52 protein-coding genes and 2 pseudogenes (1 of these 54 running past the window's edge) are annotated in these 56,786 nt (G+C 71.1%); 43 read left to right on the plus strand and 11 right to left on the minus strand.

Annotated features, from left to right (window positions below):
* Positions 1-91 precede the first annotated feature (91 nt).
* Both ACWC9R_RS23495 and ACWC9R_RS23500 read left to right on the plus strand, forming a co-directional pair.
* Positions 92-343 (plus strand): annotated as a pseudogene (locus ACWC9R_RS23495) (XRE family transcriptional regulator); the annotation flags it as partial.
* Between the two features lie 3 nt (positions 344-346).
* On the plus strand, positions 347-817 hold the full coding sequence (locus ACWC9R_RS23500; protein WP_450734328.1) for an NUDIX domain-containing protein: 471 nt from the start codon (positions 347-349) through the stop codon (positions 815-817).
* Positions 818-826: 9 nt separating this feature from the next.
* Here ACWC9R_RS23500 and msrA read toward each other — a convergent pair whose 3' ends face one another.
* Together msrA and ACWC9R_RS23510 are read right to left on the minus strand one after the other, a co-directional pair.
* On the minus strand, positions 827-1,498 hold the full coding sequence (gene msrA / locus ACWC9R_RS23505) for a peptide-methionine (S)-S-oxide reductase MsrA (RefSeq protein ID WP_450734226.1): 672 nt from the start codon (positions 1,496-1,498) through the stop codon (positions 827-829).
* Between the two features lie 118 nt (positions 1,499-1,616).
* Positions 1,617-2,777, minus strand: coding sequence for a hypothetical protein (locus tag ACWC9R_RS23510; protein WP_450734228.1), 1,161 nt, complete (start codon positions 2,775-2,777; stop codon positions 1,617-1,619).
* Between the two features lie 189 nt (positions 2,778-2,966).
* Here ACWC9R_RS23510 and ACWC9R_RS23515 point away from each other — a divergent pair, with 189 nt between their 5' ends.
* A complete protein-coding gene (locus ACWC9R_RS23515; RefSeq protein WP_450734230.1) occupies positions 2,967-4,127 on the plus strand; it encodes a cystathionine gamma-synthase in 1,161 nt (386 codons plus the stop codon).
* A 98-nt stretch (positions 4,128-4,225) separates the two neighbouring features.
* Here ACWC9R_RS23515 and ACWC9R_RS23520 read toward each other — a convergent pair whose 3' ends face one another.
* A complete protein-coding gene (locus ACWC9R_RS23520) occupies positions 4,226-4,726 on the minus strand; it encodes a MarR family winged helix-turn-helix transcriptional regulator (RefSeq protein ID WP_450734232.1) in 501 nt (166 codons plus the stop codon).
* 195 nt (positions 4,727-4,921) lie between these two features.
* Here ACWC9R_RS23520 and ilvA point away from each other — a divergent pair, with 195 nt between their 5' ends.
* From ilvA to ACWC9R_RS23535, 3 genes are all read left to right on the plus strand, one after another.
* A complete protein-coding gene (gene ilvA / locus ACWC9R_RS23525; protein WP_450734233.1) occupies positions 4,922-6,187 on the plus strand; it encodes a threonine ammonia-lyase in 1,266 nt (421 codons plus the stop codon).
* A gap of 296 nt (positions 6,188-6,483) precedes the next feature.
* Entirely contained in the window at positions 6,484-7,572 is a 1,089-nt protein-coding gene (locus ACWC9R_RS23530) for an ATP-binding cassette domain-containing protein (RefSeq protein WP_450734234.1), read from the plus strand.
* On the plus strand, positions 7,569-8,447 hold the full coding sequence (locus tag ACWC9R_RS23535; RefSeq protein ID WP_450734236.1) for an ABC transporter permease: 879 nt from the start codon (positions 7,569-7,571) through the stop codon (positions 8,445-8,447). The genes ACWC9R_RS23530 and ACWC9R_RS23535 overlap by 4 nt, the downstream gene beginning before the upstream one ends.
* A gap of 116 nt (positions 8,448-8,563) precedes the next feature.
* Here the strand turns inward: ACWC9R_RS23535 and greA are convergent, their stop codons facing one another.
* Both greA and ACWC9R_RS23545 read right to left on the minus strand, forming a co-directional pair.
* Positions 8,564-9,061, minus strand: coding sequence for a transcription elongation factor GreA (gene greA / locus ACWC9R_RS23540; RefSeq protein WP_362609601.1), 498 nt, complete (start codon positions 9,059-9,061; stop codon positions 8,564-8,566).
* Positions 9,062-9,369: 308 nt separating this feature from the next.
* Positions 9,370-9,774 (minus strand): DUF4307 domain-containing protein, encoded by a 405-nt coding sequence (locus ACWC9R_RS23545; protein ID WP_450734238.1) that lies wholly within the window; start codon positions 9,772-9,774, stop codon positions 9,370-9,372.
* 133 nt (positions 9,775-9,907) lie between these two features.
* Between ACWC9R_RS23545 and mca the strand changes: the two genes are divergently transcribed.
* Both mca and ACWC9R_RS23555 read left to right on the plus strand, forming a co-directional pair.
* Positions 9,908-10,780 (plus strand): mycothiol conjugate amidase Mca, encoded by an 873-nt coding sequence (gene mca, locus ACWC9R_RS23550; protein ID WP_450734240.1) that lies wholly within the window; start codon positions 9,908-9,910, stop codon positions 10,778-10,780.
* Positions 10,781-10,784: 4 nt separating this feature from the next.
* Entirely contained in the window at positions 10,785-11,033 is a 249-nt protein-coding gene (locus ACWC9R_RS23555) for an RAMP4 family protein (RefSeq protein WP_362609596.1), read from the plus strand.
* Between the two features lie 436 nt (positions 11,034-11,469).
* Here the strand turns inward: ACWC9R_RS23555 and ACWC9R_RS23560 are convergent, their stop codons facing one another.
* Positions 11,470-14,751 (minus strand): tetratricopeptide repeat protein, encoded by a 3,282-nt coding sequence (locus tag ACWC9R_RS23560; RefSeq protein ID WP_450734242.1) that lies wholly within the window; start codon positions 14,749-14,751, stop codon positions 11,470-11,472.
* Between the two features lie 128 nt (positions 14,752-14,879).
* Between ACWC9R_RS23560 and ACWC9R_RS23565 the strand changes: the two are divergent.
* The 4 genes and pseudogenes from ACWC9R_RS23565 to ACWC9R_RS23580 form a co-directional block, all read left to right on the plus strand.
* A pseudogene (locus tag ACWC9R_RS23565) lies at positions 14,880-15,053 on the plus strand (DUF255 domain-containing protein); the annotation flags it as partial.
* Positions 15,054-15,143: 90 nt separating this feature from the next.
* On the plus strand, positions 15,144-15,572 hold the full coding sequence (locus ACWC9R_RS23570; protein WP_450734243.1) for a hypothetical protein: 429 nt from the start codon (positions 15,144-15,146) through the stop codon (positions 15,570-15,572).
* A 321-nt stretch (positions 15,573-15,893) separates the two neighbouring features.
* On the plus strand, positions 15,894-16,160 hold the full coding sequence (locus ACWC9R_RS23575) for a hypothetical protein (RefSeq protein ID WP_450734332.1): 267 nt from the start codon (positions 15,894-15,896) through the stop codon (positions 16,158-16,160).
* Between the two features lie 268 nt (positions 16,161-16,428).
* Positions 16,429-17,373: a DUF4357 domain-containing protein gene (locus tag ACWC9R_RS23580; RefSeq protein WP_450734245.1), complete on the plus strand. Its 945-nt coding sequence runs from the start codon at positions 16,429-16,431 to the stop codon at positions 17,371-17,373.
* Between the two features lie 669 nt (positions 17,374-18,042).
* On the opposite strand, the gene ACWC9R_RS23585 is transcribed toward ACWC9R_RS23580, so the two are convergent.
* Positions 18,043-18,915 (minus strand): LysR family transcriptional regulator, encoded by an 873-nt coding sequence (locus tag ACWC9R_RS23585; RefSeq protein WP_450734247.1) that lies wholly within the window; start codon positions 18,913-18,915, stop codon positions 18,043-18,045.
* Positions 18,916-19,254: 339 nt separating this feature from the next.
* Here ACWC9R_RS23585 and ACWC9R_RS23590 point away from each other — a divergent pair, with 339 nt between their 5' ends.
* Genes ACWC9R_RS23590 through ACWC9R_RS23615 form a run of 6 tightly spaced genes read left to right on the plus strand, consistent with a single transcriptional unit; the run spans position 19,255 to position 24,947 of the window.
* Positions 19,255-20,043: an alpha/beta fold hydrolase gene (locus tag ACWC9R_RS23590; protein ID WP_450734248.1), complete on the plus strand. Its 789-nt coding sequence runs from the start codon at positions 19,255-19,257 to the stop codon at positions 20,041-20,043.
* The gene (locus tag ACWC9R_RS23595; protein WP_450734250.1) at positions 20,040-21,779 is read left to right on the plus strand and encodes an amino acid adenylation domain-containing protein; all 1,740 of its coding nucleotides are present in this window, start codon (positions 20,040-20,042) and stop codon (positions 21,777-21,779) included. Before ACWC9R_RS23590 ends, ACWC9R_RS23595 begins: the two co-directional genes overlap by 4 nt.
* Complete coding sequence (locus ACWC9R_RS23600; RefSeq protein ID WP_450734252.1) at positions 21,776-22,039, plus strand: acyl carrier protein; 264 nt, start codon at positions 21,776-21,778, stop codon at positions 22,037-22,039. The genes ACWC9R_RS23595 and ACWC9R_RS23600 overlap by 4 nt, the downstream gene beginning before the upstream one ends.
* A complete protein-coding gene (locus ACWC9R_RS23605) occupies positions 22,036-23,196 on the plus strand; it encodes an acyl-CoA dehydrogenase family protein (RefSeq protein ID WP_450734254.1) in 1,161 nt (386 codons plus the stop codon). The genes ACWC9R_RS23600 and ACWC9R_RS23605 overlap by 4 nt, the downstream gene beginning before the upstream one ends.
* A 15-nt stretch (positions 23,197-23,211) precedes the next feature.
* On the plus strand, positions 23,212-24,396 hold the full coding sequence (locus ACWC9R_RS23610) for an acyl-CoA dehydrogenase family protein (RefSeq protein WP_450734256.1): 1,185 nt from the start codon (positions 23,212-23,214) through the stop codon (positions 24,394-24,396).
* 5 nt (positions 24,397-24,401) lie between these two features.
* Positions 24,402-24,947: a flavin reductase family protein gene (locus ACWC9R_RS23615; protein ID WP_450734258.1), complete on the plus strand. Its 546-nt coding sequence runs from the start codon at positions 24,402-24,404 to the stop codon at positions 24,945-24,947.
* A gap of 66 nt (positions 24,948-25,013) precedes the next feature.
* Here the strand turns inward: ACWC9R_RS23615 and ACWC9R_RS23620 are convergent, their stop codons facing one another.
* On the minus strand, positions 25,014-25,889 hold the full coding sequence (locus ACWC9R_RS23620) for a helix-turn-helix transcriptional regulator (protein ID WP_450734260.1): 876 nt from the start codon (positions 25,887-25,889) through the stop codon (positions 25,014-25,016).
* Between the two features lie 162 nt (positions 25,890-26,051).
* Between ACWC9R_RS23620 and ACWC9R_RS23625 the strand changes: the two genes are divergently transcribed.
* Positions 26,052-27,230 carry an MFS transporter gene (locus ACWC9R_RS23625; protein WP_450734262.1) on the plus strand — a complete coding sequence of 393 codons (1,179 nt, stop codon included), beginning with the start codon at positions 26,052-26,054 and terminating at the stop codon, positions 27,228-27,230.
* 13 nt (positions 27,231-27,243) lie between these two features.
* On the opposite strand, the gene ACWC9R_RS23630 is transcribed toward ACWC9R_RS23625, so the two are convergent.
* Positions 27,244-27,663: an SgcJ/EcaC family oxidoreductase gene (locus ACWC9R_RS23630; RefSeq protein ID WP_450734264.1), complete on the minus strand. Its 420-nt coding sequence runs from the start codon at positions 27,661-27,663 to the stop codon at positions 27,244-27,246.
* Between the two features lie 431 nt (positions 27,664-28,094).
* Here ACWC9R_RS23630 and ACWC9R_RS23635 point away from each other — a divergent pair, with 431 nt between their 5' ends.
* The 4 genes from ACWC9R_RS23635 (at position 28,095) to ACWC9R_RS23650 (ending at position 33,204) form a co-directional block, all read left to right on the plus strand.
* A complete protein-coding gene (locus ACWC9R_RS23635; protein ID WP_450734266.1) occupies positions 28,095-28,958 on the plus strand; it encodes an SDR family oxidoreductase in 864 nt (287 codons plus the stop codon).
* 473 nt (positions 28,959-29,431) lie between these two features.
* A complete protein-coding gene (locus ACWC9R_RS23640) occupies positions 29,432-30,988 on the plus strand; it encodes an MDR family MFS transporter (RefSeq protein ID WP_450734330.1) in 1,557 nt (518 codons plus the stop codon).
* Between the two features lie 205 nt (positions 30,989-31,193).
* A complete protein-coding gene (locus ACWC9R_RS23645) occupies positions 31,194-31,922 on the plus strand; it encodes a TetR family transcriptional regulator (RefSeq protein ID WP_450734268.1) in 729 nt (242 codons plus the stop codon).
* Positions 31,923-32,517: 595 nt separating this feature from the next.
* Positions 32,518-33,204 carry a response regulator transcription factor gene (locus ACWC9R_RS23650; protein WP_450734331.1) on the plus strand — a complete coding sequence of 229 codons (687 nt, stop codon included), beginning with the start codon at positions 32,518-32,520 and terminating at the stop codon, positions 33,202-33,204.
* 138 nt (positions 33,205-33,342) lie between these two features.
* On the opposite strand, the gene ACWC9R_RS23655 is transcribed toward ACWC9R_RS23650, so the two are convergent.
* Positions 33,343-34,218, minus strand: a complete 876-nt coding sequence (locus ACWC9R_RS23655) for a hypothetical protein (RefSeq protein WP_450734270.1) — start codon at positions 34,216-34,218, stop codon at positions 33,343-33,345.
* A gap of 549 nt (positions 34,219-34,767) precedes the next feature.
* Here ACWC9R_RS23655 and ACWC9R_RS23660 point away from each other — a divergent pair.
* From ACWC9R_RS23660 to ACWC9R_RS23740, 17 genes are all read left to right on the plus strand, one after another.
* The gene (locus ACWC9R_RS23660; RefSeq protein WP_450734272.1) at positions 34,768-36,258 is read left to right on the plus strand and encodes an FAD-dependent monooxygenase; all 1,491 of its coding nucleotides are present in this window, start codon (positions 34,768-34,770) and stop codon (positions 36,256-36,258) included.
* 2 nt (positions 36,259-36,260) lie between these two features.
* On the plus strand, positions 36,261-36,590 hold the full coding sequence (locus tag ACWC9R_RS23665) for a TcmI family type II polyketide cyclase (RefSeq protein WP_046929078.1): 330 nt from the start codon (positions 36,261-36,263) through the stop codon (positions 36,588-36,590).
* The gene (locus ACWC9R_RS23670; protein WP_450734274.1) at positions 36,587-37,858 is read left to right on the plus strand and encodes a beta-ketoacyl-[acyl-carrier-protein] synthase family protein; all 1,272 of its coding nucleotides are present in this window, start codon (positions 36,587-36,589) and stop codon (positions 37,856-37,858) included. Before ACWC9R_RS23665 ends, ACWC9R_RS23670 begins: the two co-directional genes overlap by 4 nt.
* Complete coding sequence (locus ACWC9R_RS23675; RefSeq protein ID WP_450734276.1) at positions 37,855-39,078, plus strand: ketosynthase chain-length factor; 1,224 nt, start codon at positions 37,855-37,857, stop codon at positions 39,076-39,078. The genes ACWC9R_RS23670 and ACWC9R_RS23675 overlap by 4 nt, the downstream gene beginning before the upstream one ends.
* Before the next feature lie 33 nt (positions 39,079-39,111).
* Positions 39,112-39,375 (plus strand): acyl carrier protein, encoded by a 264-nt coding sequence (locus ACWC9R_RS23680; protein WP_450734278.1) that lies wholly within the window; start codon positions 39,112-39,114, stop codon positions 39,373-39,375.
* 85 nt (positions 39,376-39,460) lie between these two features.
* Positions 39,461-40,246 carry a 3-oxoacyl-ACP reductase gene (locus tag ACWC9R_RS23685; RefSeq protein WP_450734280.1) on the plus strand — a complete coding sequence of 262 codons (786 nt, stop codon included), beginning with the start codon at positions 39,461-39,463 and terminating at the stop codon, positions 40,244-40,246.
* A gap of 71 nt (positions 40,247-40,317) precedes the next feature.
* Positions 40,318-41,268: an aromatase/cyclase gene (locus ACWC9R_RS23690; protein WP_450734282.1), complete on the plus strand. Its 951-nt coding sequence runs from the start codon at positions 40,318-40,320 to the stop codon at positions 41,266-41,268.
* Positions 41,265-42,794 (plus strand): FAD-dependent monooxygenase, encoded by a 1,530-nt coding sequence (locus ACWC9R_RS23695; RefSeq protein WP_450734283.1) that lies wholly within the window; start codon positions 41,265-41,267, stop codon positions 42,792-42,794. Before ACWC9R_RS23690 ends, ACWC9R_RS23695 begins: the two co-directional genes overlap by 4 nt.
* Before the next feature lie 75 nt (positions 42,795-42,869).
* A complete protein-coding gene (locus ACWC9R_RS23700) occupies positions 42,870-43,631 on the plus strand; it encodes an SDR family oxidoreductase (RefSeq protein WP_450734285.1) in 762 nt (253 codons plus the stop codon).
* A 112-nt stretch (positions 43,632-43,743) separates the two neighbouring features.
* On the plus strand, positions 43,744-45,039 hold the full coding sequence (locus ACWC9R_RS23705) for an MFS transporter (RefSeq protein WP_450734286.1): 1,296 nt from the start codon (positions 43,744-43,746) through the stop codon (positions 45,037-45,039).
* A 33-nt stretch (positions 45,040-45,072) separates the two neighbouring features.
* Positions 45,073-46,245 (plus strand): acyltransferase family protein, encoded by a 1,173-nt coding sequence (locus ACWC9R_RS23710; protein ID WP_450734288.1) that lies wholly within the window; start codon positions 45,073-45,075, stop codon positions 46,243-46,245.
* 63 nt (positions 46,246-46,308) lie between these two features.
* The gene (locus ACWC9R_RS23715) at positions 46,309-46,896 is read left to right on the plus strand and encodes an NADPH-dependent FMN reductase (protein WP_450734289.1); all 588 of its coding nucleotides are present in this window, start codon (positions 46,309-46,311) and stop codon (positions 46,894-46,896) included.
* 52 nt (positions 46,897-46,948) lie between these two features.
* A complete protein-coding gene (locus ACWC9R_RS23720) occupies positions 46,949-48,001 on the plus strand; it encodes an aldo/keto reductase (protein WP_450734290.1) in 1,053 nt (350 codons plus the stop codon).
* 160 nt (positions 48,002-48,161) lie between these two features.
* Positions 48,162-49,136, plus strand: a complete 975-nt coding sequence (rfbB, locus tag ACWC9R_RS23725) for a dTDP-glucose 4,6-dehydratase (protein WP_450734292.1) — start codon at positions 48,162-48,164, stop codon at positions 49,134-49,136.
* 45 nt (positions 49,137-49,181) lie between these two features.
* The gene (locus tag ACWC9R_RS23730; RefSeq protein WP_450734293.1) at positions 49,182-50,588 is read left to right on the plus strand and encodes an NDP-hexose 2,3-dehydratase family protein; all 1,407 of its coding nucleotides are present in this window, start codon (positions 49,182-49,184) and stop codon (positions 50,586-50,588) included.
* Positions 50,558-51,589: a Gfo/Idh/MocA family protein gene (locus tag ACWC9R_RS23735; protein ID WP_450734295.1), complete on the plus strand. Its 1,032-nt coding sequence runs from the start codon at positions 50,558-50,560 to the stop codon at positions 51,587-51,589. Before ACWC9R_RS23730 ends, ACWC9R_RS23735 begins: the two co-directional genes overlap by 31 nt.
* The gene (locus ACWC9R_RS23740) at positions 51,586-52,380 is read left to right on the plus strand and encodes an SAM-dependent methyltransferase (RefSeq protein WP_450734297.1); all 795 of its coding nucleotides are present in this window, start codon (positions 51,586-51,588) and stop codon (positions 52,378-52,380) included. The genes ACWC9R_RS23735 and ACWC9R_RS23740 overlap by 4 nt, the downstream gene beginning before the upstream one ends.
* A 47-nt stretch (positions 52,381-52,427) precedes the next feature.
* Here ACWC9R_RS23740 and ACWC9R_RS23745 read toward each other — a convergent pair whose 3' ends face one another.
* On the minus strand, positions 52,428-53,009 hold the full coding sequence (locus ACWC9R_RS23745; RefSeq protein WP_450734299.1) for a TetR/AcrR family transcriptional regulator: 582 nt from the start codon (positions 53,007-53,009) through the stop codon (positions 52,428-52,430).
* A gap of 226 nt (positions 53,010-53,235) precedes the next feature.
* Here ACWC9R_RS23745 and ACWC9R_RS23750 point away from each other — a divergent pair, with 226 nt between their 5' ends.
* The 3 genes from ACWC9R_RS23750 to rfbA form a co-directional block, all read left to right on the plus strand.
* Complete coding sequence (locus ACWC9R_RS23750; protein ID WP_450734300.1) at positions 53,236-54,417, plus strand: cytochrome P450; 1,182 nt, start codon at positions 53,236-53,238, stop codon at positions 54,415-54,417.
* A 148-nt stretch (positions 54,418-54,565) separates the two neighbouring features.
* The gene (locus ACWC9R_RS23755) at positions 54,566-55,714 is read left to right on the plus strand and encodes a nucleotide disphospho-sugar-binding domain-containing protein (protein WP_450734301.1); all 1,149 of its coding nucleotides are present in this window, start codon (positions 54,566-54,568) and stop codon (positions 55,712-55,714) included.
* Between the two features lie 230 nt (positions 55,715-55,944).
* On the plus strand, positions 55,945-56,786 hold the 5' portion of the coding sequence (gene rfbA, locus ACWC9R_RS23760; protein WP_450734302.1) for a glucose-1-phosphate thymidylyltransferase RfbA. Its footprint extends 70 nt past the window's final position; the window shows 842 of its 912 coding nt (coding positions 1-842); it begins with the start codon at positions 55,945-55,947; the stop codon falls past the right edge of the window.

Below are 56,786 nucleotides of genomic sequence, written 5' to 3' on the forward strand. Positions count from 1 at the left end.
GGCCGGACGAACTCCCACTCGGCATCGGACAGTTCATGACGACGTATCACCCGACCATGATCTACCACCCGAGATCATTTGAAGACACCCCCTAGCCCTCATGCACTACCGGCCGCTGCTCGGGGTACCCGGAATCGAGATCCGGACCCACGAGACCACGCTGTACAACTCCATCTACCGGGCGGACGATCAGCTCCTGGCCAATGCCCATGTCTGGGGAGTGAACGCCTACGGAGCACCCGTGTGGCACCTGCGTCGGAACGGGGATGGTGGAATCTTCGACACCTATGCCCAGAGCTTCGACGCGGTCTGGACGACGGCGAAGCCCGTACCCGAGGAGTGAACCCTGTCGCGTACCGAGTACTACGACGATCCCGACGCCCCCGAGCCCAACAGCCTCGTCGTTGCCGCTTCAGCAGTGGTGACCGACGACGAGGGCCGCATCCTGCTCCAGCGCCGCCGGGACAACGACCTCTGGGCCCTGCCCGGCGGCGGCATGGAGATGACCGACTCCCTTCCCGGCACCGCGGTCCGGGAGGTCAAGGAGGAGACCGGGCTGGATGTGGAGATCACAGGGCTGGTAGGGACGTACACCGATCCCCGTCACGTGATCGTCTACACGGACGGGGAGGTACGGCGGCAGTTCAACGTGTGCTTCACCGCGCGCCTCGTCGGAGGGCAGCTTGCCATCTCGGACGAGTCCACGGAGCTGCGGTTCATCCACCCCGATGAGATCGGCGATCTCCCGATGCACCACACGCAGCAGCTCCGTATCCGGCACTTCCTGGAGCATCGGGAGCGCCCCTACCTGGGGTGATGACCCGAGTCATTCCCCGGCCGGAGCCACGCCCACCGGGCAACTCACGCCCGTCCCGCCGATCCCGCAGTACCCGTTCGGGTTTTTGCTGCTTGAAAGGTACTGCTGGTGGTAGGCCTCCGCCGGGTAGAAGGGGCGGCCCGTGGCGGGGAGGATTTCGGTGGTGATGTCGTTGTGGCCGGCGTTGTGGAGGACGGGGCGGTAGGCGTCGCGGGAGGCTTCGGCGGCCTGTTGCTGGGCGGGGGAGTGGGTGTAGATGGCCGAGCGGTACTGGGTGCCGACGTCGTTGCCCTGGCGGAAGCCCTGGGTGGGGTCGTGGGACTCCCAGAAGAGCTTCAGGAGCGTCGTGTACGGGACGACGGACGGGTCGTAGACGACGCGGACGGCCTCGGTGTGGCCGGTGTGGCCGCTGCAGACCTCTTCGTAGGTGGGGTTCGGGGTGTGGCCGCCCTGGTAGCCGACGAGGGTGGTCCAGACGCCGTCGGTCTGCCAGAACTTCCGCTCGGCGCCCCAGAAGCAGCCCAGCGCGAAGTCGGCGGTCTCCAGGCCGTCCGGGTACGGGCCGAGCAGCGGGTTGCCGAGGACGGTGTGCCGGCCGGGGACGGCGAAAGCCCGCTCGGGGCGGCCTTCGAGCGCCTCCTCCGGGGTGGGGAGGTGGTTCTTGAAGCGGGAGAACAGCATGTGGATCAGTCTCCTGGGAGGGCGAGCGGACCGGGGGTGTGGCGTCAAGGGACGCGGGTGCGTCGATGTGTGCACTGACGGGAACGCCGGGGAGTGGGCAGGCATTCCGGCCAGGCGGTCAGCTTCCGGGTGGCGGAAAGCCTGTGGAGGTGCCGCCGAGCTGTTCCCAGCCGGCGACGGCCAGGGCGCGGTAGGCGGCGTACTCGGCGGCGGGGCTGCGGCCGTAGGACCAGGGGACGGCGCCCACGTGGCCGTCGACGAGGCGGAGCTGTTCCATGGCCTCGGCGTAGCGCTCGGCGCGTACCAGGAACCAGACCAGGAGATGGCGGACGTGCGGCGCCATGGGGTGGTCGTCGGGCGCCTCGCGGAGCGCGAAGTGGGCGCCCTCTATGGCGCGCTCGACGACCGCGCTCTGGTAGAGGCTGCGGACCATGTTGGCCTCGGGGAGGTGCTCGTAGACCGCGAAGAGCGGGAGGGCCGGGAGCAGGGTCCCCTTGGGGGCGGCGGCCGCGGCGCGCTCGGCGAAGGCCTCGGCCTGTTCGCGGGAGCCGTGCCACTTCTGCGACCAGTAGGGGAGCGCGGCGAGGTGGGCGCCCATGTGCTGCGGGGCGCGCTGGGCGACCTTGGACCAGAGCTCCTCGTAGTCGGCGGCGCGGTCGTGCAGTCCGCGGGCGACCGCCAGCTCGATGATGTACGGGACCGGGCTGCCGGGGGCCAGCAGCGCCGCCTCCCGGCAGACCGTACGGGCCTCCTCCAGGATCATCCGGAAGTCCTGGGAGCCCGGGTCGCGCAGGGCCTGGACGACGAGGAACTGGGCGTGCGTCTGGGCGCCGCCGGGGTCCTTGGGGGCCTCCGAGCGCCAGGTGCGCAGCCAGATCCCGCCGGTCCGCCCGCCGTCGCCGTACCCGGGGCCCGCGCCGCGCCGCTGCTCCTCCGACGCCTCCTCCGCGGCCAGCTCGAAGGCGGCGGCGCCGGCCAGCGTCTGCACCCGCTGCCAGCGGCGCTCCCAGTCGTCGCCGGTGGACTTCAGCAGCGCGGCGGCCGGGCGCCAGTCGTGCGTCCGGCGCATCTCGGCGAGCGCGTCGGCCAGTTCCTGATCCGGGCCGGGCAGGCGGACGTCCAGCTCCTCCAGCGGGACGAAGCCGTAGCCGGCCATCGGGTCGGCGGCCACCACCAGGCCCTGCCGGGTGTGCTGCACGGCCCGTCGGCGCCGCATCCAGGGCAGGAAGACGAGGCCGCCGAGCGCGAGCGCGGCGAAGAGAACCAGCAGAGCATCCATGCGAGGTGTCCTGTACCTGAAATTCTTGTGACGGCTGCCCGGGGGCGGAGCGGGGCGGAGAGGCGGTCGGCGGGGTCGGCGGGCGGTGTGCGGCGGGAACCGCTGCGCGGGTCCTCGTATGTATCCACTATCCAGCCAACCAGAAAGTTCCGGAAAGTTCGGTTGCGCGGACGACTACCCTCGGCAGGCATGAGCGAACAGCGCGAAGAGCGCCACCAGCATTTCGAAACCCTTGCCATCCACGCAGGTCAGGAGCCGGACGAGGCGACCGGCGCGGTGGTACCTCCCATCTACCAGGTATCCACGTACAAGCAGGACGGCGTGGGCGGGCTGCGCGGCGGCTACGAGTACAGCCGCAGCGCCAACCCGACCCGTACCGCCCTGGAAGACAACCTCGCAGCTCTGGACGGCGGCCGCCGCGGCCTCGCCTTCGCCTCCGGCCTCGCCGCCGAGGACTGCCTGCTGCGCACCCTGCTGACCCCCGGCGACCATGTCGTCATCCCCAATGACGCCTACGGCGGCACCTTCCGCCTCATCTCCAAGGTGGTCGAGCGCTGGGGTGTGGAGTGGTCGGTGGCCGACACCTCCGACCCGGAGGCCGTACGCGCCGCGCTGCGCCCCCGTACGAAGGCGATCTGGGTGGAGACGCCCAGCAACCCGCTGCTCGGCATCAGCGACATCTCGGCGCTCGCCGCGGTCGCCCGGGACGCCGGCGTCAAGCTCGTCGTCGACAACACCTTCGCCAGCCCCTACCTCCAGCAGCCGCTGGCCCACGGCGCCGACGTGGTGGTCTACTCCACGACCAAGTACATGGGCGGGCACTCGGACGTGGTCGGCGGCGCCCTGGTCGTCAACGACGACACCCTCGGCGAGGAACTCGCCTACCACCAGAACGCGATGGGCGCGGTCGCCGGGCCGTTCGACGCCTGGCTGGTGATGCGCGGCATCAAGACGCTCGCCGTCCGTATGGACCGGCACAGCGCCAACGCGGAGCGGATCGCGGAGCTGCTGAGCAGCCACCACAAGGTGACCCAGGTGTACTACCCGGGGCTGGCCGAGCACCCGGGCCACGACGTGGCCACCAAGCAGATGCGGTCCTACGGCGGCATGGTGTCGTTCCGGGTCGCCGGCGGCGAGCAGGAAGCGGTGGAGGTCTGCAACCGGGCCAAGCTGTTCACCCTCGGTGAGTCGCTGGGCGGCGTCGAGTCGCTGATCGAGCACCCGGGGCGGATGACGCACGCCTCGACGGCCGGGTCGCTGCTGGAGGTCCCCGCCGACCTCGTGCGCCTCTCCGTCGGCATCGAGTCCGTCGACGACCTGCTGGCCGACCTCGCGCAGGCGCTGGGCTGACGGGACGGTCGCCGGCCGGCCTCACCACCCCTCCACCCGAGGGGTGGTGAGCCGGCGCGGACGCTGCGCGCGCCGCTGGCCGGGCGCCTCACCCGGTGTCAGGACGTGGGGGCCGGCGGCGTCAAGGACGCGGTGATGTCGCAGAGGGAGGCGTTGAAGCGGGTCAGGAGGCCGGTGAAGGCGACGCGCTCCTCCTCGGACCACTGCTCCGTCACCAGGGCCATCAGCGCACGGCGCGAGGTCCGCACCTCGTCCAGACGGGCGCGCCCGCGCTCGGACAGCTGGAGCACCACGGCGCGGCCGTCCTCCGGGTGGGTGGCGCGGCTGACCAGGCCGGAGTCGACCAGCGGGGCGACCTGCCGGGTGACCGTCGAGGAGTCGATGCCCATACCGGCGGCCAGGGCCTTGACGCCCATCGGGCCTTCCTGGTCCAGGCGGTTGAGCAGCAGATACGCGGCGCGGTCCATGGAGTTGCGCGCCTGCCCGACGCCGCCGAGCCGACTCTGTTCTGCGCGGCGGGCGAAGACGGCCACTTGGTGCTGCAGCGCGTCGAGGAGAGCGGGGTCGGTGTGGGTCGTCATGTCCGAAGAGGTGGGCATGGCCGGGAGCTCGCTTCGATGGATGTGCGTATGGATGGGAGGACAGCGTACGCGGACCCGGCGCGGAGCGTACCTGTGCTGTGCATTCCGATGACGGCCGCAACCCCGGCCGTGCGCGGGGCGCGGCCGGACCGCCGCGTGATCAGCATGCGGGCAGAAAAGGCCCGTCGACGGACGAACTGCGAGACTGGCGGCATGGCCGACCAGATGTCGCCCGCGTCCCGCGGAACCGCCGCGTCCGCGCGCTCCGCCGAGGGGCCGGCGGTCACGGTCGAGGACATCCGGGCGGCGCACAAGATGCTCTCCGGGGTCTCGCGGGCCACCGCGATGGAGGGCAGCCGCTATCTGTCCGGGCTCGTCGGCGCCCCCGTGCACCTCAAGTGCGAGAACCTCCAGCGCACCGGCTCCTTCAAGATCCGCGGCGCCTACGTACGGATCGCCGGGCTCTCGGCACAGGAGCGGGCGGCCGGTGTGGTGGCCGCGAGCGCGGGCAACCACGCACAGGGGGTGGCGCTGGCGGCGTCCCTGCTGGGGGTGCGCTCGACGGTGTTCATGCCGGTCGGCGCCCCGTTGCCGAAGGTCGCCGCGACCCGTGAATACGGGGCGGAGGTGCGGCTCCAGGGCCACGTCGTGGACGAGACGCTGGCCGCTGCCCAGGACCACGCGCGCGAGACCGGCGCGGTCTTCATCCACCCCTTCGACCACCACGACATCATCGCCGGGCAGGGCACGGTCGGGCTGGAGATCCTCGAACAGTGCCCGGAGGTACGGACCGTCGTCGTCGGGGTCGGCGGCGGCGGGCTGGTGGCCGGGATCGCGCTCGCGGTGAAGGCGCTGCGGCCGGACGTGAGGGTCGTCGGGGTGCAGGCGGCGGGCGCGGCCTGCTATCCGCCGTCGCTGGCGGCCGGGCGTCCGGTGGCGGTCGAGGGGCTGTCGACGATGGCGGACGGCATCAAGGTCGGGCGGCCCGGCGAGGTGACCTTCGGGATGGTCGAGGAGCTGGTGGACGAGGTCCGTACGGTCACCGAGGACCAGCTCTCCAGTGCGCTGCTGCTGTGCCTGGAGCGGGCGAAGCTGGTGGTGGAGCCGGCCGGGGCGAGCCCGGTGGCGGCGCTGCTCGCCGACCCGGAGCCCTTCGAGGGGCCGGTGGTCGCGGTGCTGTCCGGCGGCAATGTCGACCCGTTGCTTCTGCAGCGCATCCTGCGGCACGGGATGGCCGCCGGCGGGCGCTATCTCTCGCTGCGGCTGCGGCTGACGGACCGGCCGGGGGCGCTGGCGACGCTGCTGGGCGTGCTGTCGGTGGCCGACGCGAACGTCCTCGACGTGGGCCATGTGCGCACCGACCCGCGGCTCGGTCTGACCGAGGTCGAGGTGGAGCTGCAGCTGGAGACCAAGGGGCCGGCGCACTGCGACGAGCTGCGGGCGGCGCTGCGCGAGGCGGGGTACGTCGTCGCGGAGTGAGCCGCCGCGGCAGTTGCTGCACGGGGATGGGGCCATGGGGCGTCACGGGTATACCGTGGCGCCCCACACACGTCGGCGAACGTCTGTTCCCCGTCGTCGGCGCGCACTGATCCGAGAAAAACGCATCGCGATGTATCGCGTGTGGCCGTAGTCTCATGGCTGCGGGGTGCCGGTGCGTCATGGCGTTCCGTTGCGGACGAATGCCCACAGAGTTGCGGGCGAATGCCCACAGAGCAGGCATAGGCCGCCAACCGTATATTCGACCTGGAACTGACCCAAGCCATGGGAGTACCCCTATGCCAGGCGCCATTTACGCCGAAGGCCTGGTCAAGACCTTCGGCGACGTGAGGGCACTGGACGGCGTCGACCTCGACGTCCCCGAAGGAACCGTCCTCGGCATGCTCGGCCCCAACGGTGCAGGCAAGACCACCGCCGTACGGGTCCTGACGACCCTGCTCCAGCCCGACCGGGGCAAGGCGGTGGTCGCCGGGATCGACGTCCTCGCACACCCCGACGAAGTACGGCGCTCCATAGGTCTGTCCGGCCAGTTCGCCGCCGTAGACGAGTACTTGACCGGCCGCGAGAACCTGATGATGGTCGGGCAGCTCTACCAGATGAGCGGACGCGACGCGAAGCGGCGAGCCGAGGAACTGCTGGAGCGCTTCCACCTCGGCGACGCCGCCGACCGCACCGCCAAGACCTACTCCGGCGGTATGCGCCGCAGGCTCGACCTCGCGGCCGCGCTGGTCGTCAGCCCGCCCGTGATGTTCATGGACGAGCCGACCACCGGACTGGACCCCCGTAACCGCCAGGGACTGTGGGACGTCATCCAGGAGCTGGTCGCCGGCGGCACCACCCTGCTGCTCACCACGCAGTACCTGGAGGAGGCCGACCGCCTCGCCCACGACATCTGCGTCGTCGACCACGGCAAGGTCATCGCCCGCGGCACCTCCGACCAGCTCAAGGCGCGCACCGGCGGCGAACGCGTCGAGGTCGTCGTGCACGCCGCCGAGCACCTCACCGTCGCCGACGAGGTCCTGCGCGGCTTCGGCAAGGGCGAGAGCACCGTCGAACCGCACACCCGCAAGCTCACGGTCCCGGTGACCGGCGGCGCCAAGCTGCTTGCCGAGGTCATCCGCGAACTCGACCTGCGCGGGGTGGAGATCGACGACATCGGGCTGCGCCGCCCGACCCTCGACGACGTGTTCATCTCGCTGACCGGCCACGCCGCCGAGACCGCGGACGGTAACGGCGCGGACGGTGACGCGGCGGAAGCCGGGAAGGGCGGCGGCACCGTCGGGAAGCAGAAGAAGCGCCGGAAGGACGGCACGGCGGCCGATGCCGCGGACCCGGACGCGACGGCCGACAAGGAGGGCGTGAAGTGACCACGGCGACCGAAACGGCCGGCGGCACCCCCGTCCGGACCCCGCAGACGCGCGGCGCCCTCAGCCGGTCCGTCCGCGACTCCCTGGTGGTCGCCAAGCGCAACCTGATCCGGATGCTGCGCATCCCCGAAGTGGTGATCTTCGGGCTGATCCAGCCGATCATGTTCGTGGTGCTGTTCACCTACGTCTTCGGCGGCTCCATCAACATCCCCGGCGCCCCGGTGGGCGACGCCCAGGCCTATCGCGAGTTCCTGATGGCCGGGATCTTCGCGCAGACGGTCACCTTCGCCACGGCGGGGGCCGGCGCGGGCATCGCCGACGACATGCACAAGGGCCTCATCGACCGGTTCCGGTCGCTGCCGATGTCCCGTGGCGCGGTGCTGACCGGCCGGACCCTCGCCGACCTCGTACAGACCGCGCTGACGCTGGTGGTGCTGGCGGTGGTCGCGCTGCTGATCGGCTGGCGCACCCACGAGAGCCTCATCGAGGTGCTGGCCGGCTTCGCGCTGCTGCTCCTGCTCGGCTACGCCTTCTCCTGGATCGGCGCGCTCATCGGCCTGTCGGTGCGGACTCCCGAGGCGGCCACCTCGGGCGGGCTGATCTGGCTCTTCCCGCTGACCTTCATCTCGAACGCGTTCGTCCCGGTCAACGGCATGCCCGCGTTTCTGCAGCACGTGGCGGAGTGGAACCCGTTCAGCGCGACGGTGGCCGCCGCCCGGGAGCTGTTCGGCAACACCATCGACAAGGTGCCGAAGTCGGTGACCGGGGCCTGGCCGATGGAGCATCCGGTGATCGCCTCGGTGATCTGGTCCGTGATCATCATCCTGGTCTTCCGGACGCTGGCCGTCCGCAAGTACCGGTCGGCCACGGCCTGAGGGGACTCGGGGCTGCCGGGGGTCCGGCGGTCCCGGACGGCCCGTCGCCCGCGGCACGAAGAAGCGGCCCGGAGCGTCACGCTCCGGGCCGCTGCCTCGTCTCGGGTGTCCCGCGCTCAGCCGCTGTACGGCTTGGCGTCCAGAATCCGGACGGTCGCCTTCTTGCCGTTGGGGAGCTCGTACTCCGCGTCGGCGCCGATCTTCTTGCCGTTCACGCCGGTGCCCAGCGGCGACTGCGGGGAGTAGGTCTCGATGTCCGAGCTCGCGTACTCCCGCGAGGCCAGCAGGAACTCAAGCGTGTCGTCCGGGTCCCCGTCGAACGCGATGGTGACGACCATGCCGGGAGCGACCACGCCGTTGGCGGCCGGGGCCTCGCCGACCTTCGCGCTCTGCAGCAGCTGGGTCAGCTGGCGGACGCGGGCCTCCTGCTTGCCCTGCTCTTCCTTGGCCGCGTGGTAACCGGCGTTCTCCTTCAGGTCACCTTCCTCGCGAGCCGCCGCGATCTTCTGCGTGATCTCGGCGCGTGCGGGACCAGACAGGTGCTCCAGCTCGGCCTTGAGCTGGTCATACGCCTCCTGGGTCAGCCAGGTGACGTTCTCGCTGGTCTGGGTCACAGGTGCTCCTCGTCGGTACTGGGGATAAATCAAACGCCCTACCAGGAAGGTTTGCGCCTTCACAGGTGGGCGAAACCACGAGCCTAACAATTCCGGCACAAAACGGGGAAGAGGAAATTCACAGCGACCGCACAGCAGGACATCATCCCTGATCAGACGCGGTCCCGACACGCCCCGTGCCGGTTGGGGCCAGAGCGTGACGGGCGGGGCGGGCGGTGTGGCTGAGGCGGCCTGGCGGGCCGGTCGGCCGGCGGGGGTGCGGGGGCGTGCGGTGGCCCGTGGGGCGGGGCGGGCGGCAGCCGGCAGGGTCAGCCGGACGCCGTACAGCCGACCAGCACGGCGTTGGTCGCCCGCTTCGTCGTCCGTACCGTGACCTCCGTGTCCACCTGGCCGGAGCGCTGGTCGACGGTGATGTCCTTGCGGCCGACCTCGGAGCCGTCCTCGGCCTGGGAGCGGAGCGTGCACACGCCCTTGGCGCCGGCGTCCTTGACGACCTCGAGATGGACCTTGACGGCGTGGTCGGAGACCGCGTCCCAGGCGATCACCCGGCCGCTGAGGTCCTGCCCCGCGATGTACGAGATGCCGGACCAGCCGACCACGCCCAGCAGCGCGACGCCGAGCACCGCGCCGATGATCTTGAGCTTGCGGTCCGCGCGCTCATCCGCGGAGCGGCCGTAGCGTCCGTCGGGGAGCCCGTCGCGCACCGCGGTCATGATCAATCCTCCTGGATTACGGGGGTCTTCAGCCATGAACCCCCAAGGGGGCCCCGCCCCTGGGAATACAGCGCCCCCTCGCTTCGGTCACTATAGGAGGCATCTTCTCCGGCCCTTCACTGAGGATCGAGTCTTGACTGAGCAGCTGCGTTTGATGGCGGTTCACGCCCACCCCGACGACGAGTCGAGCAAGGGTGCGGCCACCATGGCCAAGTACGTGTCCGAGGGGGTGGACGTGCTGGTCGCCACCTGCACAGGCGGTGAGCGAGGGTCCATCCTCAACCCCAAGCTCCAGGGTGACCCGTACATCGAGGAGAACATCCACGAGGTGCGGAAGAAGGAAATGGACGAGGCCCGGGAGATCCTGGGCGTCAAGCAGGAGTGGCTGGGCTTCGTCGACTCCGGGCTGCCCGAGGGCGACCCGCTGCCGCCGCTGCCCGAGGGCTGCTTCGCGCTCCAGGACGTCGAGGCGGCGGCCGAGCCGCTCGTCCGGCTGATCCGGACGTTCAAGCCGCAGGTCATCACGACCTACGACGAGAACGGCGGCTATCCGCACCCGGACCACATCATGACCCACAAGATCACGATGGTGGCCTTCGAGGCGGCCGGCGACCCGGAGAAGTACCCGGAGGCCGGTGAGCCCTGGCAGCCCCAGAAGCTCTACTACAACCAGGGCTTCAACCGCCCCCGCACGGTCGCGCTGCACGAGGCGCTGCTGGAGCGCGGGATGGACTCGCCCTACGGCGAGTGGCTGGAGCGCTGGAAGCAGTTCGAGCAGCGTGAGCGCACGCTGACCACCTATGTCCCGTGCGCCGACTTCTTCGAGATCCGCGACAAGGCGCTGATCGCCCACGCCACCCAGATCGACCCCGACGGCGGGTGGTTCCGGGTGCCGATGGACCTCCAGCGGGAGGTCTGGCCGACGGAGGAGTACGAGCTGGCGAAGTCGCTCGTGGACACTTCCCTCCCCGAGGACGACCTCTTCGCGGGCATCCGCAACAATTGACCCCATGATGAGCGCGACCAGCACCCTCGCCCTGACGCACTTCGTCACCCTTGCCGACAGCTTCGACAAGGACAAGGTGACCCCCGGCGTCCTCGGCTTCATCGTCTTCGCGGTCATCGGCGGCGCCGTGTGGCTGCTGATGAAGTCCATGAACAAGCACATGAAGAAGGTGGACTTCGAAGAGCAGCCGGAGGGCGGTGAGGCAGGCACCACCGCCTCCGCCGCGCCTGCGGCCGAACCGAAGACCAGCTGAGGGCGGGTCCGCCCGCCCGCCGCGACCACTCGGCCCAGGGGCCGGCCGCTCCGTGCGGACCGGGCGGCCCCGTGAGGACCGGGTGGTTGCACAGAGACCGGGTGGCGGTCGACGGCCGGCCGATGGACACGGCCGGCCGACCGGCCCGGCGGCTCGCCGGTCCGAGCGGCCGGCGAGCCGGGGCTGAGGGCTGTCGGGGGGCCTGAGCGTTGTTGGGGCGGACCCGGGCGCCGTCGGGGCGGGCCTGAGTGCCGTCGGGGCGGCATCGGTGGTACGCGGTGCGCGGCTCGGCGGTGGCGTGTGGCCCCGGCGGTGGCGCGTGGCCCGGAGGTGACGTGCGGCCCCGGCGGTGGCGCGTGCGCGGTGATGCCGTGTGCCCGGGCGGTGACGCCCCGGCGCACCAGCGGGCCGTCCCCCGGCTTGCCACGCCCCGCCGTCATTCCGCGCCGGCCGGGGCGATCGGCACTCCCATGACCTCGCGCGCATGGCGGTTGGGCACCGTGCCCAACCGCCAGGCCTGCCACCCCGACTCGGGCTCCACCCCGCGGTCCAGCAGCAGCGCGAACGCCTCCGTGCAGTCCTCCAGCTTGGAGTCACGGGTGGCGTGCTTCTCCCGGATCAGCTGCGCCAGCTCCTCCTGGGCGACGGCCGTGCCCACCACGGAGCCGCCCGGTGAGGCGAGCGGCAGCAGCGTGCAGCGCAGGAACCGCGCCCAGTCCTCACCGCGCCGGTCGCCGTAGCCGGCGAAGAGCCGCGCCGCCTCGTCGGCCAGCTCCAGCGCCTGCGCCGACCGGCCGTTCCCGGCGTCGATGATCAGCAACTCCAGGCAGGACCACGCCTCGCCGTGCGGCACCCCGATCCGCTGGAAGTCCTTACGGGCGTCCTGCAGCAGCTGCCGGGCGAAGCCGCTGTTGCGCAGCGAGCCGGTCTGCTCGGCCCGCAGATCGCGGGTGACCCGGCCCGAATGGTGCCGGGCGCAGGCGAGGCCGTAGCCGTCCTGCATCCGGCTGAACATCGTCCGTGACCGCTCCAGCTGCCGAAGCGCCGCATCGCGTTCGCCGCGCTCCTCCAGCGCCTGGCCCAGGTAGTACATCGTCCAGGCCTCACCGCGGGCGTCCTCGTGCTGGTGGTGCAGCGGCAGCGCCTGGCGCAGCTGGTCCACCGCGGGACCCGGATCGCCGTCCACCAGCCGGGCGCGCGCCAGCTGCGTCATCGCCCAGGCCTCACCGCGCTCGTCGTGCGTACGGCCGTAGAGCTCCAGCGCCGCCTGCAGGGAGCTCTCCGCGGCCGGCACATCGCCCCTGCGCAGATGCACCTGGCCGAGCTGGAAGTGCGCCCAGGCCTGGCCGTGCACGCTCTCGCTCTCCTCATGGAGCTCCAGCGCCTCGTGCAGCAGGGCGACGGCCTCGGCGATCTGCGCACGGTCCCGCTCCACCGCCGCCAGGGCGTGCAGCGTCCAGGCCCGGTCGCCGTGCATGTCCGCGCCGGACTGCAGCTCCAGCGCCTCCCGGAGCTTGGCCGAGGCCTCGGTGAGGTTGCCCTGCTGCTGGAGGGTGATGCCCAGATCGCGCAACGCCCGTGCCGCGCCCGCCGGATGCTGCGCCTCGAAATACAGGTCGACCACCGACGACAGGGTCGTCCGTGCCTGGTCCAGCTCACCGAGCTGGCGGGCCGCCACACCCGTGCGCCACTGCACCGAGCGCACCAGCAGCCCCTGCCCGGCCGCCCGGGTCAGCTCGCTCAGCTCGCCCAGCCGGTAGAGATCGCCGCGCAGCAGGCAGTAGTCGGCCAGCGCGCCCAGCAGATGCGAGACCGCCGCCTGGTCCACGCCGTGATCGGCATGGCGCAGCGCGGACGTGATGAAGCTGGTCTCGTCGTCCAGCCACTGGAGGGCCGCGTCCAGGGAGGTGAAGCCGTGCGAGCCGAAGCGGTCGGCGCGGGTGGACGTCCGGCCGTCGACCAGCCTGATGACCGAGTCGGCCAGCTCCGCATAGCCGCGGATCAGCCGTTCCTGGGCCGCGCCGCGCTCAGCCGGCTCCTCCTCGTCCACCAGCCGGGCATGCGCGAAGCTGTGCACCAGGGCGTGCAGGCGGTAGCGCTCGCCGCGGACATGTTCGATCAGCCCGGCGCGGGCCAGCGTCCTCAGCTGCCGCTCCGCCTCGGCCTGGTCCACGCCCAGCAGGGCCGCCGAGGCCGCCGCCCCCAGACTGGCCCGGCCCACCAGCGCCAGCCGGCGCAGCAACTGCCGGGCCGCCTCCGGCTGATCCGAGTAGCGCAGCCACAGCGCACGCTCCACCGGCGTCTGTCGCTCGTGGGCCGCCAGGTCCGTGGCCAGCTGCGCGGCGGTGCGGGTACCGAGCGAGGAGCCCGCCACCCGCAGCGCCAGCGGCAGCCCCGCGCACAGCCCGTTGATCGTGTCGACCGCCTGGGCGTCGTACGGGCCCGTGGCGTCCGGGGCCTCCTTGCCGCTCTCGGCGGCGGCCCGCAGGAGCTCTTCGGTGCCTGCGGCGTCCAGCGCTCCCACCGGCAGTTGGAGCACCCATGCCTGGAGGTCCCCGGGCAGCTCCAGCGGCGTACGGGAGGTGACCAGCACCAGGCTGTCGGAGCGCTCCGGAACCAGCGTGCGCACCTGTTCCGCGTCCGCGGCGTCATCCAGCAGCACCGTCACCGGCAGACCCGTCAGATGGTGGTGATACAGCTCGGTGAGCCGCTTGACGTGCTGCTCCTGGGACGGCCGCTCACGGAACAGCAGCTGCTCGCGCGGCGCGCCCAGACGGTTGAGCAGATGCAGCAGCGCGTCCCGGGTCGGCAGCGGCACCTCACCGGGGGTGTCACTGCGCAGATCCACCACGCACGCGCCACGGAACTGATCGCGCAGCTGATGGGCGGCCCGCACCGCCAGCGCCGTCCGGCCCGACCCCGGCTCACCGTGCAGCACCACCACGGTCGGCTTGGTCTCCGTGCTCGCACGGGCCGCGTGCACCCACTGCGCGATCTGCGTCAGCTCGGCCCGGCGCCCGGCGAACGGGCCGTCCGGCTGCGGGAGTTGGGCGAACGACTGCTCCAGTACGGACCGCTGGCGGGCCGCCGCGCTGCGGTCCGCGCCGCGCAACTGCGGCCCGCGGGCGGTCGTCGAGGCGGCCGGCTTTGATGCCGTGCCGCCACCGCGGGCCGCCGCCGTCAGCATCCGCTGCTGATCCAGGAACGGCCGGATACCCCGCACCTCCAGCGCCGTCAGCCACTCCAGCCGCAGCTGCTGGGCGCCACCCGGCTGGGCGCTCCGCCCCGCCGCCTGATGCGCCGCCGGCCAGTGGCCCGCGGTCAGCTTCAGGACCGTGGCCGCCGCGCCCGCCACCACCACGACGGCCCCGACCCCCAGCGCCGCGCCCGCGCCCGTGCCGTACACGAGGTCCGTGCCGAAGGCCGCCACCGCCGCCGCGGCCGTCGCCACCGCGGGCGTCCCCAGCTCCTTGCGGGACAGCCGCCGGCCCAGCGAGGGCCGGCCGGCATCCGCCTCGTCCAGCGCCCGCACATACGCCGTGTACTCCTCGGCGGCGCTGCCCGCCAGCTCCTCCAGCGCCGAGCGGGCCCTGCCGAGCAGCGTCTCCCCGTCGAGCCGCCCGCCCGAGCGCCGGACCTCCTCCTCGACCGTCCTGGTCAACAGCGCTTCCGCTTCCGCCCGGTGGCCTTCGCGCAGCACAGCCAGTGAGCCCGGCATGCCATCCCCCTCCAGCAGTTCCAGCAGTCTCCAGCGGTGATCGTCCCCGCACGCACAGTGTTCCGCGTCCGCACGGATTCCGGCAGGGCTGTGGACAACTCCCTCCGCTCCCGGCTCACCGGCCCCCCTTGGGAGAGGACGGCCCCACACCGAACCGCCTGGCTCATGAGACTTCCCCGTATCCGCTCCAGCACGCCGACAACCCCGTCGACCGGTGACCCTGGTCCACCACCACATTCGAGGAGGCCCGGCGGCGCGGGGTGCCTGTGCTGTTCAGCGTCGGCTACAGCTCGTGCCACTGGGGGCAGTAGCTGAAACAAACCAGGGAACTCAGGCCTGGCCAGAACTCCCCGGCGGTCCGCACTCTCCGCAAGCAGCACGCCGCCACCCTCATGGACGACCGCAAGTACCACCGCGCCCTCCCCGAACTCCACCTGCCGACCGAGGATTTCGCGGAGAAATTCACCAAGGAAGCCGACCCGTCAGCCACCCACCAGGCCCTCCGGTTCCACTGCGAGGCCGCCCGGTGCCTGGAACAACTCGGCGAGGCCACCCAGGCCCTCAAGGAATTCCGCACCCGCCTCCTCTACTTCGAGCGCCACTCCGAAGACCCTTCCCACTCCCGGGAAATCCGCCTCTCCATAGGCCAACTCATGCTCGCCCAGGGCAAACGCGGCGAGGCCCGGGAATGCCTCACTTGCCTCCCGTACGACGCGGAACGGCTGTACAGCCCGCATCACGCGATTCCGGGGCGAGGTGCGGCGGATGCTGCAGTGGCCACCAGGTGCAGGGCTGAGGGGCTCCCACGCCAGGACGGCTGATGCCGAGTTCCTGCGTGGCCTGGCCCGGATGACGCCAAATCGTCTCTATCACGATATCGCCGCCATTATCGATTCCAGAAATATGGCTGAGGTGTCGGCGCCGGTCAAAATTTGGCGCGATTGTTCCCCTTGAGTATGCGACGGGACGGGGTGCGGGCGGTGATATACGGTAAAATGCGGGGAATTTCGCTCAATCGGAATCCGTGTTCGGGCGATGAATAGAGGCGTTAGCGGGGAGTGATGGGGAAGTCTCGAAAAATTTCCCGCCCCTGGGAAGGGCCATGAAAATGCTGTGGTGTGATCCGGAAAGGTTGCGCGTAGGTGAGCGTTGAGCGGTTAAACGTGGGAAAGCGGTCGAAACTCAGTCGCCTAGCTGTCGCCCTTTCCGCGATGGCGGTATTTTTCATCGTTGCGTTCGTGCGGGAAGAAGGCTGGCGAAATCAAGGACTCTTCGCGCTCACCCTCACCTTTACTCTTTCTGCGGCCTTGTCGATCCTGGCGTGGCGAAAGGAGCGCTTGCGGCTGGCCATCCTGGCGATGGCGATGATTGTCGCCGCAGCGGTGGTCGCCAAGATCCTGCGGCCGTGATGGCCCCCTTCTTACCCGCTTCTCCGAACAGCTCACGACACGCGGCTTCGACCTCCCGCTCCGTGAGCGCGCCGTGTTCCTCCTCGTGGAACGCCACGATCTCGGCGAGCTGGCGCCTGACAGCCTCGGTGATGTAGCTGGACAGTCCACGACGACCGGTTCGAGAGCGGAGCTCACTGACCAGGTCGGCGGGCATGGACACGGGGATGTTCTCGGTGGTCCGGTCACGCGCAGAGCGGGGGGTGCGCGCAGAGGTTCGAAACGATGTGTGAACCTTGTCGATATGTCGAGGATGGATCGCGCTAGCGAGTTCTACACCATTGAGCTGGTCGACGGTATTGCTGACGGGTTGCGCCGGGTCACTCGCAAGGGCTGGACCGGACAGGTCCTGGCCTTTCCGCGGCTGGCCTACCGGGATGTGCGCAAGCGTGGCGAGTTGGCGCGCCCTGGCGTCTATGTCCTGGTCGGCCCCAACGGTGGCAGCCTCTCCATGCCGCACCGCTTGTACATTGGTCGAAGTGATGCCTTGCAGGCCCGTATGGACACCTACCAGACTGCCAAGGAAAAGGATTTCTGGAGCCACACTTTCGTCCTGACAAGCATGGGCGACCACCTTCTCAGCACTGCGATCACTGCCTTTCTCGAGGGAGAACTGATCGCGCTGATCCGCAGTATTGGGCGGGCCGTCATCAACACCAACCAGCCGCATCCGCTCGCACTAGACGCGCAGGACGCCCATTTCCTGGAGGAGTATCGCAAGCACGCTCTTGCGATCATGCTGCTGCAGGGAGCGACTTACTTCGATGAGCAACTGCGTGCGCACCCTACGCCTGTTGACCCGCCCGGCACGGTCTCTCCGCGGCACGTGTACCACCTGAAGTCGAAGGCGAAGTTGACCTCCGCGAGAGGCTACGAGAGCCCGCACGGCTTCACCGTCCTGGAGGGCTCCTTCGCACGCAGAGAGGTCGCCGACTCCATGCCCAAGGCTTCTCGCAGGCTGCGCGAGCAGCTCTTGGAGGAGAAGGTCCTGGCCATCGAGGACGACGAGCGCCTGCGGCTGACACAGGCGTACACCTTCACTCATCCGTCCCCGGCTGCCAGCGTGATGGCTGGGTACAGCATCAACGGGGTGGACAGATGGAAGGACGACGGCGGCCGTTCTCTAGCAGACGTGCGCAAGGCTGAGACGCGGGAGGCAACCGAGAACCCTTGAAAGCCGGTGCCGACGGCTTCGAACTCGTCCGCTCCCTACGCACCAATCAGACCACCGTCATCGACGTGGAGCGGCCCAACCGCAGGGCCATCTGCGGCGGCCGTGCTTCGTGCACAGGTGATCACGCGCCGCGATCCTCGTCGTGCAACGGTGAGGCATCAGCGCCTTGAAGGCGACACCCCGCACCGGGAAGCGGGCGCGTAAGCGCGGCGCTTCGGCCTGCCGGTCCCACTCAGGGGTGATGCCGTACGCCAGGACGGAGAGGTCCGTGCGTGCGGCATCCGCGACCTGCGGCGCGATGCCTCGACCGTAACGGACAGGGGTGACATCGCCCCCGTGCGCCGCAGCGGCGGGGGCGGAGGTCACCACAGGCTCAGCGGCCTACCCGCCGCGATAGCTGCCCTGATGCGCGCGACGACTTCGGGTTCATCTTCCCCGCGTTCCCGGCCGGCGCGGACCGCGGCTCCAGATGGCGCGCGACCGTCCGGCAGGGCCTTGGGGTCGGCCGGCGGGCTTCCTGAGGCCTTCCGGTGGGCCGGCCACTCAGTCCGATTCTCGGCAGGTGTACCAAGGCGCAGGTGCTCGGCCGTTGGCAGGAATGGCTGATCCGTGCCCGTCGCCTCCTGGCCCGGGCGCCAGGACCGCGTCAGGGAGCCGGTCACCCCCTGGTCACCCGGGCTTGTCCGCCGGGGTGTTCACCTCGCGGAAGGCGTGCCAGGCCGCGTCCGCGAGGTGGGAGGCCAGTGGGTGGGTGCCGTGCACGGGGAAGGCCAGGTGGGTGCGGACCAGTGGGGCATCCCGCAGCGGGACGAGGCGGACACCCGGGTGGGTGTAGCGACGCGCGGCCGAGGCGGGGGCGGTTCCGAACCCGGTCCCGGCCGCGACCTTCTCCAGCCACTCGTCGAAGTTCCGGCACTCGGCGCCGACTTCCGGACGGGTGCCGTCGGGCCACATCCAGGGGAAGGTCGTGCCGCTCACGACGTTCACCACCAGCGGCCACCGCGCTAACTCCGCCCACCGCACCTCCGGTCGCCGGGCCAGCGGCGAGGCCGTGGGCACCGCGGCGATGCGTTCCTCCTCGTACAGCTGTACGCAGCGCACGCCCCTGGCCTGTATCTCGCCGCGCAGAAGCGCGACATCGACGTCTCCGGTGTCCAGCCCGGCCATCGCGGTGTCCCGGCGCACCAGCTCCACCTCCGAGGCGTTCTCCTTGCCGAAGCGGACGGCGAGCGTCGAGAGGAGTTCGGGCAGCCCCCAGGCGAATCCGATGCGCAGGGCCTGGCCCCCGCGGATGTCGGCGAGGGTCGAGTCGAGTTGCCGAATGATCGGCATGAGCGACTCGCGCAGGCGGCTGCCCTTGGGGGTGAGTGCGATACGGCGCGTGGTGCGGTCGAAGAGGCGCACGCCGAGGGACTCCTCCAAGGCGCGGATGCTGCGGGTGAGTGTCGGCTGAGCGAGGTGAAGCCGTTTGCTGGCGGCGGTGAAACTGCGTGCCTCCGCCACGGCAAGGAAGTTGCGGAGATGACGAAGATCGACATTCATACGGTCAGAGCATAGGCGAGACGGGAAAGCTATTTCCCTGATCCAGATCACCCTGCATAGGCTCGAGGAGTGCCGCCCGCCGGGTGTGCCCGCGGCTCGCAGCGCCGGCGGGAGGCCGTCGTAATTCGCTTGCGTGTAACGGGGGTTGAAAGTGCCGAGCTCGCCATGCTCGCTTCACGTGTTCTTGACGGGCTGATTCCGCACGGGGCGGCTCGTATGCCCGCCCGGGACTGATCGGCAGGAGCCGGGCTTCGTTCTCACCGCATCCGCCGCCGGAATTCCGGCCTGGCGTGAAATGCAAATTTTTTACTGGTCGTTGAGTTTAAGAGAGGTATTGGCGTGCCCGAAGTCGAGACACGGAACGGCCCCATCGAGTACACCTTCCTCGACGGTGATCCGGAGGCGGCTCCGCTGGTCTTTGTGCACGGCGGCACCGGTGCCATCGCCACCTGGAACCGGTTTCCCCGGCTCCTCGCCGCGCGGACCGGGCGTCGCGCGCTGCTCTTCTCCCGCCATGGCAACGGCTTCTCCGGGCCGGCGAAGCTGCCACGCACCCCCCGCTACATGCACGAGGAGGGGCAGGAGAAGCTGCCCGAGCTGCTGGACCTGCTCGGAGTGGAACGGCCCGTGCTCGTCGGGCACAGCGACGGCGGCTCGATGTCCCTGCTGTACGCCTCCGTCCGGCCGGTCGAGGCGGTGGTCGCGCTCGGCCCGCACCTGTACTGCGAGGAGTCCACCCTGCGGGGCGTCCGGGCAGCCCGTGAATCCTTCGACTCCGGCGGGGCGTTCGCCAAGCGGGTGGCGATGATGCACGCCGACCCGAAGACGGTCGTGGACGGGTGGAGCGATGTCTGGCTGTCACCCGCGTTCCGCACCTGGAGTATCGAGGGCGACCTCGACGTCACCGCGCCCGTTCTGCTGATCCAAGGCGACCAGGACGAGTACGGCACGCTCGGGCAGCTCGATGCCGCCGAGCGGGCGCTGTCCGGACCGGTCCGGCGCGAGGTGATCGAAGGCGGCGGCCACTACCAGCACATGGCTGACGCCCCGGAGCGCCTCGTGGCGGCCATCGGTTCCTTCCTCACCGAGTTCGTGCCCGGCCACCGCGCCCCGGAGGCACACGTATGAGCCCGGCGGAACCCCTGCGCCCGCACCCCGCAGGCCCCCTCACCGCCCCGGACGGCGGACGGTTCCCGGGCTCCGCGGACGACGTCAGACTGGACGGCCTCCTGGCCCGGGCCGCCGCGCTGCACCCCGAACGGCCGGCCCTGGCCGCCGCGGGCGAGAGCTGGACCTACGCCGAAGTGGAGCGCGGCGTCGAGACGCTGGCCGGGCAGCTCACCGCGGCGGGGGTGGTCCCGGGCGACCGGGTCGGCGTGTACGCCCCCAAGTCAGCCGCTGCCGTACTGGCCGTCTACGCCGCGCTGCGGGCCGGGGCGGTGGTGGCCCCCCTCGATCCCGCGGACCCCCCGGCCCGCACGGCACGGATGGCCCGCGCCGCCGGGCTCTCGGTGCTGCTGACCCCGGACCGCAGCCTGTCCGCCGGCCGAAGCGCCGCCGCCGAGGCCGCCGAAGGGGCCGAGACCACGGAGGGCACCCTCGACCACGGGCTCAACTGGCTCCGCCTGAGGGCCGGGGCGGACCGCCCGGCTCCGCTGCCCGCGCCCACGGACCGGGGCGGCTACATCCTGTTCACCTCCGGCAGCACCGGCTGGCCCAAGGGAGTCCTGCTCTCGCACGCCAACGTCGCCCACTTCGCGTTGTGGGCCGCGGCGGAGCTGGGGCTCCGTGAGACCGACCGGGTGGGCTCGCAGGCATCCCTCACCTTCGACCTCACCACCTTCGACCTGTTCAGCACCGCCTCGGCCGGTGCCTGTGCGGTCCTGATGCCGGACCTGCTGCGCGCCTTCCCGCGCGATGTGGCCGACTGGCTGCGGGAGCACCGGATCACTGTCTTCTACGCCGTGCCCTCCCTCTACCACGGGATGCTCCAGCGGGGCGGAATTGCCGAGGAGGGCCTGCCGCCCTCCCTGCGCGTGGCCGCCTTCGCCGGCGAGCCGTTCGTCCCCCAACTCCTGGAGAAGTACCTGGGTTTGATGGGGGAGCGGATACCCTTCTACAACCTCTACGGGCCCACTGAGACCAACGTGTGCACGTATCTGCGGGTGCCCCCCGACTGGCGGGCCGGCCAGGAGCTGAGCGTCGGCCGCGCCATCGCCGGCGACGTGGTCGAGGTGCTGGACGAGGACGGCCGGCCGACCGACGGCGAGGGCGAGATCCACGTCGCCGGACCCACCGTCTTCCAGGGCTATCTGCAGCAGGGCGAACTGCGTGACCCCACCCGCACCGTTCCCTTCCGCGACGGCACGGTGCGCCGTGCCTACGCGACCGGGGATCTGGGCCGCATCGACGACCAGGGCCGCGTGCTGCTGCGGGGTCGGCGCGACTCCCAGGTCAAGCGGCGCGGTCACCGCATCGACCTGCTCGACGTGGAAAGCGCCCTCCTGGACCTGCCCCAGGTCGCGACCGCCGCGGTCGTTGCCAAGGAGGGCGCCCACCGCGGCGAGATCTGGGCGTACGTCCAGAGCAGAGGAGCGGCCCTCACGGCCAGGACACTGCTGACCGAGCTGCGCGCGGCGCTGCCCCAGCGGATGCTCCCGGACCGGGTGATCCCCGTGGCCACGCTGCCGCTCACCGCCCGCGGCAAGGTCGACCGTCTCGCGCTGAGCACCCAGGCGCCGGACCTGCCGCACACCGACCAGACCATCGACCAGCGCGCCGGTCGGACCACCGACCGGAACACCGATCGGACCACCGATCGGAACACCGACCGGACCACTGACACCGAGGAGATATCCGCGTGAACAGCGTCGAAGACCTCTGCACCCTGATCAGCAGCAAGATCACCTGGGGGCGCGGCGAGGACCCGCAGCAGCTGACCGCCGACACCCCGCTGCTGGAGATGGGCCTGCTCGACTCGCTGGCGATCATGGAGATCGTCAGCGCGCTGGACAAGGAACACGGCCTCGCCCTGCCCGACGGCGAGGTCGTGGCCGCCAACTTCCGCACCCCCAAGGCACTGTGGACGCTCATCGGGAAACTCCCCACCGGAGCCGCGAAGTGACCTCACCCGTCGACCGCCTGCTGCGCAGCGGCGACCAGGAGACCGAGGCGCTCGTCGACGCCTGTCGGGAGCAGGCCGAGCCGCTCGCCGAACAGCTACGGGAGAAGGACTTCCGCACGCAGTGGGAGGCGATGGCCGAGCTCGGCGTGCTGCGGCTGGCCGAGGACGGCGGTGCGCGTCCCGGACCGGTGACCCGCTCCCTGGCCATGATCGAGGGCATCGGGCTGGCCGGCATCGACCCGGGCGTGTGCTACGCCCTGGCATCCCAGGTGTTCGGCATGGAGTTCCCGCTCCGTGCCGCACTGCCCGGGCCCGCCTGGGAGGCGATCGCGCACATCCAGGACGGGCGGGCGCCGCTGTGCCACGCGCTGACCGAGCGCGGCGGCGGAAGCGACCCACTGTCGATGGAGACCCGAGCCCGGCGGGAGGGCGACGGCCATGTGCTGGACGGCGCCAAGACGTTCATCACCGCCGCGCCGGTCGCCGACCACGCGATCGTCTTCGCCCGCACCGCCGAGGGCCGCCACCCCTTCGCCCTCTCCGCCTTCCTGTTCCCGCTCGACCTGCCGGGAGTCACCCGCAGTGAGCCGTTCGCCAAGACCGCCCTGCCCCAAGTTCCCATGGGGGAGCTGGCCTTCAAGGCCGTACGGCTGCCGGCCGGCTCGCTGATCGGTGAGGAGGGCTCGGGGCTGGCCCTGATGGCCTCCACCACCGCCTGGGAGCGCGCCGTGCTGCTCGGTTACGCCCTCGGCCCGATGCGCCGCACTCTGCGCCGCATCGTGGCGTGGGCCGGCGAGCGCGAGCACTTCGGCCGCCGTATGGGAGCCAGTCACCAGGTCGCCTCCCGCGTCAGCGAGATGGCGCTCGCGCTGCACCGCTCCCGGGTGCAGGTGTACGCGCTGGCCGCCCGCCTGGACACCGGCACACCCGCCCGGCAGCTGGCGGCCGAGGCGGCCCTCACCAAGATCTCGGTATCCGAGGACTACGTCCGGTTCACCGAGCACGCCACCGCGCTCTCCGGCGTGAGGGCCTTCATCACCGACTCCGACCTCCCGGCCGACCTGCACAGCCCGATGGCCGCGCTGACCTACGCGGGCACCAACGACCTGCTGCGCGTGGGCGTGGCCCGCCAGTTCGGCCTCCCGGTCGAGAACTGACCCCGAAGGACACCGATGACGCTGCCAACACACGTGGACGATCTCCTCAAGCTCGCCGTGGAGACCGGCGAGACCCTCGCGCCGCTGGCCGCCGAGGTGGACGCCGGCCGCTCGAACGGCCACGAGGCGTACCGCATCGTGCGCGAGGCCGGCCTGCTCGGCCTGCTCATCCCCCGCGAGGCCGGCGGCGCCGGCCTCAGCTTCGGCACCTACACACGCGTCCTGGAGCAGCTGGGCATCCGCAACGGCGCCGCGGCCCTGGGCTTCAACATGCACAACGTGGTCATCGGCGCCCTCGCCGACACCGCGGGGACACCGCTGCCCCCGGCCGCGGAGGCCTTCCGCTCCTGGGTCTTCGACGAGGTCGTCAGCCACCGCAGGATGTTCGCCTCCGCCGTCTCGGAGGCCGGCAACGGCGCCAAGCTGCGCGGCATGAGCACCACCTACCGGCTCAGCTTGGACCGCGAGCACTACGTCCTGAACGGCGAGAAGTCCTTCGTCTCGCTCGCCGGGGCCGCCGACTACTATGTCGTGGCGGCCCGCGCCGAGGGCGGCGAGAGCAGCGAGGTCTCGCACTTCGTCGTCGCCGCCGACGACCCGGGCGTCCGCTTCGGCCAGGTCCACCGCATGGCCGCGATGAACGGCACCAGCACCGCGGGGATGACGCTGGACGCGGTGACCGTCCCCCGCTCCCGCCTCTACCTCAGCGTCGAGGGCATGTCGCTGTTCAAGCTCGTCCGCGAACCACACTGGATGACCGCCGGGTACACGGGCGCCTACCTGGGCATCGCCGAGGCCATCTACCGCTTCACCGTGGACCACGTCACCTCCTCGCCGCGGCGCGCCGAGGACCCCGTCATCCAGCACGACCTGGGGCGGATGTCGGCCCGGCTGCGGGCGGCCCGCGCGCTGGTGCACGAGGCCGGTGACCTCATCGACAGCGAGCGCGGCAGCGTGGAGGCCAACGCCATGGTGCACGCCGCGAAGTACGTCGTCAGCGAGGTGGGACCCGAGCTGGGACGGGACGCGGTGCGGGTGTGCGGCTCGGCGGCGGTCAGCGGCAGGGCCCCGCTGGAGCGGCTGATCCGTGAGGCGTCGTTCTCGTCGGTGATGCCCGCCAAGCCGCACGACTGTCTGGAGTACCTCGGCAAGGCCGCGGTCGGGGTCAACCTGCGCGACGCGCGGACCTTCTCATGGTGACGCCGGTGACCTCGACCCCGTCCACGATGCCACCGGCCCCGTCGCCCGCGCGCGAGGAAGAGGGGATCGGCCCCGAGGCGTTCCGCGCGCTGATGGGATCGCACGCCGGTGCCGTGGCCGTGATCACCACTGCCGACGAACGGGGGAGCCCCTACGGCTTCACCTGCACCGCGCTGTGCTCGCTCTCCCTGGACCCGCCACTGCTGCTGGTCTGCGTCTCGAACACGGGCCGCACGCTGCCGGTGCTGGTCGAGCGCGGCGAGTTCGTGGTCAACCTCCTGCACGGCCAGGGCCGCCGGGCCGCCGAGGCGTTCGCCGGCCGCACGGCGGAACGCTTCTCTTCGGTGCCCTGGGAGGCGGCCCCCGACAGCGGGCTGCCCCTGCTGCGGGAGGACGCCCACACACTGGCCCGCTGTCGCGTGGACAGGTTGCACCCGGCCGGGGACCACACCATCGTCATCGGCGAGGTGGTGTGGACCGACGCCTCCGAGGAGACCGGCCCGGGGCCGCTGCTGTACGGCAGACGCCGCTACGTGGCCTGGCCCGACTGAGCGGACGGAGCCCGGCCGGTCCGTCTCCTGGCGTCGGAAACCCCGCGGCGCGCGGGCCGCACATGGTCAGGGAGCCGGCGGGCGTGGGGAGTCCACGCCCTCGGTGAGCCTGCGCACGGCCGCCTCGGCGTCCCGGTCATCGGGCAGATAGCACAGGAAGTGATGACCGGGCTCGTCGACGGCGGCCAACTTCACGTACCGCAACCGCAGTTCCCCCACCTCGGGGTGCCTGAAGTGGCGCACCGCGGGCTGGTAGGCCGCCGTCTCCCGCCGGCCGTACCAGTTGGCCGCGTCCGGGTCCTTGGTGACCTCGGCGACGATCTCGGCGTACCGCCGGTCCTCGGGGTGGTGGGCCGCGTGCGCGTGGAACTGTCCCAGCAGGGAGCGCGCCTCGGACTCCCAGTTGGCGATCAGGGCACGGGCGGGCGCCCAACGGAACACCAGCCACGGAAGGTTGCGCTGTTTGGGAGGCAGCCGCGCGGGGTCGGTCAGCAGCGCCGCGTAACCGGCGTTCCAGGCGAGCAGGTCCCAGTGCGGGTCGATGACCGTGGCCGGGTTCGGCGAGACCGACTCGACCAGCGACAACAGGTTGCGCGAGACCCACCCCGGCGACCCCCCGCCCGGTGCCGGATCGTCGACGAACGACAGGACGTGCGCGGTGTCGGCCTCGTCGAGCCGCAGGGCCCGCGCCACCGACCGCAGCACCTGCGCGGAGGTGCGCACCCGCCCCTGTTCCAGCCAGGCGTACCAGGAGGCGCTGATTCCGGCCAGTTCGGCCACCTCGCCGCGGCGCAGCCCCGGGGTGCGCCGTCGCGGCGCCACCGGCAGGTCCAGTTCGGCGGGGGTGAGGCGTTCCCGGCGCGAGCGAAGGAACGCGCCGAGCTCCCTGCGCAGCGCCTGCACCTGGCTTCCCGCACCGGACAGCCGCTCCACCCCGGTCATTCCGCTTTCCCTTCCCCGTCCTCGTGGCGCCGTGGTGTCCGCCCGACCGCCGCCGCAGAGTGTGAGCGATCGTAATCGCCTGAGGTGACCCTCCGGACGGCCGAGGTGGTGATCTTGACGGAGCCCGGGGACGGCCCGGGCCCGGAAAGGAGAGACCCGCCCGTGTCCACCGTCCCGACCGCCGCACCCCCCGACACCAGCGCCCTGTCCGGCCGTTCCCTCTGGCTGCTGCGCTCAGCCGGGTTCGTCAGCAACTTCGACCGCTTCTGCATCACGCCCATGCTGGTGCTCATCTCCGTCCGGCTCGGCGTCAGCATGGCCACGGCAGTGCTCACGGCCAGCGTCTACTTCCTGTGCTACGGCCTGACGCAGCCGCTGTGGGGGCTGGCCAGCGACCGGTTGGGCCGGGTGCGAGTGATGCGGCTCTCGCTCATGGCGGGTGCGCTCGCCTCGCTGCTGTCCACCCTCGCCCCCGGCATCACGGTCCTGATCGCGGCCCGCGCCCTCGCCGGGGCCTGCTACGCCGCCTGCGTACCGGCGTCGCTGAGCTATGTCGGCGACGTGGTGCCCGCCGAGGTCCGCCAACGCCCGCTCAGCGACCTGATGACCGCCATCTCCCTGGGGACGGCGCTGGGCACCGTGGTGGCCGGGGTGCTGGCGAACTACGCCGGCTGGCGCACGGTGTTCCTGCTGCCGGGCCTGATCGCCGCCTGCCTCGCCTGGGCGCTGCGGCGCCTGGCCGAGCCGGAACGGGAGCCCGCCGGTTCCCTCCTGGCACCCTTCCGTGTCGTGCTGGGATCGCGCTGGATGTGGTACCTCATGGCCGTCGCCGTGGTCGAAGGAGCCGTACTGCTGGGCTTCCTGACGTACCTGGCCCCCGCACTGGAGGCCCGGGGTGTGCCGACCGCCCTGGCCGGGGCCACCTCCGCGCTGTACGGTGCCGGGGCCATGGGGTTCGCGCAGGTGGTCAAGAGGCTTGTGGGGCGGTGGAGTCCGGCCGTGCTGATCCTGGTGGGCGGGGCGCAGGCGGCCGTGGCCTACGCCGTCGCGGCGGCGAGCCGGTCCCTGCCGGCGCTGGCGGTCACCGCGCTGCTGCTGGGCGCCAGTTGGTCGTTCATGCACACCACGCTGCAGTCGTGGGCGACCGTGCTCGTCCCGGCGGCCAGGGCCACCAGCGTCGCGATGTTCGGCGTCAGCCTCTACGGCGGCAGCGCGCTCGCCAGCGGCATGACGGCCGCCGCGGCCGCCGGCCACCAGTACGGCCGGCTCTTCCTGATCGCCGCGCTGCTGACCGTTCCACTGACCCTCGCGGCCGTCGTGGGCCGCGCCCGATACCGCTGAGCGCGCACCGGCCTCAGGAGGCGGAGGCGGCGACGACACCCGTGTTCTGGGCCGCCGACACGTACCACTGCCCGTCCCTTCTGACCAGCACCCAGGTGCCCACGTTCTCCCGCCGGTGCTGCGCCATGACGATGGGCTGCCGGAAGAAGACCACCGCGACGTCGGGACTGGGAAAGGTGATGGACTCGATCTCGTACCAGGTCTCGATGCCGTCCGCGTGCCCGCCGAAACGCTCCCGGTGATACGCGTGCAGCGCCTCCCAGCCCACGAACCGTGTGCCGTCCACCGCCGTGAACACGATGTCCTCGGTGAAGCACCGGTCGAACCGCACGGCGTTCTGCTCGGTGAAGGCCGACTCCAGCTCCTGGAAGAGCGCCGTGATGCGGCCTGCGTCGTCGGACTGGAGGGCCGAAGTGCCTGGCTGGACAGTCATGTTGCTCTCCTTCGATGGGGATCTCCTGCCTATCACGCCAACCCGACAGGTGTGTGCACGTGCACGTTGCTCTTGGGGGCGAACGTCAACTGTCGGCCACGACCGGCGTGTTGCCGATGGTGGCGCGGGCGTCCACGGGCGCCGGACCGTGTGGGGAACGGGTCCAACGCCCGCCGCCCGGTTGCTCGGGAAGGTGCTTCGCCGTCCGGTCCCGCCGGGAAGATCACGGGTTTTCGCCCCTAACGTCCGCCGTCGGACGCCGGCGTTGATGGCGAGAACTGTGCAGTGCGCACCGTCACACCGCGCCGGATCATCCGCTCAGGCGGGTCGCGATGTCAGAGTCGTACCGTGAGGAGATTCCTTACGGCCTACGACTGTTGGACGGTTCCCGGTCCGGGGAACCTGGTGAACAAGCAACGAAGGAACGTCAGTTGAAGATTCTGGTGACCGGTGCGACGGGTAACGTCGGCCGTCTCGTGACCGAAGGACTCCTCGACGCGGGTGTGGACGTCCGGGCCCTGACCCGGAATCCGGCCACGGCCGGCCTGCCCGCCGGGGCGGAGGTCGTCGCCGGCGACCTCTCCGAACCCGGCACGCTCCGGGAGGCGTTGGACGGCGTTGAACGGATGTATCTGTTTCCCGTCCCCCAGACCGCCCGCGAGGTGGTCGGCGCCGCCGAGCGGGCCGGGGTGCAGCGTGTCGTCACGCTGTCCTCGGGCGCCGTGACCCTCGGGTTCGACACCATCCACCACCTGCCGGTGGAGCAGGCCGTCGAGGCGTCCGGCATGGAGTGGACCCATGTGCGCCCGGGCGAGTTCGCGACGAACAAGGTGGCCCTCTGGGGGCCGTCCATCCGCGAGGAACGGGTGGTGCGCCATCCGACCCTCGACGTGGTCTGGTTCCCCGCGCACGAGCGGGACATCGCCGATGTGGCCGTCCTCGCGCTGCTCGGGGACGGCCACCACGGTGCGGCCTACACGGTCAACGGACCGCCGGTCAGCCTGCGCGACCAGGTGCGGGCCATCGCCGAGGCCATCGGGGAGGAGATCCGCTGCGAGCGGGTCACTCCGGAGGAGGCCCGGGACCGGTATGTGCGCCAGGGAGGGTTCGCCGCGGCGGCCGCGGACTTCCTGCTCGGTTTCGTGGATCCCGCGGGAAACCCCGCTGACCCGCACGCGACGGCCGCGTTCGACACCTCCCCGCCGGGCCCGCAGCCCACCGTGCGGGAAGTCACCGGCGCCGCACCGCGGACCTTCGCCCAGTGGGCCCGTGACCACGTCGCCGACTTCCGCTGAGCGCACGGTGACGGCGGCCGGAGCGTCCGTGCCGGGGGCGGCTCCACGCGGATTCCCCCTGTACGTCAACACGCCCTCCACAGGGCCGTTGTAGGAGCATCCCCCGCTGTCCCGGCACGGGTGGCGGGAGGGTGCGCAGCGGCCGGGCGTCCTGCGGAACGGCTGGACGGCCTCGGCTGTGTGACGGGGCCACTGGCTCGGCGGGAAGAACCGCGCCTGCACACCGGAACGGCCGCGGCGCCAACTTACCTGTTGGCAAGTTTGTTTCTTGACGCCCCCTGGGCGGGGTTCTATCGTTCAAACGATCAAACCTACCTGTTGGCAAGTAAGCGGGGTGGGTGCTCTCGTCCTGCGGCAAGGAGGCGAAGGCTGTGGACCAAGTGCGGTCAGAGGAAGGACTTCCGTCGGAGGGCTCGCCTCCGCAACTGCGGGGCGCCCGGTTATACCTGGTCCTGAGCGCGGCCGTGATCGCCATGCTGCTGGGCTCCCTGGACGGCACGATCCTCGGTACGGCCATGCCCAGGATCGTCGGCGAACTGGGCGACGCCGACCGCCTTTCGTGGGTGGTCACGGCCTACATGCTCGCCATCGCCATCTCGACCCCGGTATGGGGAAAGGTCAGCGACATGTGGGGGCGCAAGGGCGCTTTCATGGCCTCTGTCGTCATTTTCCTGCTGGGGTCGATACTGTGCGGACTTTCCCAGAGTGTGATGGAGCTGGTCGCCTTCCGGGTGCTGCAGGGGCTGGGCGGCGGTGGCCTGATGGTCGGCGCCATGGCGGTCATCGGAACCGTCATCCCCCTGCGTCAGCAGGGCCGGTACCAGGGCGTGATCTCCGCTGTGATGGGTCTGGCCATGATCAGTGGGCCGCTCTTCGGCGGCATCATCACCGACCACCTCGGCTGGCGCTGGTGCTTCTACGTGAACGTCCCGCTGGGCGTCGCCGGGATACTGATGATGTCGGTCCTGCGCCTGCCCAGGCAGCGCTCCCGTGCCCGGATCGACTACGGCGGGGTGCTGCTGCTGACCGTCGCGATCACGGCCGCTGTGCTGGTGACCACGTGGGGCGGACAGGACTACAGCTGGGGCTCGCCCCTGGTGCTCACGCTGATCGGCGTGGCGGTGCTCGCCGTGGCGGCCCTCCTGTACGTGGAGCGGAGGGTGGCCGAACCGATGCTTCCACTGGGGTTGTTCGCCAGCCGGAACTTCTCCCTGGTCACCGTGATCGGTTTCCTCCTGGGGTGCGTGATGACCAGCGGCGTCACGTTCCTGCCGATCTTCCAGCAGGTCGTCCAGGGTGCCTCGGCCACCAACTCCGGGCTGTTGCTGTTGCCCATGTTCGGCTCCATGATGATCGTGAGCGCGTTCATGGGACGGGTGATCACCAACACAGGCAGGTACAAGGCCTTCGTCGTCTCGGGCGGCGTGTTGCTCGCTGTTGCCACCCTGCTGCTCAGCCGCATGACCATCGAGACCGCCCCCGCGCTCTCCGCGGCCCTCATGGCCGTACTCGGCGCGGGCATCGGCCTGTTGATGCAGACGACGATCCTCGTCTCGCTGCAGAGCGCCGACGCCCGCAACATCGGCGTGGCCTCTTCCACGGCAACCCTCGCCCGGACCCTGGGCAGTTCCGTCGGCGTCGCCGTCAGCGGCACGATGTTCGCGAGCGGTGTGGCGCGAGTGCCCGGCGGCGACTCGGCCGCTCGGCCGGATCCGGCTGTTCTGCAGAAGCTTCCGCACGCGGCCCGTACGGCGTATGAACACGGGGTCGTCGACGGGACGGGACGGGTGTTCCTCCTCGCCGGCGTGCTCTCCCTCGTCGCGGTGGTGGCCGCGCTTCTGGTGCGCGAGGTCCCGCTGCGCGCGTCGAACGATCCGCGGACCGAACCCGCCGACAGCCCGGGGACCGTGGGGCCGGACGCCACTTCGAGCGACCTGGCCGACAGTGGGGCCGCGGAACCCCGCGGCGCGGAGGGCTCCCCGCGGCCGGACCGGCGCGGGACGCGGACGGACGCGTCCGCTCTCGACTGATTGCTCGCGTATGCCTGTTGCCGGCTGTGACCGGCGGTGGCCCGTTTACCTCGGTGGTGTCGACCGTGCGAAATGGGCGACGTCGCTCTGTGCCGGGAATCGCCCCGCGCACCGGCGGTGGCTCCGTCCCACACGGGTCGTGTGCCCCGCCGGTGCGCGGGCGCCGTCTGGGATGGGTCGTTGAGCACCGGAAAGTGAGGGTTGTATGGCACAACAAGTCAGAGGGCTGAAGACCAGTCGCCTGATCGTCGAGACGGCGGCGCAGGTCTTCTGCGAGCGGGGGTACGAAGGGACGAGCACCACCGAAATCCTGTCCCGGTGTCATGTGACCAGGGGCGCGTTGTACTTCCACTTCGCCTCGAAGCAGGACCTCGCCCTCGCGGTGCTCACGGAGGGGAGCGATGTCCTGCTGCCGTTGCCGCGCCGGCTGGTGCTGCAGAGCCTGATCGACTTCAGCCTGGAGTACGCGTACCGGCTGCAGACGGACGTGGTGACGCGCGCCTCCGTACGCCTGCGAACGGAGCTGGAGTACCAGGGCGCGGCGCTGCCCGAGGGGGGCGATGTGCGTGAGGTGATCCTGGGGCTGCTGCGCGAGGCGGAGAAGGCCGGCGAGATCGCGCCCAGCGCCGACCCCGGTGAGATCGCGGATGTGCTGGTGGGGTCGTCCGCGTCCGTGAGCCTGTTCCGGGTGGGCCAGGAGCCCGGGCTGACCCGTCGCGTGGCCACGCTCTGGAGGTACCTGCTGCCCGCCGTGGCGGTTCCCGGGCTGCTGATGTCCCTGCAGCTCGTCCTGAACCAGGCCGAACGCCGGCTGCGGGAACGGCTCGCGGGGATGGCCGCCGGGGGGCGGGGCGAAGAGGCGACCGATCCGCCGGCCGACGATCCGCAGGAAGCCCGCCCCGGTTGGGCGCGGCCCGCGACACTTATGGGATGACGAAACATCAGTGGCCTGAATTCGGCGTATCGCTATCTGTCGCGCCTCTCGCCACCTGTCGCGCGTGACCCACTGTGGAGACATGCCGAGTCGCTTGTCGGCCGACGGCTCCGTCGGCCGCGCGGCGCGGTCCTGGGGGAGCGATGACCTCGCGGTCGCCCCGGCCTGTCGCGAGCGACACCGGACTCGCCACATGAGACGAATCCCAACGTCGTGAATTCGACGTGATCGCGCCAGTGAGATGTCATCAAGCCAACTAGTGCACGCACTCCGCTAACGGGGCATCAGAAACGCTGGCCTGTCACCTGTGTGTATCCGGAATCTTCCTTGACAAATAGACAAGCCTGCTTGTTATGTTGATCAGCGGGTTGAGGGATACGCGAGCTCATGGGGCGCGGGTCGCGCGGCCTGATGGCTGCGCAGGTGAATGCGGCACACGGGGATCTGGCGTGAACGGGGGCGGAATCAATGTCGGAATTGTGTCGGTCCGTCTTCCCTGCTGTTCTCTCGCGGGGCCCTATCCGCTATCTCCGTGCGCTCCGACGCCCTTCTTACTGTTGACGCGCGAACAGAGCACCAAGAAACCGGGGGTCAGATGCGGGTATTAGTAGCGGAACCTGATTGTGAATCCGCGAACTCACTCCGTCAGCACATGCGACGCCACGGATATGAGACGGAGATAGCCGACACGGGCGCCGGCGCCCTGGGTTCCTACCAGGAATACGATCTCCTGATTCTTGATCTGGGGCTTCCCGATGTCGATGGCCTGGAGGTCTGCCGCAGCATACGCACCACGAGCGACATACCCATCATCGCCTTCACCTCCCACGGTACCGAACTCGACCGGGTGCTGTGCCTTCAGGCGGGCTGCGACGACTGCCTCGTCAAGCCGTTCGGATTCCGCGAACTCGTCGCCCGGATCGAGGCGATCATGCGTCGTATCCGGCCGAGAGCCATGCGCAGCCGGCGCCTCTCCCACGGTCCACTGCACATCGACCGGGACCGTCGCGAGGTCTATCTGCACGACTCCCAGGTCAAGGTGACACGCAAGGAGTTCGACCTTCTTCAGTTCCTGGCCTTGCGGCCGACGACCGTGTTCTCACGGGAGCAGTTGATGACCGAGGTCTGGGGAGCGTCACTCCCCGGCGGAGCCCTGGGTTCCAATATCGCCCGCACCATCGACACGCACGTCGGAACCCTGCGCAACAAGCTCGGTTCAAGTGAATGGATCATCACCGTGCGCGGAGTCGGATTCCGGTTCGGCGGCGTACAACAGAGTTGACACACATGTGGAGTTGACGACGATACCGGGTTGACGGGGCTGGGGCAGCGGTGACGTGACGTTCACCGCTGCCCTTTCCCCTTGTCGGCGCCGCTTCCCTCTCCTTCGTTGGTGAAGGCCCGCCCTGGCGGCCGTCGCTCAGCGTTCCGTACGGGAGTCCTTCCGGTGGCTCAGAGCGCGCCGGACATCCGCCTCGGCGTAGTACGTCCGGCCGTCCTTCCGGTGGCGTTCCCACTTGTGCTGACTGGCCAGTCGGTAGACGCTGCCCGACGGAATGCCCCAGAGCCGCGAGACGGCCTGCGGGCTGAGCCAGCGCGGTGGGTGCTTCCCCCCGTGCGCCGACTGCCCGGGGTGCCCGGGCTGCCTCATGCGTTCGCGCAGGTGGAGCCACTGGTGCTCCTCCCAGCGGTGCTCGGGGACCGCGTCACAGCGGATACCGCGCCCCTCGGAGCGGCCGGTGTCCACCGTCGTGCTGAGCGTGCCGGGACAGCCCGGTTCGACGCATCTGCCGACCGGCACCCGGCGCGGCTGGGCGGGGGAGGCGATCCGGCGCGCGGCCCGCTCCAAACGGCCGAGCTCGTACGAGAAGTCGGCGGCGGCCGGGTGGCGGCAGAGCCAGTCCAGGTGATGCTCCAGGAACGTCGCCAGCGCCGGCACGGTCCGCCGCGGGGCGGTCAGCGTCCGCTCCCCGGCGACCAGGCCCGCCCAGCTTGCCAGCCCCCTCAGTACCGCGGACCGCGCCTCGACCGCGCGGCCGTTGAGCCGCATTCCGGGGAGCGGGCCGCCGGAGGTCTTCTCCTGCGGAGTGCGGGAACCGGTCAGCAGAAGGCCGCACTCCTCGTACAGCGCCGGGAGGTTCCGCAGGGCGGAGCGCAGCCCGGCCTGACAGCCCGGGCACAGCCGGTATCCGCTCGCCACCCGGCACACGGCACGTTCGGCGGTGCGCGTCTCCCTGCACGCGGTTCCCACGCACACGGTGGTCGTCGCTGCCGCACAGGATGTTTCCGTGGTCATCCACCGATTCCCCTCGTCGACTACTCCTTCAGCTAATGCGAGCCCCGGAGCCGAAGGCAAGAAGTCCGTGGAATCTTTGCGGTCACCGTGCGATCTCCTCGCGCATTCCAAGTTTCTGCAAGCTGACGTCCTGTGGTGCGTGAAGTCCCGTCCGCGCCGTCACGCCAGGCTGTGGCCCCCATCACAAGTTGTCAGTCAGTTGACGTTTCGCTGGCGCTCCACTGTCGATCCTGCCGGTCTCCTGGCTACTTGTTGTGCGGCTTTTGAAGGACTGGTGTTGATCTCTGTAGGTGGTAGCGAAGAAGCTATTCACTAACTTCCGATGCACTGTCTCCGCCGGCCTGGTCCGGTTTCCGCAGCGATTTCCTTTGCCTTCGCGCTGCCGTCACATGCACGTCGGAACCCATCTGAGTGCGTTTCCCGAGAGGAATACGCCACCTTCTTGCGCGGCACTTCCCAACGCCTTCTTTCCTTGGCGTGCGTGGCTGAGTGTGTCAGGTGAACCGCGTTCTCGGTGGAATCAGTTCGGACACGTTCAGGGAGAGATATATGGATGCATCTGTCATTGTCGTGGGCGCTGGTCCGGCCGGGCTGATGCTCGCCGGGGAACTCCGTCTCGCGGGTACCGACGTCATCGTCCTGGAGCGGCTGCCCGCGCCCAACGGTGAGTCGCGGGGACTGGGTTTCACCGCCCGCACGATGGAGGTCTTCGACCAGCGTGGTCTGCTGCCCAGGTTCGGCGAGATCGAGACCAGTGCCCAGGGCCACTTCGGCGGCCAGCCCGTGGACTTCTCGATTCTCGACGGCGCGCACTACGGCGTGAAGGCCGTGCCGCAGTCGCGGACCGAGGCGATCCTGGAGGAGTGGGCGGCCGGGCTCGGCACGGACCTCCGACGAGGCCACGAGGTCGTGTCGTTCACCGATGACGGTGAGGGTGTGGACGTCGAGGTGGCCGGCCCGGAGGGCACGTACACCCTGCGGACCCGGTTCCTGGTCGGCTGCGACGGCGGGCGCAGCACCATCCGCAAGTCCGGCGGCTTCGACTTCCCGGGCACCTCGGCGACCCGCGAGATGTTCCTGGCGGACGTGCGCGGTTGCGAGATCGGGCCCCGGCCGATCGGGGAGACGGTGGCACGCGGCATGGTGATGTCCGCGCCGCTCGGCGACGGGGTGGACCGCATCATCGTGTGCGAGCAGGGGGCCCCGCCGCGCCGGCGCACCGAACCGCCCGCCTTCGAAGAGGTGGCGGCGGCCTGGCAACGGCTGACCGGGCAGGACATCTCGCACGGTGAGCCGGTGTGGGTCAGCGCGTTCGGCGACCCGGCCCGTCAGGTCACCGAGTACCGCCGGGGCCGGGTGGTGCTGGCCGGCGACTCGGCGCACGTGCACCTCCCGGCCGGCGGCCAGGGCATGAACGCCAGCATTCAGGACTCGGTGAACCTGGGGTGGAAGCTCGCGGCCGTGGTCGCGGGGCGGGCCCCGTCGAGCCTGCTCGACACCTACCACTCCGAACGGCACCCGGTCGGCCGCAGGCTCCTCATGAACACCAGTGCGCAGGGCAAGCTCTTCCTGAGCGGCGACGAGATGCAGCCGGTGCGGGACGTGCTCGCCGAGCTGATCCGCTACGACGTCGTCGGCCGTCACCTGGCCGGGATGGTCTCGGGGCTGGAGATCCGCTACGACGTGGGCGAGGGCGACCACCCGCTCCTCGGTATGCGCATGCCGCACCTGGAACTGGTCGTCGACGACACCAAGACGAGCAGCACCGAACTGCTGCACCCCGCCCGCGGCGTGCTGCTGGACCTGGCCGGTGACGCCGCGCTGCGCGCGAGCGCCGAGGGCTGGTCGGACCGGCTGACCATCGTGGCGGCCACCCCGCACGAGGCCCCCGGCCAGGACCGGCTGGCGGGCGCCACGGCGGTGCTCGTCCGGCCCGACGGATACGTCGCCTGGCTGGCGCCGGGGAGCACGGACTCGCTCGCCGCCTCCCTGGAGCGCTGGTTCGGTCCCGCGCGTGAACTCCCGAAGCAGAAAGGCTAATCATGCACAGCACGCTGATCGTGGCGCGGATGGAGCCTGGTGCGAGCCAGGACGTCAGCCGTCTCTTCGCGTCCTTCGACGGCACCGAGATGCCGCACCTGATGGGGACCCGCCGCCGGCAGCTGTTCTCGTACCGCGGCCTGTACTTCCACCTCCAGGACTTCGAGTCCGACAACGGGGGCGAGCGCATCGAGGAGGCGAAGAGCGACCCGCGGTTCGTCCGGATCAGCGAGGACCTCAAGCCGTTCATCGAGGCGTACGACCCGGCTACCTGGCGCTCACCGGCCGACGCGATGGCGACCCGCTTCTACCACTGGCAGGCGGGCCAGTGACCGGGCGACGGGTCGCCGTCACCGGCATCGGGGTGCTGGCCCCAGGGGCTCTCGGTGTCAAGAACTTCTGGAGCCTGCTGAGCGAGGGCCGCACCGCCACCCGGGGCATCACGCTCTTCGACCCCGCCCCCTTCCGCTCGCGCGTCGCGGCCGAGGTCGACTTCGATCCCGCCGCGCATGGGCTCGGCCCCCAGGAGGTCCGGCGCATGGACCGCGCCGCCCAGTTCGCCGTGGTCGCGGCCCGCGAGGCCCTGAAGGACAGCGGACTGCACGACGGGGCGCTGGACCCTTACCGCACGGGAGTGACCATCGGCAGCGCCGTCGGCGCGACGATGAGCCTGGACGAGGAGTACCGCGTCGTCAGCGACAGCGGACGGCTCGAGCTGGTGGACCACACCTACGCGCCCCGGCACCTGTACGGCGCCTTCGTGCCCAGTTCGTTCGCCGCCGAGGTGGCCTGGGCGGTCGGCGCCGAGGGGCCGGCCTCGGTGGTGTCGACCGGCTGCACGTCCGGCCTGGATTCCGTCGGGTACGCCTGCGAGCTGATCCGGGAGGGGTCCGCTGACGTCATGATCGCCGGTGCGACGGAAGCCCCGATCTCGCCGATCACGGTGGCCTGCTTCGACGCGATCAAGGCCACCACCCCGCGCAACGACGAGGCCGCCCAGGCCTCCCGCCCGTTCGACGCCACGCGCAACGGCTTCGTCCTGGGCGAGGGGTCCGCGGTGTTCGTCCTGGAGGAGCTGGAGAGCGCGCGGAAGCGCGGGGCCGAGATCCACGCCGAGATCGCCGGCTACGGCACCCGCTGCAACGCCTTCCACATGACCGGACTGCGGCCGGACGGCGCGGAGATGGCCGAGGCGATCCGGGTCGCCCTCGACGAGGCGCGGATGACCGCCGAGGACATCGACTACGTCAACGCGCACGGGTCGGGCACCAGGCAGAACGACCTGCACGAGACCGCCGCCGTCAAGCGGAGCCTGGGCGAGCACGCGTACCGGACCCCGGTCAGCTCCATCAAGTCGATGACCGGCCACTCCCTGGGGGCCATCGGCTCGATCGAGATCGCCGCCTCCGTGCTGGCGATGAAGCACGACGTCGTACCGCCCACAGCCAACCTGCACACCCCCGATCCGCAGTGCGACCTGGACTACGTACCGCTGGTCGCCCGCGACTGGCAGACCGACACGGTGCTCACCGTGGGCAGCGGATTCGGGGGATTCCAGAGCGCCATGGTGCTCACCGGGCCCGAGAGGAGGACGGCATGACGGCGCCCGTCGTGGTGACCGGCATCGGCGTCACGGCACCCAACGGACTGGGCACAGGCCCGTACTGGGAGGCCACCCGGATCGGCCGCAGCGGCATCGGCCGCATCAGCCGGTTCGACCCGAGCCCCTACCCGTCCCGGCTCGCCGGCGAGGTTCCGGGGTTCCACGCCGAGGAGCACCTGCCGAACCGGCTGCTGCCGCAGACCGACCGCATGACGCGCCTGGCGCTGGTGGCCGCGGACTGGGCGCTGGCCGACGCCGGCATCAAGCCCGCCGAACTGCCCGAGTTCGACATGGGAGTGGTCACCGCCAGCGCGTCCGGCGGCTTCGAGTTCGGGCAGAACGAACTGCGGGCGCTGTGGAGCAAGGGCGGGCAGTACGTGAGCGCCTACCAGTCCTTCGCCTGGTTCTACGCCGTCAACTCCGGGCAGATCTCGATCCGTAACGGGATGAAGGGCCCCAGCGGCGTGCTGGTCAGCGACCAGGCGGGCGGCCTGGACGCGATCGCCCAGGCACGCCGGCAGATCCGCCGGGGAACCCGCCTGATCGTCTCGGGCGGTGTGGACGCCTCGATCTGCTCCTGGGGCTGGATCGCCCAGCTGACCAGCGAACGGATCAGCACCAGCGAGGACCCCGACCGTGCCTATCGTCCCTTCGACCGCGAGGCGCGCGGCCATGTGCCCGGTGAGGGCGGTGCCCTGCACATCCTGGAGGACGGCGAGTCCGCACGGGAGCGCGGGGCGCGGATCTACGGCGAGATAGCGGGCTACGGCTCCACCTTCGACCCCGGCCCCGGCAGCGGGCGCCCGCCCGGCCTGCGCAGGGCCATCCAACTCGCCCTGGACGACGCCGGGATGGCGCCCGACGAGGTGGACGTGGTCTTCGCGGACGCCGCCGCCGTACCGGAGCTGGACCGCATCGAAGCCCAGGCGGTCTCGGGCGTCTTCGGCCGCCGGGGTGTACCGGTCACCGCACCCAAGACGATGACCGGCCGGCTGTACTCCGGCGGGGCCCCGCTCGACCTGGCCGCGGCCCTGCTGGCCATCCGCGACGGCCTGATCCCCCCGACGCCCAACGTCACACCCGATCCCGCGTACCAGATCGACCTGGTGACCCGGGCGCGTCCCGCGAGCGTGCGGGCCGCCCTGGTGGTGGCACGTGGCCACGGCGGGTTCAACTCCGCCCTGATCGTGCGCGCGCCCCAGGCGTGCGGCGTCTGACACAGCTGACCGAACCCTGACAGGAGCGACATCGTGAACGAGAACTTCACCCTTGACGACCTGCGCCGGATACTGCGCGAGGGAGCGGGCACCGCCGAGGGGGCCGACCTCGACGGCGACATCCTCGACGCCGGCTTCGAGGATCTGGGGTACGACTCCCTGGCCCTGCTGGAGACCGCCAGCCGCATCGAGCGCGAATACGACATCGCGCTCGACGACACCGCCCTGGCCGACGCCAGGACCCCGCGGGACCTGCTGGAGGCCGTCAACGCCCGCCTGTGGGCGTCCGCCGCCTGATCCGCCGGCGCCGTGCCGACGCGGGGCCGACGCGCCTCCGGCCCCCGCACGGCGCCGCCCCCTCGTACACCTGCATAGGAGAGACATGTCGAACCACGAGCGCCGGGTCGCCCTCGTCACGGGCGGCACCAGCGGCATCGGCCTGGCCGTCATCCGGCTGCTGGCCGCCCAGCACCACCGCGTCTACTTCTGCGCCCGCAGCGCCGAGAACGTGGCCGCCACCGTCAAGGAGCTGCGCGCCGAGGGCCTGGAGGTGGACGGCACCGACTGCGACGTCCGTTCCCCCGACGACGTGCGGCGGTTCGTACAGGCCGCCGTGGACCGCTACGGCACCATCGACATCCTGGTCAACAACGCGGGCCGCAGCGGCGGAGGCCCCACGGCGGACCTCACGGACGAGCTGTGGCTCGACGTCATCGACACCAACCTCCACAGCGTCTTCCGGATGACCCGCGAGGTGCTGACCAGCGGCGGTATGCGCGACAAGGGCAGCGGGCGAATCATCAACATCGCCTCCACGGCGGGCAAGCAGGGCGTCGTCCTCGGCGCCCCCTACTCCGCGTCCAAGCACGGGGTGGTCGGCTTCACCAAGGCGCTGGGCAACGAGCTGGCGCCCACCGGCATCACCGTCAACGCGGTCTGCCCGGGCTACGTCGAGACGCCGATGGCGCAGCGCGTGCGGCAGGGCTACGCCGCCGCCTACGACACCGACGAGGCGCAGATCCTCCAGAAGTTCCAGGCCAAGATCCCGCTCGGCCGTTACTCCACCCCCGAAGAGGTCGCCGGCCTCGTGGGCTACCTGGTCACCGACACGGCCGCCTCGATCACCGCCCAGGCCCTCAACGTCTGCGGCGGCCTGGGCAACTTCTGACCTCGCCGGGCCCACCGCCCCGGCCCCCGGAACACCGCCGCCGCACGGAGCAGCCAAGAAGGAGACAGCACATGCCGCAGACCGCTCTGCGCGAAGTGGAGCACGACATCACGATCTCGGCCCCGGCCGCCGACGTCTACCGGCTGCTCGCCGAGGTCGGGAACTGGCCGCAGATCTTCCCGCCCACCATCCACGTCGAACAGCTGGAAAGCACCGGGAACCAGGAGCGCATCCGGATCTGGGCCACCGCCGGCGACGAGGCCAAGAGCTGGACCTCGCGCCGCACGCTCGACCCCGTGGCCCGGCGCATCGACTTCCGCCAGGAGGTGTCCGCCCCTCCGGTGGCATCCATGGGCGGGGCGTGGATCATCGAGGAGCTCGCTCCCGAGAAGTCCCGGGTGCGGCTCCTGCACGACTACCGGGCCGTGGACGACGACCCCGAGGGCCTGGCGTGGATCGACCGCGCGGTCGACCGCAACTCGCGCTCGGAGCTGGCGGCGCTGCGCGTCAACATCGAGCAGGTGCACGCCCGCCGGGAGCTGACCTTCTCGTTCGAGGACAGTGTGCGCGTCGACGGTTCCGCCGAGGACGTCTACGCGTTCATCGACGAGGCCCAGCTCTGGTCCGAGCGGCTGCCGCACGTGGCGTCCGTACGACTGGAGGAGGACACCCCCGGGCTGCAGAACCTGGAGATGGACACCCGGGCCAAGGACGGCTCCACGCACACGACCAGGTCGTACCGGGTCTGCCTCCCGCACCACAAGATCGCCTACAAGCAGACCACGCTGCCCGCGCTGATGACGCTGCACACCGGCCGCTGGACCTTCCACGAGGAGGCCGGCACCGTCATCGCCACCTCGCAGCACACGGTGACCGTCAACACCGACAACATCTCCGCCGTCCTCGGGCCGGACGCCGGAGTCGCGGAGGCCCGGGAGTACCTGCGCGGGGCGCTGGGCGCCAACAGCCGGGCCACCCTCGGCCACGCCAAGGACCACGCCGAACGGCGTCCCGGGCCATGACGGCACCGGACATCGACACCCAGGTCGTCGTGGTGGGCGCGGGCCCCGTCGGGCTGATGCTCGCCGGCGAGCTGCGGCTCGGCGGGGCCGGTGTCACCGTGCTGGAACGGCTGGCCGCGCCGACCACGGAGTCCCGGGCGTCCACCCTCCACGCCCGCACCATGGAGATACTCGAACAGCGGGGCCTGGCCGAGGAGTTGGGCGATCCGCCGAACGGCGGTCCCGGTCACTTCGGAGGCATCCCGCTGGACCTCACGCTGCCCGGCCCCTACCCGGGGCAGTGGAAGGTGCCCCAGGCCCGGACCGAGGAGCTCCTCGCCGGATGGGCCACCGGGCTGGGCGCCGAGCTACGCCGTGGACACCGGGTCGTGGGCATCACCGACCATGGTGACCACGTCGAGGTGGAGGTGGAGGCGGCGCCGCCACCGGCGGGCGGCGGTGGCCCGACGTCGCGCCGCCTCCGCGCGCGGTACGTCGTCGGGTGCGACGGCGAGGAGAGCACCGTCCGGCGGCTGGCCGGCTTCCCGTTCCCCGGGGAGGACGCGACCAGGGAGCTGCTGCGGGCCGACATCGCCGGAATCGACGTTCCCAACCGCCGTTTCGAACGGCACCCCCGCGGCCTGGCCATCGCCTCCCGCGGCCCCACGGGCATCACCCGGGTCATGGCCCACGGCTACGGCACCCCCGCCCGGCCCCGCACCGAGGCTCCCTCCTTCGAGGAGGTGGCCCGCCTGTGGGCGGACATCACCGGCGAGGACATCTCCGGCGGCACACCGGTGTGGCTGAACGCCTTCGGCAACGCGCGCCGGCAGGTCTCCCGGTACCGCCTGGGCCGCGTCCTGCTGGCCGGGGACGCCGCCCACCGGCAGATGCCCGTGGGTGGCCAGGCGCTCAACCTGGGCCTCCAGGACGCCGTCAACCTCGGCTGGAAGCTCGCCGCGCACCTGCGCGGCACCGGACTGCTCGACAGCTACCACGCCGAGCGCCACCCGGTGGGGCGGCGGGTACTGGGCAACATCGCCGCCCAGGCGCTGCTGCTCCTGGGCGGCCAGGACGTCGAGGAGCTGCGGTCGGCATTCCGCGAGCTGATCGGGCTGCCGGAAGCGCGCGCCCACCTGGCGGGCATGATCAGCGGACTGGACGTCCGCTACGACATGGCGGGTGGCGGCGAAGGCGAACACCCGCTGCTGGGCGCCCGGTTGCCCGCGTACCGGCTGCGCACGGCGGCCGGACCGACCGGGACCCTCGGGTTGCTGCGGTCCGGCCGGGGCGTCCTGCTGGATCTCGGCGGAGACCCCGCGCTCGCCGCGGCCGCGCGGCGGTGGGCGGACGGCCGCGTAACCCACGTCCGGGCCGAGGCCGAACCCGGCTGCCAGGGGCCGGAGTTCGGCGCGGCACTGGTCCGCCCGGACGGCCACCTCGCCTGGATCGACGGCACACCGGCCGACCTGGACGCGGCCCTGCGCCGCTGGTTCGGCGCGCCGGACCCGGGCACCGGCACGCCGGCACCACGACACCGGGCCTGAACCGGCCCGCCCCTCGGGCGGCCGGCCGGGACTTCCCCCAGGCCCCACCACACCACACCCCTACAGGAGGACACCGTGACCAAGCTCGCGGGCAAGACGGCACTCGTGACCGGTTCGAGCCGGGGCATCGGGCGGGCGACCGCCGAGCGTCTGGCGCGTGAGGGCGCGCTCGTCGCTGTGCACTACACCTCCCGGGCCGAGGCCGCCCAGGAGACCGTCGCCGCCATCGAGGCGGCCGGTGGCAAGGCGTTCGCCGTCCAGGCCGAACTGGGCGTCGCGGGCGATGTCGACACGCTGTTCGGGGCCCTGGAGAGCGGCCTGAAGGAACGTACCGGCGGCACCGCCCTGGACATCCTGGTCAACAACGCCGCGATCATGGGCGGGGTCGCCCCCGAAGAGGTCACCCCCGAACTCTTCGACCGGCTGGTCGCCGTCAACGCCAAGGCGCCGTTCTTCATCCTGCAGCGTGCCCTCACCCTCATGCCCGACGGCGGCCGCGTCATCAACATCTCCTCCGGGCTCACCCGCTTCGCCAACCCGCAGGAAGTGGCGTACTCGATGACCAAGGGGGCCGTCGAACAGCTCGCGCTGCACTTCGCCAAGCACCTCGGCCCGCGCGGCATCACCGTCAACAGCGTCGCCCCGGGCATCACCAACAACGGCAGCCCGGTGTTCGACATCCCGGAGGCCGTGGAGCAGATGGCCCAGATGTCCACCTTCGGCCGGGTGGCCGAGCCCAGGGACGTCGGCGACGTGGTGGCCTTCCTCGCCTCGGACGACGCCCGCTGGGTCACCGGTGCCTTCATCGACGCCAGCGGTGGCACGTTGCTGGGCTGACGTCCGCCCCCACGGCGCCCGACCCGTGCGCCGCGCCCCGACCGACCGGTCGCGATGATCCCCTGCATCGCGGCCGGCCCTGTCCCGACCGAACCCCTGGCGGTGCATCTCCATGGCGCAGGCTTCGGCCTCCTCCTCACCCTCGGCTCCGGCGACCCACGCGGGGCAGGGCCACGTCCGCCGGCGGCCGGGCCAGTGGCTGCTGCTGAGCGTCCTCGCGGGCAACATGCTCATCGACTCGCTCGAAGTCTCGGTCGTCCTCGTCGCCCTGCCGACGATCGGCCACGCCTTCCACCTCTCAACGTGGTCCACACAGTGGGTGATGGGCGGTTTCCCGCTCGGCTTCGGCGCGGCGCTGATCCCCGGCGCCCGGCTGACCACCGCGCTGGGACGGCGACCGGTCTACCTCGCCGCGCTGCTCGTGCTCACGGCCGCCTCCCTGGCGGGCGGCCTGGCCACCGACCCGGTGGTGCTGACAGCCACCCGGGTCGTCAAGGGCGTGTGCGCCGCGCTCACCGCCCCCACCGGGATGGCCATCATCACCACCACCTTCCGCGAAGGCCCCGAGCGCAGCCGGGCGATCTCGGTCTACTCGTTCTTCGGAGCCTTCGGCTTCACGGCCGGACTCCTGCTCTCCGGCCTGCTGACAGCGGCCGGCTGGCGCTGGGTCTTCCTCTTCCCGGCCCCCGTGGCGCTGCTGCTGCTCCTGCTCGGCGTGCGGTACATCCCCCGCGACGGCAGGCGCGTTCCGTCACCCGCCGTGCCGCTGCGCCGGCTGCTGCGCAACGGGCGGCTGACGCGGGCGGCGTTCGGCGCGGCGGTGCTCAACGGCACGTTCCTGGGGCTGCTGTTCATCGTCACCTTCCGGCTTCAGACGGTCCGGGGCTGGACACCGTGGCAGACCGCGCTGGCCTTCCTGCCGGCCTGCGTTCCGCTCGCGGTCTCCGCGCTGCGCTCGGGGCCGCTGGTGCGGCGCTTCGGCACACCCCGGCTGATCGCGCTGGGCGCCGCAGCCGCGTGCGCCGGCGACGCGCTGGCGCTGCGCACGGCCGCCCTGGACGCGCCGTACCCGACCGGTCTGCTGCCCGTCACGGCGCTGGTCGGGGCGGGCTTCGTCTTCGCGTTCGTGGCCCTGAACACGCAGGCGGGCGGGAGCGTTCCGGCGGAGCAGCGGGGTACCGCCATCGCCCTGTACCAGACCGCCGTGCAGTTCGGCGCGGTGCTGATGCTGGGTTCGGTGTCGGCGCTGCTGGCCGCCGGCCACCCCGGGCGGGCGGTCGGGGCCGACGCGCTCGCCGCCGCGTACCGCCCGCCCCTGCTGCTGGTCGCCGCGGTCGCCGCCGCGGGCCTGCTGATCGCACTGGGCGGCCTCGTCGCGGCCGGCTCCCGCCGCCGCCCACCACGCTGACCCGCACCGTTCCCGACCATGGAAGGCGCCCCTGTGACCGCGCAACCGATCACCACGTCCAGGCTCCCCTCACTCACCGGACTGCGGTTCATCGCCGCTGCCCTGGTGTTCGCCGTCCACGGGGCGAGCACCGGGGTCTTCAAGGACCAGGCCGTGGCGGCGGACTACTTCAGGTTCTTCGGGAACGCGGGGGCCGTCGGCGTGTCGTTCTTCTTCCTCCTCAGCGGGTTCGTGCTCACCTGGTCCGCGCGGACCGGGGACACCGCCCGGCGGTTCTGGCGGCGCCGCTTCTTCAAGGTCGTCCCCAACCACGTGGTGACCTTCGCCGCCGCCCTCGTGCTGATGTCCCTGGTCAGCGCGCAGATCGCGTTCCCGCAGACGCTCGCCAACCTGTTCCTGCTGCAGGCCTGGCTGCCGGACGTCTCCTATATGGAGACCGCCAACACGGTCAGCTGGTCTCTGTCCGTGGAGATGCTCTTCTACCTGGCGTTCCCGCTGCTGATCCGGCTGGTGAACAAGGTCCGGCCGAACCGCCTGTGGTACGGGGCGGCGGGCGCCGCGGCGCTGGTCCTCGTCCTGCCGGTCATCGCCCAGTACCTGCTGCCCGGCACCCCGCACTACGCCTTCCTGCCGGTGTCGTGGACGCAGATCTGGTGCGTCTACGTCTTCCCGCTCAGCCGCCTGCTGGAGTTCCTGCTCGGGATGTTCATGGCCCGCATCCTGCTGACCGGCCGGTGGCCCGGGCTCGGCCTGCTGCCGGCCGGCCTGCTGGCCGTGGCCGCCTACCTGCTGCCGGTCTTCGTGACGTTCAACCAGCTCTACAACTACGCGGCCGTCACGGTCGTCCCGCTCGCGCTGCTCATCCCGGCCGCCGCCGCGGCGGACGTCAGGGGGCGCCGGACCTGGCTGAGCACCCGGACGTTCGTCTGGCTCGGTGAGATCTCCTTCGCCTTCTACCTCGTCCACTCCCTGGTGCTGACGTACGGGCACCGGATCTTCGGCTCGCAGCCCAACATCTTCGGGCAGCCCACCGGCCCGGCCTGGGGCACCCCGGCCGGCCTCGCCTTCCTCGTCGGCTGCCTCGCGGTGTCGGTGCTCCTGGCGTGGGGGCTGTACACGTTCCTTGAGCGGCCCGCGATGCGCCGCTGGTCGCGGCCGGCCCGGGCCGCCTCGGGCGCCCGCGCCGGCGTGGCAGCGGACGCCTGACCCGCCCCTTCCCACCCTCGGTTCTCTTCCCGGTCCGCCTCACCCCAGAAGGAGTTCGACGCCATGTCCGAACAGCCCATCCGCCTCGCCGTCATCACCGGCAGTGTCCGCGACGGCCGGTTCAGCCCCACCGTGACCGACTGGGTCACCGCCCAGACGGCGCACCGCACCGACCTCGACGTGGACGTCATCGACCTCGCGGACGTCCCGCTGGGAACGGCGGGCCCCACCCGTGAGCCCTCGCCCGGGATGACCGCGGTCCTGGACACGATCCGCCCGCGCATCGCCGCGGCGGACGCCTTCGTCGTGGTGACGCCGGAGTACAACCACAGCTTCCCGGCCGTCCTGAAGAACGCCATCGACTGGCACCTGGTGGAGTGGCGGGCCAAGCCGGTCGGGTTCGTCTGCTACGGCGGCTTCTCCGGCGGGCTGCGCGCCGTCGAGCAGCTCCGGCTGGTCTTCGCGGAGCTGCACGCCGTCGGTATCCGGGACACCGTCAGCTTCCACGGCGGTGCCGCCGCCTTCGACGAGAACGGCACGCCCATGGACGCCGAGGGCGCCGCCGCGGCCGCCAAGACCCTGCTGGACCAGCTCACCTGGTGGGCGCTGGCCCTGCGCGAGGCCCGCGACAAGCGCCCGTACGGGGCCTGAGCACAACCGACGGAACGGTAGCCGGAGCGCCGAGGGAGAGGGCCACACGACGATGAAGTACACGATGTTGGGAAAGACCGGGCTACGGGTGTCAGAACTGTGCCTGGGAGCTGGGACGTTCGGCGAGAGCGAGTGGGGGGCCGCCGCCCCGGTGGCGTCCCGGCTGGTCGACCAGTACGCCGAGGCCGGCGGCAACTTCATCGACACCGCCAACGTCTACGGCGGCGGGCTGTCGGAGCGCTGCGTCGGCGAGGTGCTGTCAGGGCGGCGCGACCGCTTCGTCCTGGCGACGAAGTACAACGCGATGACCCGGCCGGGGGACGTCAACTCCGCGGGAAACCACCGGAAGTCCCTGGTCAGCTCGCTGGAGACCAGCCTGCGCCGGCTGCGTACCGACCGGATCGACCTGCTCTGGCTGCACGCCCGCGACCCCTTCACCCCGGTCGAGGAGGTCATGCGGGCACTCGACGACCAGATCCGGGCCGGCAAGATCCTCTACGTCGGTGCCTCCAACTGGCCGGCCTGGGAGGTCTCGCGGGCCAACATGCTCGCCGAGCTGCGCGGCTGGTCGGCCTTCGCCGGTATCCAGGTGCGCTACAACCTCCTGGAGCGCACCCCGGAACGCGACCTGCTTCCCATGGCCGGGGCGTGCGACGTCAGCGTGTTCGCCTGGGGCCCGCTGGCGGAGGGCCGGCTGACGGGCAAGTACCTCCGCAGCGAGAGCGGGCGCCTGAGCGTGGAGAACTGGGCCGGCGACAGTGAACGGGACACCGCGGTCGTCCGCGAGGTCGTCAGGATCGCCGAGGAGAGCGGCCGGACCCCGGCGCAGGTCGCCCTGGCCTGGCTGCGCGGCCGCCCCGCACAGCCGCTGCCCATCCTCGGCGCCACCCGGGAGTCCCAGCTCACGGACACCCTGGCCTGCCTCGACGTCCGCCTCGACGAGGCGCACACCAGGCGGCTGGACGAGCTGAGCCAGGTGCCGATGGGCTTCCCGCACGAACTGATGCGGGTGCCCAAGTTCACCCGCAACGCCTTCTCGGACCGCTGGCAGGACCTGGAGCACCGCCGCCCCGCCGTCCGTACCGTCGCCGACTTCCTCGGATGACCGGGCGCGCCACGGGTGCCGACCCCCGCCCGGCATGTGCCGCCGGGCGCGGGGCGCGCTCCGCCGTGCGGGCTCCCAGGCCCCCGCACCGGCGCCTACCGTCGGCCGGCCGCGCGCCCCTCGCGCGGCCGGCGAGCAACTCCCTTTCCAAGGTGGCCGCATGAGAATCCTGATCACCGGCGGAGCCGGCTTCATCGGCTCGCACTTCGTCCGCTCCCTCCTCGACGACCGGTACGCCGGCTGGGAGGGGGCCAGGGTCACGGTCCTGGACAAGCTCACCTACGCGGGCAACCGGGCCAGCCTCCCCGCCTCGCACCCGCGCCTGACGTTCGTCCAGGGCGACGTGTGCGACAGCGCCCTGCTGCGCGAGGTGCTGCCCGGGCACGACGCGGTGATGCACTTCGCCGCCGAGTCGCACGTCGACCGCTCCATCACCGGAGCCGCCGAGTTCTTCCGCACCAATGTGCTGGGCACCCAGGCCCTGCTGGACGCGGTGCAGGCGACCGGCGTCGAGCGGGTGGTGCACGTCTCCACGGACGAGGTCTACGGCTCCATCGAGGAGGGCGCCTGGACCGAGGAATGGCCACTGCTGCCCAACACCCCGTACGCCGCTTCCAAGGCGGGCTCCGACCTGGTCGCCCGCTCGTACTGGCGCACCCACGGCGTGGACGTCTCCGTCACCCGGTGTTCCAACAACTACGGGCCGTACCAGCACCCGGAGAAGCTCATCCCGCTGTTCGTCACCAACCTGCTCGAGGGCAGGCCGGTCCCGCTGTACGGGGACGGCCGCAACGTCCGCGAGTGGATGCACGTCGACGACCACTGCCGGGCCCTCCATCTCGTCCTCAACAACGGCCGGGCCGGCGAGGTCTACAACGTCGGCGGCGGCAACGAGCGCACCAACCTCGCCCTCACCGAACGGCTCCTCGAACTGTGCGGCGCCGACGCGTCGATGGTGCGCCGGGTCGCCGACCGCAAGGGCCACGACCTGCGCTACGCCCTCGACGAGACCAAGATCCGCGAGGAGCTGGGGTACTCACCCCGGATCTCCTTCGACCAGGGCCTGGCCGACACGGTCGCCTGGTACCGGGACAACCCGGACTGGTGGCGAGAGCCGCCGGCCACGAACGCGTAAGCCCGTCCGACCGTCAATCTCCCGTGCCACACGGAAAGGTGGCTCATGCTGCCACACACCAGTGCCACCCCCAACGACTCCAGGACCCTGACGCCCCGTGCGGACGGCGACGCCGCACGGCGCATGGCCCGCTCGGCCGCGGCGACCGAGGGCGCCATGCTGCGCACCGGCGAGGTCCGGGCCTGGCTCGACGAGCGGGCCCGGGCCAACGTCTTCCAGGTCGACCGGGTGCCCTTCGACGCGCTGGACGGCTGGTCCTTCCAGGGCGGTACCGGCAACCTGGTCCACCGCAGCGGGAAGTTCTTCACCGTCGAGGGCCTGTCCGTCACCGCCGTGGACGGCGACCGGCGCCGGCAGTGGCAGCAGCCCATCATCAAGCAGCCCGAAGTGGGCATCCTCGGGCTGCTGGTCAAGGAGTTCGACGGCGTACCGCACTTCCTGATGCAGGCCAAGATGGAGCCGGGGAACCCCAACCTGCTCCAGCTGTCCCCGACCGTGCAGGCCACGCGGAGCAACTACACCGGAGCCCACCGCGGCGCCGCCGTGAAGTACATCGAGTACTTCACCCGGGCCGCCCGCGGCCGGGTCCTCGCCGACGTCCTGCAGTCCGAGCACGGCTCGTGGTTCCACCGCAAGAGCAACCGCAACATGATCGTCGAAGCGGTCGGCGAGGTGCCGCTGCTGGACGACTTCTGCTGGCTGACCCTGGGGCAGATCAACCAACTGTTGCACCAGGACAACGTGGTGAACATGGACGCGCGGACCGTGCTGTCCTGTGTCCCGCTCGCCGGCGGCACCGAGGCCCGTCTGTCCGACACCGCACTGCTGTCCTGGTTCTGCGGCGAGCGCTCGCGGCACACCGTCACCGCCGAGCGGGTGCCGCTGAACGGCATCACGCGCTGGAAGCGCGGCCCGGACGCCATCGAGCACGACGAGGGCCGCTACTTCCGTGTGGTCGCGGTGGCCGTCCGGGCCGGCAACCGTGAGGTGACCGGCTGGACCCAACCACTGTTCGAGCCGGTCGGCCGGGGCGTGGCGGCCTTCCTGTGGCGCACCATCGGCGGGGTGCCGCACGTCCTGGCGCACGCCCGGGTCGAGGGCGGCTTCCTCGACACCGTCGAACTGGGGCCGACCGTCCAGTACACCCCGGAGAACTACCGGCACCTGCCGGCCGAGGACCGCCCGCCGTACCTCGACACGGTGCTCAACGCCGACCCGTCGCGTATCCGGTACGAGGCCGTGCACTCCGAGGAGGGCGGCCGCTTCCTGAACGCCGAGAGCCGCTACCTGGTCATCGAGGCGGACGAGTCCCAGGCACCCCTGGACCCGCCGCCCGGCTACCAGTGGGTCACCCCCGGCCAGCTGACCTCCCTGGTACGGCACGGGCACTACCTCAACGTGCAGGCCCGCACGCTGCTCGCATGTCTCAACGCGATGGGGGAGCAGGGCTGATGGAGCCGGTGCGGATCGCTGTCATGGGCCTGGCCTCGATCGCCCGGCGGCGCCTGCTGCCCGCCATGGCGGCCTGCCCCGACGTCGAGATCGTCGCGGTGGCGAGTCGCGACGCGGACCGTGCGCGGGAGGCGGCCCGCGCCTACGGGTGCCGGGCGGTGCACGGCTACGACCGGCTGCTCGACCGCGCGGACGTGGAGGCCGTCTACGTTCCACTGCCCTCGTCACTGCACGCGCGGTGGACCGAGGCCGCGTTGCGGGCGGGCAAACACGTCCTCGTCGAGAAGCCGCTCGCCGACGACGCCGAGCGCGCCGCCGCGCTGCTGGCGTCGGCCCGGTCGGCGGGCCTGGTGCTGCGCGAGAACGTGATGTTCGTGCACCACGGGCAGCACGCGGCCGTCCGCGGACTGGTCGAGGACGGCGCGATCGGCCAACTGCGCTCCTTCCAGGCGACGTTCACCATCCCGCCGTTGCCCGACGACGACATCCGCTACGACCCGGACCTGGGCGGGGGAGCACTGGCGGACGTGGGGGTGTACCCCGTGCGGGCCGCCCAGCACTTCCTGGGGCCGGAGCTCGCGGTGCGCGGTGCCGTGCTGACCGCGGGGCCCGGCCGTCGCGTGGAGACCTCCGGTGCGGCGCTGCTGACCGCGGACGGGGGCGTGACCGCCCAGCTGAGCTTCGGCATGGAGCACGCCTACCGGTCCACGTACGAACTGTGCGGCAGCGAGGGCCGGATTCGCATCGACCGTGCCTTCACCCCGCCCGCGGACCACGAACCGGTGGTGCGCCTGACACGCGCCTCGGGGACGGAGCGGTTCCGGCTGCCCGCCGAGGACCAGGTGGCGAGCGCCGTCGCGGCGTTCGCCACCGCCGTGCGCGCCGGGGCGCCGCCCGACGACGCGCCGCTGTGGCAGGCGCGGCTGCTGGACGGCATCCGGCGGCGCGCCGCCGAGGAAGACACCGACCGAGCAGAAACCGCATCGAGGAGTGAGCGATGAGCGCGACCGTGAACTGGATTCCCGAGGGCATGGACCGTGAGGTTCCCAGCGCAGCCCGTGCCTACGACTACATAGCGGGCGGCACCCACCACTTCGAGGCCGACCGGAAGCTGGGGGACCAGGTGCTCTCGGTACTGCCGGCCAGGGACATGTCCCGCCACAACCGGCAGTTCCTCCAGCGTGTGGTGCGCTTCATGGCCGGCCGGGGCATCCGGCAGTTCATCGACCTGGGCTCCGGGCTGCCGGTGATGGGCAACGTCCACGAGACCGCCCAGCAGGCCGCCCCCGAGTGCCGGGTGGTCTACGTCGACAACGAGCGGGCCACCATCGAGCACAGCGAGCTGATCCTACGCGGCGACGAGCGCACCGCCATGGTGGGCGAGGACCTGCGTGACCCGGACGCCGTCCTGAACGCCGAGGCCACCCGCCGCCTGATCGACTTCTCGCAGCCGGTCGGCTTCCTGATGCTGGGCGTGACCCAGTTCCTGCACGACGAGGACGACCCGTGGGCCATCACCGCGGCCTACCGCCGGGCGCTGCCCTCCGGCAGCTGTCTCGCGCTGTCCTGCTTCACCTGGGACAACGACCGCGAGACGATGCGGAACACGGTCGAGATGTTCCAGCGGAGCGGCCGCACGCCGATCGTGCCGCGCACCGGCGAGGAGGTCCGCGAGCTGCTCGGCGACTTCGAACTGCTCGATCCCGGGCTGGTGTTCACGCCCCAGTGGCGCCCGGACGGCGCCTCCGAGGAGCGCTCCAACCTGTACGCGGCCGTCGCGCGTAAGCCCTGAGCGGGGCGGCGGCGCCCACCGGGCCGGCGCGCCGCCCCTCCGGCGCGTCAGGCCTCTTCGGGGTACGCCGCCGCCACCATCTCCATGGTGATCTCCAGCAGCGCCGACCGCTTCTCCTCGGCGTCCCCGGGGAAGTTCGGCAGGGCGAAGGTCCCGAAGTGCAGGGTCAGCAGGGCACTCATGCAGCGCAGCTGGTCGGTGAGCGAGGTGTCCGAGTCGGTGAGCATCTCGCCGATGGTGGTCATCTGCTGCCCGAACTCCTTGCCGACCTTGAGGTCGCGCAGGGTCGCCTCGTTCTCCCGCAGGAAGCGGACGAGCGGGGCGGAGGCTTCGAGTGCGGCGCTGTAGCGGCGCAGGATCTCCTGCTTGGTCTCGAGGGTCCGTGGCTGCTGGCGCCCCCAGGAGATGATGTCGTCGACGGGGCGGGTCAGGTCCTGGAAGATGCTGAGGAGAATGTCCTCCTTCGACTTGAAGTGGTAGTAGATCGCGGGTTTGCTGACCTCCAGGATTTCCGCGATCTCACGCAGCGAGGTCTTCTCGTAGCCGTTTCGGACAAAGAGCTCCAGGGCCACGTCCTGGATGCGCCTGCGGGTGTCCCCCCGCTCCTTCTTCGTGCCTTTTCCGGCCACGCTCTCTCCCTCGGTCCGTCCTCACCCGGCTGGGGCCGGAACACCCACTTACCGGTCGGCAGGCAAGTGCCTGCCGCCCAGTGTACGTGTGCGCGTCGCGCGGGCCATGCCGTCCCCGGCCCGGGTCGCGGACGACCTCGAAGCGCTCGCTCCGCGCCGAGGACGGCCGACACCGGGTCGGCGCACCCGCCACGCACACCTCCGAACCGAAAGGACCGAAGTACCCATGTCCCCCCAGCAGTGGAACTTCCACCCGGATCAGTTCTGGATGCGCGGTGAACGCCCCCCGGCCCCCGTCGCGTACGACGAGGCCAAGCAGCTGTGGAACGTCTACGGCTACGCGGAGGCGCTCCAGGTGCTCAACGACCCGGAGACCTTCTCCTCCGATCTCAGCGTGCTGGCGCCGGAAAGCCAACGGCAGATCTTCCCCGGCAACCTCACGACGATGGACGCGCCCGAGCACACCAAGATGCGCAAGATCGTCAGCGGGGTGTTCACCCGCGGCGTGGTCGCCGGCCTCGAACCCCGCATCAAGGAGATCACCCACGAACTGCTCGACGCGGTCGAGCCGGGCGACTCGTTCGACCTCGTGGAGGTGCTGGCGTACCCGTTGCCCGTCATCGTCATCGCCGAACTGCTCGGGGTTCCCAGCAGCGACCGCCAGCTGTTCAAGGAGTGGACCGGCAAGCTGCTGGAGAGCAACCAGGCGTTCTCCACCGGCGAGGACACCCCGGAGCTGCAGCGGCAGCGTGAGGAGACCCTCGCCCAGATCAGGAACTTCTCCGACTACCTGCTCGACCATGTCGAGCAGCGCCGCGCCGCCCCGCGGGACGACCTGCTGACCAGGCTCGTCCAGGCCGAGGTGGACGGCGAGCGGCTGTCCTCGGCCGAGGTGGGCAACTTCTCCCTGGTCCTGCTGGTGGCGGGGCACATCACCACGACGATGCTGCTGGGCAACACGATCCTGTGCCTGGACACCCACCCTTCGGCCATGGCGGCCGTACGCCGGGACCGCGCCCGCATCCCCACCGCGATCGAGGAGTCGCTGCGGCTGTTCAGCCCGCTGTCCACGCTGCGCCGGGTGACCACTACGGCGGCGCAGATCGGCGACGCCGAGATCCCCCCGCGGTCGGTGGTCATGACGTGGACGGCCGCCGCGGCCCGCGACGAGCGCCAGTTCCGCGACCCGCACACCTTCGACCTCGACCGGGAGAACATCCAGCACCTCTCGTTCGGCAGAGGCGCGCACTTCTGCATGGGGGCGCCGCTGGCCCGCCTTGAAGGCATGCTCGCCCTGAACATCCTCTTCGACCGCTTCCCGGCGCTGCGCCGCGACCCGGCGCGGGACCCGGAGTTCATGCCGGGGGCCGATGTGACGGGCGTGGAGAAGCTGCACCTGCTCACCTGAGCGTCCGGCTCTCCCGGGCGTTCGCGAGCGGGCGCCACGCGCCGCCCCGGGCGGCCCCCCGCGCCGTCCCCACCGGCCCGGCGCCATGCCCTGACCACCCGAAGTCCGCGCGTCGCCCGTCCGGGCGACGGAGGAGACCGGAACACCCATGAGGCTGCTGTTCGTCGCGGGCCCGGACCCGTCCGACATCTACGCCGTCGCCCCCCTCGCCACCGCCGCGCGCGCCGCCGGGCACCAGGTGCTGATGTCCACGCCGAAGGAACTGACCCCGGTGGTCACCGGCGTCGGCCTGCCGACCGTCGCCACGACCACCACACCGATCCCCGACATCAGGGCCACCCGCCGCTCCGGCGAGCGTGAGGTGGTCCCCGATGACGTGGACCACCCCGAGTTCATCCGGTACACCGGCCGCTGGTTCGGGCGGCTGGCCGCCGAAACCCTCGTCCGGCTGCGCGAGGTGGCGGCGGCCTGGCGGCCGGAGGTGGTGGTCACCGGCCCGTACGCGTACGCGGGAGCGCTCCTCGCCCACGAGCTGTCCGTACCGTGGATTCGGCACACCTGGACCGTGCTGGACACCGTGGGCATCCCCGTCGGCAGCGAGGGGGAACTGGCGCCGGAGCTGGCCGAACTGGGCCTCGACCGGATTCCCGGACCGGACCTGCTGATCGACAGCTGTCCGCCCGGCATCCGCCCGGCGGACGCTTCCCCCGCGCAGCAGATCCGCTACGTTCCCGTCAACGCCCAGCGCCCGGCCGAGCCGTGGATGTACACCCGCGGCGAGCGCCGACGGGTGTGCGTCACCGGCGGGCGCATGGCCGCCCTCGATGACGACTTCGAGCTGATCCGCGGCATGGTGCGGCAGCTGGCCGAGTGGGACGCCGAGGTCGTCATCCCGGCGCCGCGGAAGGTCGCTCACGCGCTGCGCGCCGAGTTCGGCGACATCCGCGCGGGCTGGATACCGCTGGACGTACTGATGCCGACCTGCGACCTGATCGTGCACCACGCCGGTGGCGTGCCCGGCCCGACCGGCCTGACGGCCGCGCTCTCGGGCGTCCCGCAGCTGCTGATGCCACAGGAGAAGAAGGCGCACACGGCCGCCCGGCTCGTCGCCGAGTACGGCGCCGCGGTCACCCTGCTTCCGGACGAGGTGAGCACCGACAGCGTCGGCAAGGGCATCCGCGAGCTGCTCTCCGCCCCGTCCTACACCGACCGGGCCCAGGCACTGGCCCAGGAGATCGCCCGGATGCCGTCACCCGCCGAGGCCCTGGGCACCGTCGAGCACCTGGCACGGCGCTGAGCCGCGCGGACGCCACCCGCTGACCCGCCGTGGCTCGCCCACGTGCGGGGAAGAGCCGGCGATCGAACTGGTAACTGCAGAGAGGAAGTTGACGCCCCCTCATCGGCAGCCGCAGCCGCAGCCGCAGCCGCAGCCGCAGCCGCAGCCGCAGGTACAGCCACAGAAACCGACACAGTCACAGACACCGACACCGACACAGGCACTGCACAGACACCGACGGAGACAGGCATATGAAGGGCATCATCCTCGCTGGTGGCAGCGGCACCCGGCTCAGGCCGCTGACCGGAGTGGTCTCGAAGCAGATCCTCCCGGTCTACAACAAGCCGATGATCTACTACCCCCTGTCCGTCCTCATGCTCGCCGGCATCCGGGACATCCTGGTGATCTCCTCGCCGGCTCACCTGGACATGTTCCGCGACCTGCTCGGCGACGGCTCCCGGCTCGGCATCCGGCTGGAGTACGCCGAGCAGAAGGAACCCAACGGCATCGCCGAGGCGTTCATCATCGGCGCCGACCACATCGGCGACGACGACGTGGCGCTGATCCTCGGTGACAACGTCTTCCACGGTCACGGCTTCTCCGAGCTGCTGCGCACCGCCGCCGCCCGCCTCGACGGCTGCGCGCTCTTCGGCTACCCGGTCAACGACCCCTGGCGGTACGGCGTCGCCGAACTGGACGCCGACCGACGGCTGACGGCCCTGACGGAGAAGCCCACCGACCCGGTCTCCAACATCGCGGTCACCGGCCTGTACATGTACAGCAACGACGTGGTCCGGATGGCCCAGGAACTGGTCCCCTCCGACCGCGGCGAGATGGAGATCACCGATCTGAACAAGGCGTACCTGGCACAGGGCCGGGCCCATCTGGCCGAGCTGGGCCGCGGGTTCGTCTGGCTCGACATGGGCACCCACGACTCCCTGCTGGAGGCCGGCCACTACGTCCAGATCGTCGAACAACGCCAGGGCATACGCATCGGCTGCGTCGAGGAGACCGCCTTCCGGATGGGCTACGTCAGCGCGGAGCAGTGCCGCCGGCTCGGTACCGAGCAGTCCAGCACCGACTACGGGTCCTA

The organism is Streptomyces sp. NPDC001219, from assembly GCF_053597915.1.

Coding starts and splice junctions, on each gene's coding strand:
- msrA (WP_450734226.1), bottom strand. CDS start 1,498: ATGCTGTTCTCCCGCTTCAAGAACCACCTCCCCACCCCGGAGGAGGCG.
- ACWC9R_RS23510 (WP_450734228.1), bottom strand. CDS start 2,777: ATGGATGCTCTGCTGGTTCTCTTCGCCGCGCTCGCGCTCGGCGGCCTC.
- ACWC9R_RS23515 (WP_450734230.1), top strand. CDS start 2,967: ATGAGCGAACAGCGCGAAGAGCGCCACCAGCATTTCGAAACCCTTGCC.
- ACWC9R_RS23520 (WP_450734232.1), bottom strand. CDS start 4,726: ATGCCCACCTCTTCGGACATGACGACCCACACCGACCCCGCTCTCCTC.
- ilvA (WP_450734233.1), top strand. CDS start 4,922: ATGGCCGACCAGATGTCGCCCGCGTCCCGCGGAACCGCCGCGTCCGCG.
- ACWC9R_RS23530 (WP_450734234.1), top strand. CDS start 6,484: ATGCCAGGCGCCATTTACGCCGAAGGCCTGGTCAAGACCTTCGGCGAC.
- ACWC9R_RS23545 (WP_450734238.1), bottom strand. CDS start 9,774: ATGACCGCGGTGCGCGACGGGCTCCCCGACGGACGCTACGGCCGCTCC.
- ACWC9R_RS23555 (WP_362609596.1), top strand. CDS start 10,785: ATGATGAGCGCGACCAGCACCCTCGCCCTGACGCACTTCGTCACCCTT.
- ACWC9R_RS23560 (WP_450734242.1), bottom strand. CDS start 14,751: ATGCCGGGCTCACTGGCTGTGCTGCGCGAAGGCCACCGGGCGGAAGCG.
- ACWC9R_RS23570 (WP_450734243.1), top strand. CDS start 15,144: ATGGACGACCGCAAGTACCACCGCGCCCTCCCCGAACTCCACCTGCCG.
- ACWC9R_RS23585 (WP_450734247.1), bottom strand. CDS start 18,915: ATGAATGTCGATCTTCGTCATCTCCGCAACTTCCTTGCCGTGGCGGAG.
- ACWC9R_RS23595 (WP_450734250.1), top strand. CDS start 20,040: ATGAGCCCGGCGGAACCCCTGCGCCCGCACCCCGCAGGCCCCCTCACC.
- ACWC9R_RS23610 (WP_450734256.1), top strand. CDS start 23,212: ATGACGCTGCCAACACACGTGGACGATCTCCTCAAGCTCGCCGTGGAG.
- ACWC9R_RS23620 (WP_450734260.1), bottom strand. CDS start 25,889: ATGACCGGGGTGGAGCGGCTGTCCGGTGCGGGAAGCCAGGTGCAGGCG.
- ACWC9R_RS23630 (WP_450734264.1), bottom strand. CDS start 27,663: ATGACTGTCCAGCCAGGCACTTCGGCCCTCCAGTCCGACGACGCAGGC.
- ACWC9R_RS23640 (WP_450734330.1), top strand. CDS start 29,432: ATGCTGCTGGGCTCCCTGGACGGCACGATCCTCGGTACGGCCATGCCC.
- ACWC9R_RS23645 (WP_450734268.1), top strand. CDS start 31,194: ATGGCACAACAAGTCAGAGGGCTGAAGACCAGTCGCCTGATCGTCGAG.
- ACWC9R_RS23650 (WP_450734331.1), top strand. CDS start 32,518: ATGCGGGTATTAGTAGCGGAACCTGATTGTGAATCCGCGAACTCACTC.
- ACWC9R_RS23655 (WP_450734270.1), bottom strand. CDS start 34,218: ATGACCACGGAAACATCCTGTGCGGCAGCGACGACCACCGTGTGCGTG.
- ACWC9R_RS23660 (WP_450734272.1), top strand. CDS start 34,768: ATGGATGCATCTGTCATTGTCGTGGGCGCTGGTCCGGCCGGGCTGATG.
- ACWC9R_RS23665 (WP_046929078.1), top strand. CDS start 36,261: ATGCACAGCACGCTGATCGTGGCGCGGATGGAGCCTGGTGCGAGCCAG.
- ACWC9R_RS23675 (WP_450734276.1), top strand. CDS start 37,855: ATGACGGCGCCCGTCGTGGTGACCGGCATCGGCGTCACGGCACCCAAC.
- ACWC9R_RS23685 (WP_450734280.1), top strand. CDS start 39,461: ATGTCGAACCACGAGCGCCGGGTCGCCCTCGTCACGGGCGGCACCAGC.
- ACWC9R_RS23690 (WP_450734282.1), top strand. CDS start 40,318: ATGCCGCAGACCGCTCTGCGCGAAGTGGAGCACGACATCACGATCTCG.
- ACWC9R_RS23695 (WP_450734283.1), top strand. CDS start 41,265: ATGACGGCACCGGACATCGACACCCAGGTCGTCGTGGTGGGCGCGGGC.
- ACWC9R_RS23705 (WP_450734286.1), top strand. CDS start 43,744: ATGGCGCAGGCTTCGGCCTCCTCCTCACCCTCGGCTCCGGCGACCCAC.
- ACWC9R_RS23715 (WP_450734289.1), top strand. CDS start 46,309: ATGTCCGAACAGCCCATCCGCCTCGCCGTCATCACCGGCAGTGTCCGC.
- ACWC9R_RS23720 (WP_450734290.1), top strand. CDS start 46,949: ATGAAGTACACGATGTTGGGAAAGACCGGGCTACGGGTGTCAGAACTG.
- rfbB (WP_450734292.1), top strand. CDS start 48,162: ATGAGAATCCTGATCACCGGCGGAGCCGGCTTCATCGGCTCGCACTTC.
- ACWC9R_RS23730 (WP_450734293.1), top strand. CDS start 49,182: ATGCTGCCACACACCAGTGCCACCCCCAACGACTCCAGGACCCTGACG.
- ACWC9R_RS23735 (WP_450734295.1), top strand. CDS start 50,558: ATGTCTCAACGCGATGGGGGAGCAGGGCTGATGGAGCCGGTGCGGATC.
- ACWC9R_RS23740 (WP_450734297.1), top strand. CDS start 51,586: ATGAGCGCGACCGTGAACTGGATTCCCGAGGGCATGGACCGTGAGGTT.
- ACWC9R_RS23750 (WP_450734300.1), top strand. CDS start 53,236: ATGTCCCCCCAGCAGTGGAACTTCCACCCGGATCAGTTCTGGATGCGC.
- ACWC9R_RS23755 (WP_450734301.1), top strand. CDS start 54,566: ATGAGGCTGCTGTTCGTCGCGGGCCCGGACCCGTCCGACATCTACGCC.